The organism is Brevibacterium gallinarum, assembly GCF_014836885.1.
Lineage (GTDB): Bacteria > Actinomycetota > Actinomycetes > Actinomycetales > Brevibacteriaceae > Brevibacterium > Brevibacterium gallinarum.
Window position 1 is genome coordinate 342,506 of the sequence record NZ_JACSPY010000002.1, and the last position, 57,671, is coordinate 400,176.

48 protein-coding genes (2 of these 48 running past the window's edge) are annotated in these 57,671 nt (G+C 67.1%); 23 read left to right on the plus strand and 25 right to left on the minus strand.

The window, feature by feature from the left end; translation table 11 throughout:
• From H9634_RS03750 to H9634_RS14425, 11 genes are all read right to left on the minus strand, one after another.
• On the minus strand, positions 1-3,758 hold the 5' end (the start) of the coding sequence (locus H9634_RS03750; RefSeq protein ID WP_191725432.1) for a condensation domain-containing protein. The gene continues 4,576 nt to the left of window position 1, outside the view; only the first 3,758 of its 8,334 coding nucleotides appear in the window; its start codon is at positions 3,756-3,758; its stop codon lies beyond the left edge, outside the window.
• A complete protein-coding gene (locus H9634_RS03755) occupies positions 3,755-7,309 on the minus strand; it encodes an AMP-binding protein (RefSeq protein WP_191725433.1) in 3,555 nt (1,184 codons plus the stop codon). Before H9634_RS03755 ends, H9634_RS03750 begins: the two co-directional genes overlap by 4 nt.
• A 5-nt stretch (positions 7,310-7,314) precedes the next feature.
• Complete coding sequence (locus H9634_RS03760) at positions 7,315-8,307, minus strand: ABC transporter substrate-binding protein (RefSeq protein ID WP_191725434.1); 993 nt, start codon at positions 8,305-8,307, stop codon at positions 7,315-7,317.
• 63 nt (positions 8,308-8,370) lie between these two features.
• Positions 8,371-8,613, minus strand: a complete 243-nt coding sequence (locus H9634_RS03765; RefSeq protein ID WP_191725435.1) for a phosphopantetheine-binding protein — start codon at positions 8,611-8,613, stop codon at positions 8,371-8,373.
• Positions 8,610-9,554, minus strand: coding sequence for an ABC transporter ATP-binding protein (locus H9634_RS03770; RefSeq protein ID WP_191725436.1), 945 nt, complete (start codon positions 9,552-9,554; stop codon positions 8,610-8,612). The genes H9634_RS03765 and H9634_RS03770 overlap by 4 nt, the downstream gene beginning before the upstream one ends.
• On the minus strand, positions 9,551-12,826 hold the full coding sequence (locus H9634_RS03775; RefSeq protein WP_191725437.1) for a SidA/IucD/PvdA family monooxygenase: 3,276 nt from the start codon (positions 12,824-12,826) through the stop codon (positions 9,551-9,553). The genes H9634_RS03770 and H9634_RS03775 overlap by 4 nt, the downstream gene beginning before the upstream one ends.
• Positions 12,823-14,025, minus strand: a complete 1,203-nt coding sequence (locus H9634_RS03780) for an isochorismate synthase (protein ID WP_191725438.1) — start codon at positions 14,023-14,025, stop codon at positions 12,823-12,825. Before H9634_RS03780 ends, H9634_RS03775 begins: the two co-directional genes overlap by 4 nt.
• Positions 14,022-14,840: an SDR family oxidoreductase gene (locus H9634_RS03785; RefSeq protein WP_191725439.1), complete on the minus strand. Its 819-nt coding sequence runs from the start codon at positions 14,838-14,840 to the stop codon at positions 14,022-14,024. The genes H9634_RS03780 and H9634_RS03785 overlap by 4 nt, the downstream gene beginning before the upstream one ends.
• Positions 14,837-15,412: an isochorismatase family protein gene (locus H9634_RS03790; protein ID WP_225210537.1), complete on the minus strand. Its 576-nt coding sequence runs from the start codon at positions 15,410-15,412 to the stop codon at positions 14,837-14,839. Before H9634_RS03790 ends, H9634_RS03785 begins: the two co-directional genes overlap by 4 nt.
• 432 nt (positions 15,413-15,844) lie before the next feature.
• Entirely contained in the window at positions 15,845-16,105 is a 261-nt protein-coding gene (locus tag H9634_RS03795) for a hypothetical protein (protein ID WP_191725441.1), read from the minus strand.
• Between the two features lie 14 nt (positions 16,106-16,119).
• The gene (locus tag H9634_RS14425; RefSeq protein ID WP_225210588.1) at positions 16,120-16,368 is read right to left on the minus strand and encodes a hypothetical protein; all 249 of its coding nucleotides are present in this window, start codon (positions 16,366-16,368) and stop codon (positions 16,120-16,122) included.
• On the opposite strand from H9634_RS14425, the gene H9634_RS14985 reads away from it, so the two are divergent.
• Positions 16,261-16,557, plus strand: a complete 297-nt coding sequence (locus H9634_RS14985; RefSeq protein ID WP_225210538.1) for a transposase — start codon at positions 16,261-16,263, stop codon at positions 16,555-16,557. The two genes, H9634_RS14425 and H9634_RS14985, sit on opposite strands and share 108 nt — an antisense overlap.
• A gap of 135 nt (positions 16,558-16,692) precedes the next feature.
• Here H9634_RS14985 and H9634_RS03805 read toward each other — a convergent pair whose 3' ends face one another.
• Entirely contained in the window at positions 16,693-18,255 is a 1,563-nt protein-coding gene (locus H9634_RS03805; protein ID WP_191725442.1) for an alanine/glycine:cation symporter family protein, read from the minus strand.
• Positions 18,256-18,627: 372 nt separating this feature from the next.
• Between H9634_RS03805 and H9634_RS03810 the strand changes: the two genes are divergently transcribed.
• The 12 genes from H9634_RS03810 to H9634_RS03865 all read left to right on the plus strand — a co-directional run bounded on the left by H9634_RS03810 (position 18,628) and on the right by H9634_RS03865 (position 33,334).
• The gene (locus H9634_RS03810; RefSeq protein WP_191725443.1) at positions 18,628-20,265 is read left to right on the plus strand and encodes an ABC transporter substrate-binding protein; all 1,638 of its coding nucleotides are present in this window, start codon (positions 18,628-18,630) and stop codon (positions 20,263-20,265) included.
• 140 nt (positions 20,266-20,405) lie between these two features.
• A complete protein-coding gene (locus tag H9634_RS03815) occupies positions 20,406-21,497 on the plus strand; it encodes an ABC transporter permease (RefSeq protein ID WP_191725444.1) in 1,092 nt (363 codons plus the stop codon).
• On the plus strand, positions 21,497-22,633 hold the full coding sequence (locus tag H9634_RS03820) for an ABC transporter permease (RefSeq protein ID WP_191725445.1): 1,137 nt from the start codon (positions 21,497-21,499) through the stop codon (positions 22,631-22,633). The genes H9634_RS03815 and H9634_RS03820 overlap by 1 nt, the downstream gene beginning before the upstream one ends.
• Complete coding sequence (locus tag H9634_RS03825; protein ID WP_191725446.1) at positions 22,630-24,480, plus strand: dipeptide ABC transporter ATP-binding protein; 1,851 nt, start codon at positions 22,630-22,632, stop codon at positions 24,478-24,480. The genes H9634_RS03820 and H9634_RS03825 overlap by 4 nt, the downstream gene beginning before the upstream one ends.
• A 428-nt stretch (positions 24,481-24,908) precedes the next feature.
• Entirely contained in the window at positions 24,909-26,528 is a 1,620-nt protein-coding gene (locus H9634_RS03830; RefSeq protein WP_191725447.1) for an HNH endonuclease signature motif containing protein, read from the plus strand.
• 162 nt (positions 26,529-26,690) lie between these two features.
• Positions 26,691-27,869 carry an FAD-dependent oxidoreductase gene (locus H9634_RS03835; RefSeq protein WP_191725448.1) on the plus strand — a complete coding sequence of 393 codons (1,179 nt, stop codon included), beginning with the start codon at positions 26,691-26,693 and terminating at the stop codon, positions 27,867-27,869.
• A gap of 93 nt (positions 27,870-27,962) precedes the next feature.
• Positions 27,963-28,811, plus strand: coding sequence for an ABC transporter permease (locus H9634_RS03840; RefSeq protein WP_191725449.1), 849 nt, complete (start codon positions 27,963-27,965; stop codon positions 28,809-28,811).
• Complete coding sequence (locus tag H9634_RS03845; protein ID WP_191725450.1) at positions 28,795-29,574, plus strand: ABC transporter ATP-binding protein; 780 nt, start codon at positions 28,795-28,797, stop codon at positions 29,572-29,574. The genes H9634_RS03840 and H9634_RS03845 overlap by 17 nt, the downstream gene beginning before the upstream one ends.
• Positions 29,575-29,636: 62 nt before the next feature.
• The gene (locus tag H9634_RS03850) at positions 29,637-30,644 is read left to right on the plus strand and encodes a glycosyltransferase family 2 protein (protein WP_191725524.1); all 1,008 of its coding nucleotides are present in this window, start codon (positions 29,637-29,639) and stop codon (positions 30,642-30,644) included.
• Positions 30,641-31,474, plus strand: a complete 834-nt coding sequence (locus H9634_RS03855) for a hypothetical protein (RefSeq protein ID WP_191725451.1) — start codon at positions 30,641-30,643, stop codon at positions 31,472-31,474. The genes H9634_RS03850 and H9634_RS03855 overlap by 4 nt, the downstream gene beginning before the upstream one ends.
• A 22-nt stretch (positions 31,475-31,496) precedes the next feature.
• Entirely contained in the window at positions 31,497-31,964 is a 468-nt protein-coding gene (locus H9634_RS03860) for a DUF3151 domain-containing protein (protein WP_191725452.1), read from the plus strand.
• A gap of 83 nt (positions 31,965-32,047) precedes the next feature.
• The gene (locus H9634_RS03865; RefSeq protein ID WP_191725453.1) at positions 32,048-33,334 is read left to right on the plus strand and encodes an adenylosuccinate synthase; all 1,287 of its coding nucleotides are present in this window, start codon (positions 32,048-32,050) and stop codon (positions 33,332-33,334) included.
• Here H9634_RS03865 and H9634_RS03870 read toward each other — a convergent pair whose 3' ends face one another.
• Positions 33,335-34,531 (minus strand): cobalamin-independent methionine synthase II family protein, encoded by a 1,197-nt coding sequence (locus tag H9634_RS03870; protein WP_191725454.1) that lies wholly within the window; start codon positions 34,529-34,531, stop codon positions 33,335-33,337.
• Between the two features lie 280 nt (positions 34,532-34,811).
• Between H9634_RS03870 and H9634_RS03875 the strand changes: the two genes are divergently transcribed.
• The 3 genes from H9634_RS03875 to H9634_RS03885 all read left to right on the plus strand — a co-directional run bounded on the left by H9634_RS03875 (position 34,812) and on the right by H9634_RS03885 (position 37,682).
• Entirely contained in the window at positions 34,812-35,813 is a 1,002-nt protein-coding gene (locus tag H9634_RS03875) for an ABC transporter substrate-binding protein (protein ID WP_191725455.1), read from the plus strand.
• Positions 35,814-35,934: 121 nt separating this feature from the next.
• Positions 35,935-36,888: an ABC transporter permease gene (locus tag H9634_RS03880; protein ID WP_175293757.1), complete on the plus strand. Its 954-nt coding sequence runs from the start codon at positions 35,935-35,937 to the stop codon at positions 36,886-36,888.
• A gap of 2 nt (positions 36,889-36,890) precedes the next feature.
• Positions 36,891-37,682, plus strand: coding sequence for an ABC transporter ATP-binding protein (locus tag H9634_RS03885; RefSeq protein ID WP_191725456.1), 792 nt, complete (start codon positions 36,891-36,893; stop codon positions 37,680-37,682).
• Position 37,683: 1 nt separating this feature from the next.
• Here the strand turns inward: H9634_RS03885 and H9634_RS03890 are convergent, their stop codons facing one another.
• Complete coding sequence (locus tag H9634_RS03890) at positions 37,684-38,109, minus strand: pyrimidine dimer DNA glycosylase/endonuclease V (protein WP_191725457.1); 426 nt, start codon at positions 38,107-38,109, stop codon at positions 37,684-37,686.
• Positions 38,106-40,295 carry an MMPL family transporter gene (locus H9634_RS03895; RefSeq protein WP_191725458.1) on the minus strand — a complete coding sequence of 730 codons (2,190 nt, stop codon included), beginning with the start codon at positions 40,293-40,295 and terminating at the stop codon, positions 38,106-38,108. The genes H9634_RS03890 and H9634_RS03895 overlap by 4 nt, the downstream gene beginning before the upstream one ends.
• 152 nt (positions 40,296-40,447) lie before the next feature.
• On the opposite strand from H9634_RS03895, the gene H9634_RS03900 reads away from it, so the two are divergent.
• The 3 genes from H9634_RS03900 to H9634_RS03910 all read left to right on the plus strand — a co-directional run bounded on the left by H9634_RS03900 (position 40,448) and on the right by H9634_RS03910 (position 45,797).
• Entirely contained in the window at positions 40,448-42,583 is a 2,136-nt protein-coding gene (locus H9634_RS03900; RefSeq protein ID WP_191725459.1) for a S9 family peptidase, read from the plus strand.
• Positions 42,584-42,667: 84 nt separating this feature from the next.
• Positions 42,668-44,482 (plus strand): BCCT family transporter, encoded by a 1,815-nt coding sequence (locus H9634_RS03905; RefSeq protein WP_191725460.1) that lies wholly within the window; start codon positions 42,668-42,670, stop codon positions 44,480-44,482.
• 106 nt (positions 44,483-44,588) lie between these two features.
• The gene (locus H9634_RS03910) at positions 44,589-45,797 is read left to right on the plus strand and encodes an NAD(P)/FAD-dependent oxidoreductase (protein ID WP_191725461.1); all 1,209 of its coding nucleotides are present in this window, start codon (positions 44,589-44,591) and stop codon (positions 45,795-45,797) included.
• Between the two features lie 37 nt (positions 45,798-45,834).
• Here the strand turns inward: H9634_RS03910 and H9634_RS03915 are convergent, their stop codons facing one another.
• Positions 45,835-46,104: a hypothetical protein gene (locus H9634_RS03915; protein ID WP_191725462.1), complete on the minus strand. Its 270-nt coding sequence runs from the start codon at positions 46,102-46,104 to the stop codon at positions 45,835-45,837.
• Positions 46,105-46,189: 85 nt separating this feature from the next.
• Positions 46,190-48,493, minus strand: coding sequence for a phosphoribosylformylglycinamidine synthase subunit PurL (gene purL, locus H9634_RS03920; RefSeq protein ID WP_191725463.1), 2,304 nt, complete (start codon positions 48,491-48,493; stop codon positions 46,190-46,192).
• A 286-nt stretch (positions 48,494-48,779) separates the two neighbouring features.
• Between purL and H9634_RS03925 the strand changes: the two genes are divergently transcribed.
• Complete coding sequence (locus H9634_RS03925; RefSeq protein ID WP_191725464.1) at positions 48,780-50,000, plus strand: Fic family protein; 1,221 nt, start codon at positions 48,780-48,782, stop codon at positions 49,998-50,000.
• 21 nt (positions 50,001-50,021) lie between these two features.
• Positions 50,022-50,957, plus strand: coding sequence for an oxygen-dependent tRNA uridine(34) hydroxylase TrhO (trhO, locus tag H9634_RS03930; RefSeq protein WP_191725465.1), 936 nt, complete (start codon positions 50,022-50,024; stop codon positions 50,955-50,957).
• Between the two features lie 38 nt (positions 50,958-50,995).
• Here the strand turns inward: trhO and H9634_RS03935 are convergent, their stop codons facing one another.
• The 4 genes from H9634_RS03935 to H9634_RS03950 all read right to left on the minus strand — a co-directional run bounded on the left by H9634_RS03935 (position 50,996) and on the right by H9634_RS03950 (position 52,450).
• On the minus strand, positions 50,996-51,193 hold the full coding sequence (locus tag H9634_RS03935) for a hypothetical protein (RefSeq protein ID WP_102162108.1): 198 nt from the start codon (positions 51,191-51,193) through the stop codon (positions 50,996-50,998).
• On the minus strand, positions 51,190-51,375 hold the full coding sequence (locus H9634_RS03940; RefSeq protein ID WP_102162107.1) for a hypothetical protein: 186 nt from the start codon (positions 51,373-51,375) through the stop codon (positions 51,190-51,192). Before H9634_RS03940 ends, H9634_RS03935 begins: the two co-directional genes overlap by 4 nt.
• Positions 51,376-51,522: 147 nt before the next feature.
• Complete coding sequence (locus H9634_RS03945) at positions 51,523-51,726, minus strand: hypothetical protein (RefSeq protein WP_102162106.1); 204 nt, start codon at positions 51,724-51,726, stop codon at positions 51,523-51,525.
• Positions 51,727-51,781: 55 nt separating this feature from the next.
• Positions 51,782-52,450, minus strand: coding sequence for a hypothetical protein (locus tag H9634_RS03950; protein ID WP_191725466.1), 669 nt, complete (start codon positions 52,448-52,450; stop codon positions 51,782-51,784).
• Between the two features lie 313 nt (positions 52,451-52,763).
• Between H9634_RS03950 and H9634_RS03955 the strand changes: the two genes are divergently transcribed.
• On the plus strand, positions 52,764-54,074 hold the full coding sequence (locus tag H9634_RS03955) for an ISL3 family transposase (RefSeq protein WP_191725467.1): 1,311 nt from the start codon (positions 52,764-52,766) through the stop codon (positions 54,072-54,074).
• A gap of 5 nt (positions 54,075-54,079) precedes the next feature.
• Here H9634_RS03955 and H9634_RS03960 read toward each other — a convergent pair whose 3' ends face one another.
• Genes H9634_RS03960 through purS form a run of 3 tightly spaced genes read right to left on the minus strand, consistent with a single transcriptional unit; the run spans position 54,080 to position 56,163 of the window.
• Positions 54,080-55,072 carry a DUF6882 domain-containing protein gene (locus H9634_RS03960; protein WP_191725468.1) on the minus strand — a complete coding sequence of 331 codons (993 nt, stop codon included), beginning with the start codon at positions 55,070-55,072 and terminating at the stop codon, positions 54,080-54,082.
• Between the two features lie 42 nt (positions 55,073-55,114).
• Positions 55,115-55,855 carry a phosphoribosylformylglycinamidine synthase subunit PurQ gene (gene purQ, locus H9634_RS03965; RefSeq protein WP_191725525.1) on the minus strand — a complete coding sequence of 247 codons (741 nt, stop codon included), beginning with the start codon at positions 55,853-55,855 and terminating at the stop codon, positions 55,115-55,117.
• Positions 55,856-55,890: 35 nt separating this feature from the next.
• Positions 55,891-56,163, minus strand: a complete 273-nt coding sequence (gene purS / locus H9634_RS03970; protein WP_175294236.1) for a phosphoribosylformylglycinamidine synthase subunit PurS — start codon at positions 56,161-56,163, stop codon at positions 55,891-55,893.
• A 158-nt stretch (positions 56,164-56,321) separates the two neighbouring features.
• Between purS and H9634_RS03975 the strand changes: the two genes are divergently transcribed.
• A complete protein-coding gene (locus H9634_RS03975) occupies positions 56,322-57,392 on the plus strand; it encodes a hypothetical protein (RefSeq protein ID WP_225210539.1) in 1,071 nt (356 codons plus the stop codon).
• A 7-nt stretch (positions 57,393-57,399) separates the two neighbouring features.
• Here the strand turns inward: H9634_RS03975 and H9634_RS14435 are convergent, their stop codons facing one another.
• Positions 57,400-57,671, minus strand: the end of a protein-coding gene (locus H9634_RS14435) for a phosphoribosylaminoimidazolesuccinocarboxamide synthase (RefSeq protein WP_225210540.1). The gene runs 634 nt beyond the window's last position; the window shows 272 of its 906 coding nt (coding positions 635-906); its start codon lies beyond the right edge, outside the window; it ends in the stop codon at positions 57,400-57,402.

The window sequence follows — 57,671 nt, forward strand, 5'->3', positions numbered from 1 at the left end:
GTCGTCCAGCCGTCAGCGAGCAGATGATGCACACCGAGGGCGAGCTCGACGGCCACCGGATCAGCGGCGCTTCGCCGCGGCAGACGCAGCCACACCGCACAGATGAGGCGGCCGCCGGCCAGCGACTGCTCGCTGATCGCCCGCTCGACAGCTGTGGTGCGCAGCGTGTCGAGATCCGCAGGCTCAGTCGCAGCATCTGCCGCATTGATGACGTGATGGACCATGCGTCCGGGATCAGTCGTGAAGGCCGCCGGCACCGCATCACTGCCCTGCGCGATGACGCTGCGCAGCGCAGGATGGGCGGCGAGCACCGCATCCCAGGCCGCCTCCACCCGCGGCTGTGCAAGCTGGTCAGCAGTGTCGGCTACCACCCGCAGCAGCGTGGCGGTGCGGTACGGGTCCGCATCGCCGGCCCGCATGCTCATCGCATACATTCCCGTCAGGGTTCCGCTCAGCGGCAGCTTCTCGCGCACCTGCACCCCGGCAGGCAGCACGGCCCGCAGTTCGGCAGGAATCTCGATGGCAGCAGGAACCTCGACGCCGACAGGGGCGGTGTCAGCTGCCGGGCCGGGCGCATCGCTGACGGCTGGGACGGCTGCGGCAGCGGCCTCGGCGAGTGTGTCGGCGCTGAGCAGGGCCCCGGCTTCGAGCGCCCAGCCGCTGCGCCGCAGCCAGGCGCTGACCCGGATGGCGGAGATCGAATCCCCGCCCAGGCTGCGCAGGGACAGCCGCGCATCGGCCCGCCCGATCACGTGCGCGGTCGCCTCGCACACGGCGGCCGCCGCCGAGGCGGCAGCTGGGGCGGCATCGTCGGCGTTCGTGCTGCCGGGTCGCGCCCAGACGGGCAGGGGCAGCGCCCGGGCATCGATCTTGGCGCTGCTGGTGAGGGGGAACGCATCGACAGACAGCACTGCCGAGGGGATGAGCGGGGGCGGCAGCATCTCGCGCAGTCCCCGGCGCACCGCCTCGGGATCAGAGAACGGCTCCTGGGGTTCCGGCTGCACCCAGGCGACCAGTCGCCTCCCGCCGCTCGGATGGTCAACCGCAGCCGCATGCGCGTGGCGGATGCCCGGCAGGCGGGTGAGCGCGGCGGTGATCTCCCCGGGCTCGATCCGGAAGCCGTTGATCGACAGCTGGTCGTCAGCCCGGCCCAGCAGTGCGAGGCTGCCGGCCGGGTCGATCCACGCACGATCCCCGGTGCGGTAGAGCCGCGCCCCGCCGGGGGCTGCTGTGAACCGTTCAGCCGTGAGCGCCGGTCTGCCGAGATAACCGTGGGCCAGCTGAGTGCCGCCTAGATACAGTTCGCCTTCGCAGCCGACAGCCACCGGGCGCAGCCAGGCGTCGAGCACGGCTGCAGTGGTCCCGCCGACAGCCCTGCCGACCCGCGGCTGCGCGCTGTCGCGCACGTCGGCGATGAACGCATCGACGGTGTTCTCCGTGGGACCGTAGGCGTTGAGCACGCGCGGTGTCGCGCGGTCACCGGTCAGCTGCCGCAGCTGCGTCCACAGCTGCGGTGGGAAGGCCTCACCGCCGGCAACGCAGACGGTCGGGAGAGTGGTGAGCAGACCGGCCGCCAGGTGGGAGGCCCACACTGCCGGGCCGAGGTCGAGGTAGTCGATGCGCTCACGTTCGAGCAGGGCGGCCAGGGCGTGAGGATCGAGCAGGGTCTGCGTGTCGACCAGGCGCACAGTGCGCGCGTCGAAGAGGCCGAGCAGAGCATCCCAATGAGCGTCGAAGTGCAGCGCATTGGTGTGGGCAATGACCTCGACGTCCTCAGTCCACAGCTGCCGGTGGTGGTGGGCGAGCAGCACGGCCATCGCCTCATGTGGCACCGCAACCGGTTTGGGCCGACCGGTCGACCCGGAGGTCAGCACCACAAACGCTGTGTCCGTCCCGGTCACCGGCCAGCCGGCAGGTGTGCAGCGGGCTGATGCTGCTGTGCCGTTCGACTCCGCAGGCGTGCGCAGCCGCAGACCGCTGGAATCGAGGAGGATATCGGCTGCAAGCTCGTCGAGCACCTCGGCGCGGCGCTGCGCTGGTGTCTGCGGGTCGAGGACCAGCGTGATGAAACCGGCGGTGAGAGAGGCCAGCAGCGCGGTGATCGCATCGACGCTACGGGACAGCTGCAGCGCGCAGATGGGGCGGTGTGTGCTGGTGCGTGCAGACATCGCGGTCAGCAACTGTGCGCGGCGGGCTGCGACCCGGGCTGTCAGCTGGGAGAACGTCAGGGTCTGGTCATCGGAGATGAGCGCCGGCTTGTGAGGATGAGCCGCACACGCAGCGGCGAAGGCCTCTGGCAGCAGGGGCAGCGCGTCCGGAGCGTGCTCGGCCGTGCTGCCGCCGAGCACGCGGGCCTGGACGCGCCGATCGTCGTCAGTGCGCAGGTCGATCGAGCTGACCTGTCGGTGCGGGTCCTCCCGCAGCGTGTGCAGCAGCCTCACGACTGCGGTGAGGAGGCGATTCTCAGTCCCAGCCGCAAGGCGGGAATCGACCTCGACGCGAATGCTGAGGGCGGAGGCGGGATCGCTGCAGCCCATCCAGCGGCGCTCCTCACTGCTGTCCCCAGCAGCGCGCTCTGCGGCGCCGGCGCGGCCGGGTGATGAGAGCACACTGGTGATCTCCACCGGGTAGTGGGTGCCGTCCTCGACATGCTCAAGCGTGAGCGTGATGTCGCCGCTGTCGGCATCGCGCAGCTGTGCTCGGGCAGGTTCACCGGCTGTCTCATGGGTGTAGAGGACCCCGGCGGGATCGGCGATGCCCAGCGCGCGCAGAATCCCGGACAGCCCGATGTGGTGGTACGGCAGACCGGCATTCCAGGCGGCTTCGAGGGAGCTGAGCACATCGGCCAGCGGTCCGGGTGCTGCACGGTGCGCCGCCAGCACCGAATCGGTGAACAGGCCCGGGGTGTTCTCCACCCCAGCCAGCCCTGAACCGCGGCCGTGAACAGGTATGACGATCGGTGTGCCGGTGGCGCCCGACAGCCAGTCGACTGCCAGGCTCACACAGCCGCGGAGCAGTGCTGCAGGAGTGGTGCCTCTGTCGCGGGCACACGCAGCGAGTGCAGCGGTGTGCTCGGGTGAGAAGGTGCGCTCACAGTTGCGGCGGGTGACATCTGCACTCTCAGCTGCCGAACCCTCAGCAGCACCCTCGCGGTCAAGCCACCGGGGGCGCGGCATGTCCGTCAGGTGGGCGAGCTCGCCTGCCCAGAATTCGGCTGCCGCGCTGTGGTCGGCGCGGTGCAGCTGCGCTAAGTGTTCGCTGTAGTCGCAGGTCTGAGGCGCCGGGCCTGGCTCGCTGGATCCCAGGCGGGCGAACTCGCTGAGCAGCAACGCCATCGACCAGGCATCGAGCACCGCATGATGCGCGGTCAGAAGCAGCACCGAACGGCACCCGGCATCGATGAGATGCCAGCGCAGCAGCGGTGGATCGGACAGATCGAAACCCTCACCGGCCTCAGCTGCGGCGATCTCAGCGACCCGAGCCTCCGCCTCGGCGGCGGTCACCGCACCCAGCGAGGTCACCCGGATCCGCGGGTCGACAGCGGTGACGAACTGGGTCGGTTCGACCTCGGCGTCGACGAGGAACCCGGCAGCCAGCTGCGGGTAGCGCGTCTGCACTGCGGCAGCGGCGCGTGCGAGTGTGGCCGGAGCGAGCGGGGCGGACAGCGCGATGCGCGCCTGACCGACATACGGGGCCGGGGTGCTCAGCAGGCCGCGCTGCAGCGGGGTCGTCGGCCAGATGATCGGAGCGGTCGTCAACGGTGGGGTCCTTTCGGGGAGTGAAGTCGGGACTGCAGCAGCGCTGTGACCGCTTCAGCGGCCGCCGGGTCAGCGGCCGGGAGACTGCCAGGGGAGTCGGCTGGGCGCCCCGCGCCGGAACCAGCGGGGAGGTCGTCAGGGGAGCCGTCCGGGAGACTGCCGGGGGAGCCAGCCGGGAGGCCACCAGGCGAGGCGGTCGGTGCGCAGGTCGCGGCGATGCGGGCGAGGGTGTGGTGCGTGAAGACCTCCGAGACCGAGGTGGTGAACCCTGCGTCTCGGAGCGCGGCGACAAGCCGGATCGCGGTGATCGAATCCCCGCCGAGGCGGAAGAAATCGGCATCGGCACGCGGGTCGCGGGTGTGCAGCACTGCGGCGAATGCGTCTGCGACTGCCGTTTCGGCAGGCCCATCCGGTCGGCGTCCGGAGGTGGCGGCCTGTGGTGCCGGCAGCCGGGCTGGGTCGATCTTCCCGGTCGCGGTGCGCGGGAAAGCGGGCACCGGCACCACCGCGGCGGGCAGCAGATGCTCCGGCAGGATGGCTGCGGCCGCCTCCCGCAGCTGCGTGGGTTCGGACTCCGTGGGTTCGGGCCCGGGAGCGTCGGACTCCGTGGCGCCTGGCTTCGTGGCGTCCGTGATCACCCAGGCGATGAGCTGGGTGCCGACCAACCGGGCCAGCGCCTGACGGACCGCCGGCAGACGTTCGAGACCGGCCTCCACTTCGCGGGGTTCGATGCGGTAACCGCGCACCTTGATCTGGTTATCGGCCCGACCGTCGTAGAGAAGATGCCCACCCGGCAGCATCCGCACACGGTCACCGGTGCGGTACATGCGCGAGCCGGCTGGCCCGAAGGGGTCGGCGACGAACCGTTCGGCGCTGCGCCCGGGCAGTCCCAGATAACCGTGCGCCAGCTGCTCACCGGCCAGCCACAGCTCGCCCTGCACGCCAGGCGGCACGGGGCGCAGCCAGTCGTCGAGAACATAGGTGCTCGTGCCCTCGACCCCGCGCCCGATGAGCGAACCGGCCTCTAACCGCACTGCGGCAGCAGCCGCGCAGTCCTGCGGGTCTGTTGAGCACAGGCGGGTGGCGTCGACGGTCGATTCGGTCGGGCCATAGTAGTTCGTGGCCTGGACCGGTCGGCCGTCGGCGGTGCGTGCGGCTGCGATCCGGTCCCACACATGGGCCGGGCAGGCTTCACCGCCGACGTTGATGTGCGTCAGGCTGTGGCCGCCGGCCAGCAGGCCCTCGTCGAGCATCGCGGCGAGCATCGTCGGGGTCGTGTCGACGGCAGTCGCGCGGTGAGCGCGCACAGCGGCAGTGCAGGCGCGCGGGTCGAGGGCGGTGTCGTGGTCGATGAGCACCACAGTGTGGCCCCACACGACGGCGGAGAGCAGATCCCACGAACCGTCGAACATGAGCGGCAGCGTCAGGGCCGCCGTGTGCTGCTGCCCCGGCGCCCACATCGCGATTCCGATGGCGTGCAGGTGCCGTCCCAGCGCAGCCTGGCCGATGAGCACCGGTTTCGGCCGACCGGTCGAACCGGAGGTGTGGATGATGTAGGCCGGGGAAGCGGCGTCGACGCAGTCCCATTCGGCGGTGGCGCTCGCCTCCCAGCCGGTGGTGCCGGCACACCCCGCGCCCGAGGCGGTGGTCGCCTCACGCCAGCTCTGCGACAGCTGGGGTGTCAGCCGCACCGCTGGTGGGGTGCCGGCGGTCTGCGCAGCTGTGGTGAGGTGGGCGACGAGGTCGCGGCGGCGGGCCTCCGGCCAACCGTGGTCGATGGGTGCGGCCGGGCGGCCGGCAGCTGCTGCGGCGAGATACCAGGCGATCGCATCACAGCCGCGCGGCAGATCGAGGATGATCGGCTGTGCCAGAGCGGTGTGCGCCGCCAGGGCAGCGGTCCGCTGGAGCACTTCGGCGTGCAACTGCGCATGCGTCCACGTGGTGTGTGCATGGATGAGGGCCGGGCGCTGCGGATGCCGGCGGGCTGCCGCGCGCAGCCGGGTGTGCAGCAGCGACACCGGTTCGACCCGGTCGGCTCGCGCAATGGACTGTGCTGCCACAGTGCCCGGTCCCACGGCAGCGGGCCCGGATGCTTCCGCAGTGGCAGTCTCCACTGCTCCCAGCAGTCGGTCGCCGGGGGCTGCGAAGGAGGCGAGCACTCGGGTGAATTCCGATGCCAGGGCGGCAACCGCCTCGGGTGCGGTGCCCGCTGGTGCGGTGAACGACAGAACCGGGCCGGTATCGTCGAACAGCACCGCGATCGACACGTCATCGAGCGGGCCTTCGGCCAGCGGCACGATGGAGGTGTGCAGGCCCGGGCTGTGCGGCAGCGGCCCGAAGAGCTTGACGTTGAGTTCGGTGCCGGTCGGCTGGGTGCCGGCGGCCAGGTGGCCGTGGAGGCTGAGCAGCGCTTCGGAGCGGAACCGACCGTGTGCCCGCAGCTGCCTGAGCTGGGCGGACACCTCGTGCAGCAGTGACGAGAGGGTGGCGGTCGGGTTGACGTGCACGGCGGCCGGGAGCACATTGACGGTGCACGTCGGGGCTTGGGCGGCAGCGCTGCCGAGGCGGTTCATGAGCGGAACGCCGATGACGACGTCGCGGCTGCCCGACCAGCGGGCGAGCACAACGGCCTGTGCGGCCAGCAGCAGATCGAGAGCCGAGCAGCCGTGGGAGTCAGCGAGCGCGTCGAGATCGACCTCGGGCCGGCAGCGGACCGGCTCAGGGATGGGGGCATCGGCGCGGGTGGGCAGCTGAGCTGCCGCGGACTGGGGTGCCGGATCGGACGGCTGACCTGCGGTGGAACGCGGCAGACGGAAGGAATGGACGGCACCGAGACGCGGCGGGCAGGCAGCCCAGTACGCGCGGTCGGCCTCGGCGGCGGCGGAGCGCTCATAGGCCTGCTCCTCAGCGGTCACCGCAACAGGATCAGTCCACGGGCGGGGAGCAGAGGCCACCCCGGTCAGGTGCAGATAGGTGCGCAAGATGCGCCGGAGGACCAGATGGACGCCATAGCCGTCGAGGAGCAGATGATGCACCGCCAGCGAGACCGCCGCCTCTGTCGCGGATAGCGCGAACACGCGAGCGGTGGTGAGCCTGTCGCGGCTGAGATCCAGCGGTGCTGTGACGTCTGCGCGGGCGAGCCTGACTGCGTCATCCCACCGCTGTGGCGCGTCGGAGCCGGGCAGGGTGTGCAGCGGATGTGTGATCACCGCGGCCGGGCGGCCCGGGCGCAGCGTGCCGGTGTCGGCGTCTCCGTGCAGGCGCAGGCTCAGCGACGGTGTTTCGTGCAGCACCCGTTCGACGGCTGTGCACAGCTGACTGTGGTCGATCCCCGGCGCTGGTGCACCGGAGGCACCGGACGCCCGGGGCGCGGAGGCGTCCGGCGCAGCGGCTGTCGCTGCGCTCACACGCAGCATGTCGCCGACGACGTAGTCGCTGGAGGACGGGTCGACAAGGCACGCCGCAGCGATGCCGCGCTGGGCACCGGTCAGCGGCAGACCGGCTGTCGGCAGACTCGCTGCCGGCAGCCCGGGACCGCGGTGATCAGGCATCAGCCTCAGACCTTCTTGAGGATGTCCTCGAGCTGGTCGAGAACGATGTTGGCGGTTTCATAGCGGTCCGGGAAGAAGTACTTCACACCGAACGCATGGCCGGCTTTGACCGAAGGCAGCTGCTGATAGGTGGGCACGCCTGCGAGTTCGGCAGCACCGGCACCGGGTTTGCCGTCAAGGCCCATCTCGGTAAGGATGATGGACTTGTCGCTGAGCTTCGTCAGCTGCTCGGTCGACAGATCCGTGCCGTTGCGGTCCGTGATCCCGGCAGACACCGGATCGAGCTTTCCGCCCATATCGGTGATGATGCCGCCGAGCCACGAAATCCTCGTGTAGACCGAGACGTTCCCCTCGAAATGATCGATCGGCGCGAAGGTGTATTCCTTGAGCTTGTCGTCGTAGGTCCCCTTGATGTGGTCGATCTTCTTCACGTACTCTTCCTTGGCCTGCTTGGCCTTGTCGCCGGACCCGACGATCTCGGAGATCTGTAGGCTGGCATCCTTGGCGTGGGTGGCGCCTTCAGCAAGGATCATGACCGTCGGCGCAATGCCCTTGAGGCGCTTGTACTCCTCCTGGGCCTGCGGAGAGATCTTCTCGTCCTTGCCGGCACGCACCGTGCCGATGAGCAGATCCGGTTTCTGCGCGGCGATCTTCTCGTACTCCCAGCCATCGGAGCCGAGCACTGCCGGCAGGTCCTTGACCTTCTCGAACTCCTCGGGCAGCAGCCCGTCCGGATTGTCACCGCTGGCTGTGGCCTTCGGTGTGATCCCCGCAGACAGCAGCGGGCCGATAGCACCCTCCAAGGCGACAACCGACTTAGGCTTTGTGGGCATCTCGACCTTGCCGAAAGCGGTTTCGACGGTCTTCGTGGCACCGTCCCCCTGGCCGTCGGCATCCTGTTTCCCGGCTGCGTCTCCGGCTCCGGAGGAGCAGGCTGACAGGACGAGCGCAGCTGCTGCTGCCAGCAGTGCGACGCCCGTGCGTGTTGCGACTCTCATTGCATTCTCCCTTTGTGTTGGGTTTCGTGTAGTGCGGTGTGGTGGATGGGTCTGTGGGGCCGCTCAGGAGGCGGCCGGCTCGTTGACGTCAAGAACGTCCAACAGATCGTCGACGGTGCGGGCTGTGGCGATGTCGGCGAAGTCGAGGTCCGGGCGGACAGTGCGCCAGCGATCGGTCAGACGCATGAGCCGGATCGAGTCGATGCCGAGGTCGAAGATCTCATCGGCCCCGGTGACAGGTTCGCCGTCGGCGGCTTCGCTCAGCTGCGCGAGGACCTCGGCGCGGTTGAGGGGTATGGCGGTCACGGTTGCTCCTCTGCGGTTGTTACGGGCTGAATGGTCTGGATGGGCTGAGCGGACGCGCTGCCGCGACCGGCAGTCCCGCCAGCCCCGCCAACGGCAACCGCAGCGCCACCGGCGATCGCACCGGTGACTCTGCCCTCACCGGCAGCGCCCGTACGCGGCAGCACAACAGGGGCACCGGTGTGCGGGTCGGCGATGACCTCGGCGCTGAGCCCGTAGGTTTCGGCGAGCAGGTCCGCGGTGAGCACCTCGGTCGGTGAACCGAAGGCCGAAGTGCGGCCGTGCTCGATCACGAGAAGATCATCGGCGAAGGCAGCCGCGAGGTTGAGATCATGCAGCACCGCAATGACGGTCCGTCCCTCCGCTGCCAGCGAGCGGCCCAGACACAGCAGATCGGCTTGATGGGCCAGATCGAGGAAGGCGGTCGGTTCGTCGAGCAGCAGCACGGGGGCATCCTGAGCGAGCACGAGGGCAAGCCAGGCACGCTGCCGCTGCCCACCGGACAGATCCGTCAGCGAGCGCTCCGCGAGGTTGGTAAGCGACAGCCTCTCGATCGCAGCGTCGGCGGCTGCATGATCACTCCGGCTCAGCGGCGCGAACGGCCGGCGGTGCGGTGTCCGACCGCGTTCGACGAGCCCGCGCACACTCACCCCTTCGGGTGCGAACGGTGACTGGGGCAGAAACGCCACCTGCTGGGCGTAGGACCGCCGCGACATGCGCCGCACATCGGCTTCGTCGAGCGCGATCCGGCCCTGGCAGGACAGCTGGCGGGCCAGGCAGGACAGCAGCGTCGACTTCCCGCTGCCGTTGGGGCCGATGACAGCGGTGAACCTGCCGGGCTCAAAGCATGCGTCGATGTCGTGCAGCACCGGCACTTTCGGGTCGTATGCGGCAGAGATCCCAGCGCAGCTGAGCGTCGGTGCGGTGGCCTGCAGAACGGTCATGAGGTGAGATGGGCAGCAGCCACCGGGGCGGCATCCGGCAGTGCGGTGTGGTGGGCTGGCAGGTGCGCGCTCACAGTCCGCTCGGCAGCTGATTCAGCCGGTGTATCCAGCAGCGCTGCGGTGATCTCACCGGCGCGCAGCGCCACGTCCGACAGCAGCGTCGCAGCGATCCCATGCTGGTGGCCGGTGACGCCGAGGGCGAAGAGCCGACCGGTGTCCGGCCGATCCCACTGCAGCCGGTAGTCCCGGGTGGCCAGCACCCGCCCGGCATCATCGCGCAGCAATTCATCGCCTGCCGGTCCGAGGAGCTCGGCAGGGTCCAGCGGCCGGTAGCCGGTGGCCGACACTACCGCATCAGCGGTGATGACGGTGCGGCTGCCGTCGAGTTCGTGGCCGATGGCGACCGTGAGCCGGGGCGGCTGCCCATCTCGCTGTGAGACCGATTCTGCGTCCAAGGCGCCGGTCACCGTTCCCGAGGCAACGGTCGCCTCGGTGATCGATTCGATCCGGGAGGCATCGTGGATGACGATCCGCTCATCACCGGCCCACCGGTCGGCGTACTGCGCGTCGTAGAGAGCCTGAATGGTGTTCTCATGCACGACGGAGTAGTTGGTGTTCCGGTGGACGGCGCTGAGCCTGTCGCGCACCTCGGTCGGGGCGTAGTAGAGCCGGTCGACGGAAGCATGGTCGAAGATGCGGTTGGCGTAGGGCGTGGCGTCCGACGGGATGAGACCGAAACGCGAATGCACCAGGTGCACCCGCGCGGCGGGGAAGCGCTCCCGCAGATCAAGGCACACCTCAGCCCCCGACTGCCCACCGCCAATGACGACGAGCTCAGTCCTGGCAGCTCGCCCTGCCTCAGACACATCGCCTGGCTGCCGATCACCTGGCTGTGCATCACTGCCCTGCTCATCGATCGGCAGCGTGCCGATCCGGTGCAGATAGTCAGCGGAGTGGATGAGCCGCTCATGGATGCCGAACTCGGCGGGAGTGTAGGGCTGCAGCCCGCAGGCGAGCACCACATCGCGGGCCACATAGGTGCGCGGTCCGTCCGGGGTCTCGGCACGGACGATATAGCCGATGATGCTTTCACTGCCAGCGCTGGCACCGCCCGCGCCGGCACTGTCCCCGGCCACCGCCTCGGCGGCGGTGTCACCGGCAGCGGCGATCGGCTCGATGGAGGTGACCCGGTGGGAGTAGCGCACCCATTCTCCCAGCTGCTCGGCAGCCCACTGCAGGTAGGCGGCGAACTCGACGCGCAGCGGTTCGGAGGAGCCGCGGTTGAAGAAGTCCTGGATCCGGTCGTGTGCGACGAGGAAGTTGAGGAACGACAGCTGCGAGCAGGGATTGCGCAGGGTCACGAGGTCCTTGATGTAGCTGACCTGCAGGCTGGCATCGGGCAGCAGCATGCCGGCATGCCACTGCGGGCCGGCGGCAGCGTCGAGGAACACCGCGGTGGGTGCTTCACTGGCAGGCAGCTCGGACAGTGCGGCGGCAAGCGCCATATTCGCCGGCCCGAAGCCCACGCCCACGACATCGACGACGGTGGCATCGTCGGGTGCGCAGGCGGCTGCAGCGGTGCGGCTGATCTTTCCAACGGGGGTTTGGGGCAGTTCGGTCACGAGGGTGAAGGTCTCCGGAATTTTGTAGTCGGCCAATGAGATGTCGCGCAGATGTCTGCGCAGCACGCGGGAGCTGAGCGCATCCTCCCAGCCGGGCCGCGGCACGATGTGGGCTTCGACGCGTTCGCCGAGCACCGGGTCTGCAGCTCCGCGCACCCGTGCATCGGACACTCCGGGGTGGCGCATGAGCAGGGATTCGACCTCGGCGGGGGCGATCTTCTCGCCCCCGCGATTGATCTGCTCCTTGACTCGGCCGACGACGCTGATATCGCCGTCGGGTGAACAGCGCACGAGGTCACTGGTGCGGAAGAACCCGTCGGCGGTGAACGATGCGGCATTGACCTGCGGGGCCGCATAGTAGCCGGGGATCGTGTAGGGCCCGCGCACGAGCAGCTCCCCGGTCTCACCGGTCGGCACTACGCAGCCGTCGGCATCGACGACGCGTACCTCATCGGCCGGCGACATCGGCCGGCCCTGGGTGGTGGCGATCAGATCGGCAGATCCGTCCAGCGGTGTGTAGCACACGAGGCCCTCGGCCATCCCGTAGACCTGCTGCAGGGGTGCGAGTTCGGCGCTGACCCGCCGGGCGGTCGATTCGGCCAGCCGCGCCCCGCCGATGAGGATCCGCTGCAGACCGGCCGGTGGACGCAGCCCGGAGTCGAGCCAGCTGTGCACCAGCGGTGGGACGGCCTGGATGTGGGTGACACGATGTGCGCCGACGGCGGCGAACACGCTGTGCGCATCGACAGCCGGAGGGATGACGACGTGCCCACCGGCGGCGAGTGCGCCCATCCAGCCGGGTGAGGACATGGGGAAGTTGTGGGCCAGCGGCACCGCGGGCAGCAGCGCGGTCGCGGCGTCGAATCCGCACACGGTGTTGGAGCGCAGGAACGAGTAGATGTACTCCCGGTGGGCGCGCGGAATGAGCTTCGAGGCCCCGGTCGTGCCCCCGGAGAGCTGGAAGAACGCGAGATCGGCAGCACTGGTGGCCGGTCGCGTGTTCGCCGTGCCCGAGGCGGTGGTTGGCAGACCTGCCGCAACCGCAACTGCGGCCGCCCCCGCGGCGGTGGCTGGGTGCAGGTGATCGTCTCCCCAGGCCACGGTCCGCAGTCCCGGCACTACGGATTCGACGGCAGCGGTGAGATCCGCAGCAGCGGCAGACGACAGGCCCGGCAGCGGTCCGAGCAGATGGACGGTGGCGCGTGCGACGGTGGCGAAGTGGGTGATCTCCTGCACCCGGTGGGCCGGCAGCGCGAAGACCGGGATGGCGCCGATCTGCAGCAGCGCGATGGCGGTGACGATGAGGTTGGGACTGTCGGGCAGGTGCAGCACGACGCGGGTGCCGGATTCGATGCCGTGCGCGCGCAGCTGGGCGGCGGTGGCTGAAACGAGACCGGGCAGCTGAGCGTGCGTGATGCTCATCGATGCGTCGGTGATCGCCGGGCGGTCGGCCGCATCCGCCTCTGCTGCCGCGGCGAGCAGCACCTCATCCAGCCGCTGGTCTCCCCACAGCCCAGCGGCGATGTACACCTCGGCCTGGGCAGCGGGGTGGCGCAGGAAATCCGGGTCCAGCGGGTCCGGTGTCGGTGGGCCGAGGTGTGCCGGCAGGGTGGGCCGCCTACCGCTGTCCTGCTGTGCGTGCTGGGTCATCGCAGTCCTTCCGCCGCGGCGAGCATGGTGCCGAACTTCGCTGCCGTCTCGGCATGCTCGGCAGCCGGATCCGAGCCGGCGACGATCCCGGCGCCGGCGTGAAGTGTCAGCCGTGTCGGGCTCAGCTGAGCCGAGCGCAGCACCAGTGACCACCGGCCGTTGCCGTGGGCGTCCGTCCAGCCGACCAGCCCGGAGTAGAACCCGCGCCGGTGCTGTTCGAGCTCGGTAATGAGATCAGCCGCAGCCGCTGCAGGGGACCCGCAGACAGCCGGAGTCGGGTGCAGGGCCAGCGCTGCGGCCAGGGCGGACACACCGGGGGTGAGCCTGCCGGTGATGCGCGTGCCCAGATGCCACATGCAGTCGGTGGCGAACAGCTCTGGTGCGGCTGGGCTGGAGAGATGCTCGGTCAGGTCGGCCAGCGCCGCACGGATGTGATCGACGACGTAGGCGTGTTCGCGCAGATCCTTCCCAGCGGTGCAGAACTCCGGTCCCGGCGCCCGCTGACCGGCCAGCCGGGGCCGCGATCCAGCCAGCGGATGGGTCATGAGGGTCCCGTTGTGGACATCGGCGACGACCTCCGGGCTCGCACCAATCCAGTACTGCTCATGCGGCAGACGGGCGTGGAAGACGTCAGCGGTGGGATTGGCGGCATTGAGGCGGTGCAGCAGTGCGGTGAGGGCCTGCACCGGGGTCAGCTGCTCAGCCAGAGGTAGGCGCATTCTGCGGGCGAGGACGACCTTCTCAACCCGTCCGGCCGCGATGTGCTCCAATGCCTGGCTGACTGCCGTCCGGTAGTGCGGTGAGTCCGGCACTGCTGCCTGGTCGTGCGGGGTGCCGGCACTGTCAGCTGGTCGGCGGGTCTGCGCGGGTAGCGGGATTCGGCGCGGGGTGAGGGTAACATCGTCTGTAAGCCGCAGACAGGCCGGTTCAGAGGTGTCGAAAGGAATGAGCCCGCAGACGATATGCGCTCGACCGGATCGTTTCGTGGCCGCCGTCAGCATTTCCGTCACGGCATCGGCAACCTGCGTATCGCCGTCGGCGAACACCGGGGTGAGAAGCTGCCCGCCGTGTGCCCGCAGGGTCCAGCCCTGTGCCGCGAAGGAGAAGTCCGGGATGGAGGTGTCCGAGGCTTGGTTGTCTGCCCGGATCGGCAGCGTGCCGCCAGCGGCGGAGGCCGGAGTGATGGTGGTCGTTGTCATGGGGTTGTCGCACCTCCGTCGACGGTGAGCTCTGCGGCAGTGACGTGGCAGGCGGCATCGCTGAGCAAGAAGGCTGCGACCCGGGCGATGTCGGCGGGTTCGGCGATGCGTCCGAGAGGAATTCCGGTCCGGAACCGGCTGGGGTCGCCGGCGATCGCCTCGGCGGTGCGGTCGTGACCGTCCCATAGCCCTGCAACCATGTCTGTCCTGGTGGTGCCCGGGTTGACGACATTGCATCGAATACCGGCGTTACCGAGTTCCAATCCGAGGCTGCGCGTGAAGTGCGCGGCAGCGGCTTTTGACGCACCGTAGGCGGCGAAGCCGGCGCGCGGCACGCTTCCGGCATTCGACGCAATGGTGAGGATCGATCGGTCGGTGCCAATGCTGGTGCCGTCCCCATCCGGCGTGGGCTGCTGGGCAAGCATCGTGCGAGCAGCTGCCGTGGACATCTGGATGACACCAGTGAGGTTGACGCTGACGAGCCGGTCGATGTCTGCGCGGCTCAGATCCACCGCCTCACCGGTGACGAGCACTCCGGCCACATTGGCAAGCGCTCTCAGCCGGTACGCTGCGGCTAGCTGAGTGAAGAACTCAGCGACTGCCTCGGCATCAGCGACGTCGAGGCAGTGACGCTTCGCCCGGCTCGGGGCATTGAGGTCTGCTGCGGTCCAGGCGGAATCGACGGCGAGAACAGTGGTGCCCTGTTGGAGTTCGGCTGCGGAGGTGAGCAACTCGGTCAGTGCTCGCCCGATCCCTCGTGCCGCTCCGGAGACGACGATGGCGGAGGTGGGCGAAGTGGCAGGGCGGACGGTCATACCTTCACAGCGCCTGACATCGGTCGGACGCGGGCGAGAGCGTCAAGCACCTCTGCGCTCACTGTCACCTGCCCGCAGCGGGTCCCCACGTAGTCGAGGGCCATCTGGTGGTCAGCGGCGCTGAAGTCTGCCTGGGCGTCGGCGACGAAGAACACCTTGATGTCGTGCATGAAGGCGTTGAGCGCTGTGGTAAGACAGCCGATGTGTGAATAGACGCCGGTGATGATGAGCTGATCGCGGTCGTGGTTGCGCAGACGATCGAGCAGATCCGTGCGGTGGAAGGCCGAGTACCGCCACTTCGTCAGCACGATGTCATCAGGTTTGGGTGCGAGTTCGTCGATGATCGCAGCAGCAGCCGGAGTCGCGAGCCCGGTGCCCCAGAAATCGGTCAGCAGTCTCCTGTCAGCTGCATGCTGTGCAGGCGGCTGAGCGGTGTAGACGATCGGCACGTTGGCTGCGCGGCACGCGCTCGCCAGATTCGCGGTCGCTGCAATAGCAAGTGTGATCTGGGAGGACGGGGTTCGGTCGAAGGCGTCGACGAAGTGGTTCTGCAAGTCGTGTATAAGCAGCATGGCGCGAGCTGGTTCGAGAGTCCACGCGGTCCGATTGACGGCTGCAGGGTGTGCATCGAGTGCATAGGCCGGGATGGAAGGAAGCGGCATAGTAGAAACCTCGGAAGCGTGGCGGTCAGTGAGTCTCAGGCTAGGTTTACCTTACCATGGTAAGGCGATACTAACAAGCTTTCGACGAGACTCATAGAAAGTCCCCGCGAAACACTTCCACCGGGCAGCAGGGCGCGCCGACGATGGGGTCATGGCCGACAAGGACGTTTCGATGACCACGAGAATCGAGATCACCAAGAAATACGCCACCGCCTACACGAGTGCTGGCATGTGAACCGTCTGTAAGTGTTGGTGGTGGCTGGCCTGGGGCTGGCTGGCAGGGTTGGTGCTAGTCACGCGGCGCTCGTTGTGACTCCTGAATCGTCTGACCCCATGTGGGTGTCATACCCGGGATCTGTCCAGCGGGCGCTGGGTGCCGGCGTCGCCCGTGGCCCACAACGATGGCTTGATCAGAAGCATGTCCACCACAGCGATTGCCTTGTGTGTGGTGTGGCTCATTACAGGCTCGCCTCGTCGTGACTTCTCACCCGGGCTGACGCCGGCAACGACGTCCAACCCGATCAGTGAGGAGAACATCGCATGTCCAGTCTGCCCGCCGTCGTGGCCGATCTCTACCGGTTCGTCGTCGGGGTCGACACTCACGCCGCTACTCATAGCTACGCCATCGTCGGCGCGCCGAACGGTACGTTGAGCGACCAGACAACCTTCCCAACGACCCCGGCGGGCCTTGGGGCTGGTGCAGGGATAGGTGACAAATGATCTGGCTCGGTGACCCCGAGCCTGGAAGGATTGTCATCATGCCCAAGCCTTACCCGAAGGAGTTCAAAGACGATGTGGTGCGTGTTGCTCAGCAACGCGATCATGACGTCACGATCGCTGAGGTCGCTAAGGACTTCGGCATCCATGAGGGCACGTTGACCAAGTGGATGCGCCAAGCCGATCTGGACTCCGGTAACACTGGCCCTCCTGCAGTGCCTTTTGTATGCATACAGGTGTGCAAACGTTTGCATAATCGTCGCGAGGGCCTCTGCGTGTGTCAAGGGTCCGATTCAGATTGTGAGAACGCATGGTCAGGCAATCGGTGCCGGGGGTGAGCCGACAGCAGAGGGACTGCATGCAGCGGCCCCGGCGGATGGGAGAACCATTTGCCGGGGCCGCGTACAGGGGTGGGGCGCCGGTCAGGTGAGCTTCGGCTGCTCAGACGCCCTGCTGGTCAGGTCATCTGGCGGTCAGGGCCGCGGGAGGTCGAGGAAGTTGCCGGTGCGCCGGTCGATCTTCTGGCCGGTGGCCTCCTCATGAGCCTCGATGTGCAGACCCGACTCCCAGTGCTCGGCGCCCGGGATCGGGCACTTCTCCGGGATGTAGACCGGATCCTTGCCGGCCTTGCGCTGGGCCTCGAAGTCCTTGAGGATCTTGAACGCCGGACCCTGGATGAGCAGGATGCCGATGATGTTGAGCCACGCCATGAGACCGACGCCGATGTCGCCGAGCGTCCAGGCATCGCCGGCACCACCGACCGCACCGATGACGACGGCCACGAGGATCGCCAGCTGCAGCAGGCGCATGAGGACGCTGCGCAGCAGCGTGTTGCGCGAGTTGCGCAGCAGGTAGGACAGGTTCGTCTCGGCCATGTAGTAGTAGGCCACGATCGTCGTGAAGGCGAAGAACGCCAGCGAGACCGCGATGAAGCTCGCACCCAGGCCCGGCACAATCGTGTCGAAGCTGTGCTGCACATAGCCCGGACCGGCCTCAACACCCTCGGGCAGACGACCGCCCTCACCGACGAGCGGGCCGCCGTCCTCACCCTCGTAGACGCGGTACATGCCGGTCGACAGGATCATGAACGCCGTTGCCGTGCACACCAGCAGCGTGTCGATGTAGACCGCACCGGCCTGCACCAGGCCCTGCTTGGCCGGGTGGGAGACCTCTGAGGCGGCAGCGGCGTGTGGGCCGGTGCCCTGGCCGGCCTCATTGGAGTAGATGCCGCGCTTGACGCCCCAGGCCACAGCCTCGCCGATGACGGCACCGAAGGCGGCGTTGACGCCGAAGGCTGAGGAGAAGATGAGCGAGATGACCTCGGGGATGGCGCCGGCGTTGATGATGACGACGATGATCGCGCCGATGATGTAGATGACAGCCATGAACGGCACGACGATCGAGGCGAAGTTCGCGATGCGCTTGATGCCGCCGATGATGATGAACCCGAGCACGATGACGATGCCCACAGCCGGGATCCACGGCTCCAGGCCCCACGCGTTGGCCATCGCCGAGGAGATGCCGTTGGCCTGCACGCCGGGCAGCAGCGAGCTCATCGCGAAGATCGTGACACAGGCGAAGATCGCGCCGTAGAGCTGGAACAGGCCCTTGGCCTTCGTGTGCGCGTACGCCTTCGCCAGGTAGTAGGCCGGGCCGCCGCGGTACTCGCCGGTGTCGCGGTCGCGCTCCTTGTAGATCTGGCCGAGCGTCGACTCGACGAACGACGTCGAGGCGCCGAGCAGGGCGACCATCCACATCCAGAACACCGCGCCCGGCCCGCCGAGCGCGATCGCGGTGGCGACACCGGCGATGTTGCCGGTGCCCACGCGGCCGGACAGCGACACGGCCAGCGCCTGGAAGGACGAGACTCCCGAGGAGGAGCCCTTGCCGGTGAACATGTAGACGAAGATGTCGCCGATCCGGCGGATCTGGATCGCCTTCGTGCGGATCGTGAAGAACACGCCCACGCCCAGGCACAGGTACACGAGCACCGGCGACCAGACGAGGTCGTTGAGCAGACTGATGATGTCTGACATGAAAAGACTCCTTAGGAAATCAGCCCAGCCACCGTCTCGGGAAAGGCGGCGGGATCCTCCGGTCCCGGGTGCGGGAGGGGAGAGGGGGCAGCGGCGCGCACGATCGCTGTGCGCGGCATCACACAGAGAGATTCAGCCACACTCCGCGGTGTGTGTCAATTCACTGAGAATCGCACTGACCCCCTGGCGTCATGACGCTCGTCCTGGTACTCACCTGATCCGCTGTCGAGTGTCCGCAGGTGCGGGGAAGTCCCGTGCCCACGGTCACACTTCGATTGCGATCTGGGATATACATGGTTCAAGCCGTCGCCTCGTGACACCGCAGCACTAGGATGACGTCTGCTCCACTCCTGAATGACGAAAGGCGCGTTCATGTTCCGATCACGCAAGCTGCTGGCCACCGGCGCAGCGCTCGGCGCGGCAGCGATGGTGCTGTCGGCCTGCTCCACCTCGACCACCGGCGGCGGTGGCGAAGGCGAGTCCGGTGATGCGCTCACCATCGGCACCACCGACAAGGTCACCGTCCTCGACCCGGCCGGCTCCTACGACAACGGCTCCTTCTTCGTCATGAAGCAGGTGTTCCCCTTCCTGCTGAGCTACAAGCCCGGCACCGCCGACATCGAGAACGACATCGCCGAATCGGCTGACTTCACTGATCCGAAGACCTTCGAAGTCAAGCTCAAGGAGGGCCTGACGTTCTCCAACGGCAACGAGCTGACGTCCTCGGATGTGAAGTTCTCCTTCGACCGCCAGCTGGGCATCGCCGATCCCAACGGCCCGTCTTCGCTGCTCGGCAGCCTCGAATCGGTTGAGACCCCGGATGACCTGACGGTCCAGTTCAAGCTGAACAAGGAGAACGACCAGATCTTCCCGCAGGTGCTCGCCGGGCCGGCCGGCCCGATCGTCGATGAGGACACCTTCTCCGCCGACGAGATCACCTCCGATGACGAGATCGTCGACGGCGACGCCTTCGGCGGCCCGTACAAGATCGGCTCCTACCAGTTCAACGAGCTCGTCGCCTATGAAGCCAACCCCGAATACCAGGGCGCGCTCGGCGAGGCCAAGACGTCCAACGTGCAGATGCGCTACTACTCCGACGCCAACAACATGAAGCTCGACGTCGAGAAGGGTCAGATCGATGTGGCCTGGCGCTCGCTGTCGGCCACGGACATCGAAGACCTCGAAGGCAGCGACAGCGTCGACGTCCACCAGGGCCCCGGCGGCGAGATCCGCTACATCGTCTTCAACTTCGACACCATGCCCTTCGGTGCCAAGACCGACGAAGCCGATGAGGACAAGGCGCTCGCCGTCCGGCAGGCGATGGCCGATTCGATCGACCGTGAGGCCGTTTCCGAACAGGTCTACAAGGGCACCTACACCCCGCTGTACTCGCACATGCCCACCGAGCTGCCGGCGGCGAAGGAATCGCTCAAGGAGATGTACGGCGACGGCAACGGCGGCGCTGATGTTGAGAAGGCCAAGAAGCGCCTCGAGGACGCCGGTGTTGAGACCCCGGTGGAGCTGAAGCTGCAGTACAACCCCGATCACTACGGCCCGTCGTCCGGTGATGAGTACGCGCTCATCAAGGACCAGCTGGAGTCCACCGACCTGTTCACCGTCGACCTGCAGTCCACCGAATGGGTCAAGTACGCCGAGGACCGCAGCGCCGACGTCTACCCGATGTACCAGCTCGGCTGGTTCCCGGACTACGCCGACGGTGACAACTACCTCGTGCCGTTCTTCTACAACACCGAGGAGAACCCGTCGTTCCTCGCCAACCACTACACCAACGACGAGCTCAACGAGCTGCTCAAGGAGCAGGGCTCCGAGGCCGACGAGGGCAAGCGCGCTGAGGAGCTCGGCAAGGCGCAGGACATCATCGGCGAAGATCTGCCGACCCTGCCGCTGCTGCAGGGCAACCAGATCGCCGTCGCCGGCAAGGACGTCAAGGGCGTCGACGAGACCCTCGACCCGTCCTTCCAGTTCCGCCTGGCGCTGTTGGAGAAGTGACGCCCGACTGAACCGCGCACCGCAGCCGAGGCGGGGATCCCACCAGACCCCCGCCTCGGCTCCGGTCTGCCGGGAGGCGAGAGACGCCTCGGCGGCGGAGACCAGAACCACCCAGTTCCCAACCCACGAAATGTGAGTCCATGACCGCAAGCGTCCAGGTGCCCGATCTCGCTGAGGATCCAGCGGCGAAGACGGCCAAACGCAGCTCCGGATCCGGCCTGGGGAGGTACATCCTCATCCGGTTCCTGCTCATCATCCCGACCGTGTGGATCCTCACCACACTGGTGTTCTTCCTCATGCGCATCACCGGTGACCCGATCACCGCCGCCCTCGGCGGGCGCCTGACCCAGGCGCAGCTGGCCGAGCGCGTCGCCGCCGCCGGTTACGACCGGCCGCTGCTCGTGCAGTACTTCGAATACCTCGGAAACATGCTGCGCGGCGACTTCGGCACCACCCTGTCGGACAACCGCCCGGTCACCTCGATCCTCATGACCTACGGGGCCGCGACGCTGGAGCTCGTGTTCTTCGCGCTCATCGTCGCGCTGCTGCTCGGCATCCCGCTCGGCATGATCGCCGCCCGCTTCCGCGACACCTGGCCCGACGCCACCCTGCGCGTGCTCGCCATCCTCGGCTACGCCACCCCGGTGTTCTTCGCCGGCCTCATCCTCAAGCTCATCTTCGGGGTGATCTTCCCGATCCTGCCGATCGCCGGCCGTGCAAGCTCCTCGACTGAACTCGTTATGGGCGGCGTGGTCGCACCCACCCGCATCTACTTCATCGACGCGCTGCGGATCGGCGACATGGCCGCCTTCACCGACGTCATGAGCCACGCCGTGCTGCCGGCGATCGCACTCGGCCTGCTCACCGGCGGCACCTTCCTCCGCCTCGTGCGCACCAACCTCATCGGCACACTCGGCCAGCAGTACATCGAATCCGGCCGCTCCCGAGGCGTCTCCGAGTTCCGGCTCGTGACTCGCCACGCCTACCGGCCGGCCCTCATCCCGATCATCACCGTCATGGGCATGCAGATCGCGCTCATGCTCGCCGGTGCGGTGCTGACGGAGACGACGTTCGAATGGAAGGGACTGGGCTTCCAGCTCGCCCACTATCTCACCGCCCGCGACTTCGTCGCCGTACAGGGCATCGTCGTGATGCTCGCCGTCATCGTCGCGGTGACGAACTTCATCGTCGACATCATCGCCGCCCTCATCGACCCGCGAGTGAGGTACTGATGACCCACCCAACCGATCGCACGAACGACAGCACCGGCAGCGCACACGCCGCCACCGGTGCCCGCGCAGCCGGCGCCTCGGGCGCAGGGACCGGCCAGACCGGCGCCTCGGGCGCGGGGACCGGCCAGACCGGCGGCGCCTCGGGCGCGGGGACCGGCCAGACCGGCGCCTCGGGCGCGGGGACCGGCGGCTCGCAGCGGCATTGGACTTCGCGGGTGCCGGTCATCAGCCACCTTAAGCAGTCCGTCGGGCTGCAGCGCGGCATGCTCATCGCAGGCCTCGTCATGTGCGCGATCGTGCTGCTGACCGCCCTGCTCGCCCCGCTGCTGGCCCCCTACGGGTTCAATCAGCTTGCCGACGAGGCCGGGCGCTTCGGCGCCCAGCAGCCGCCGAGCTCCAAGCACTCATGGGGCACCACCGTCGGTGGATTCGACGTGCTCTCCCGCGTCATCTGGGGCGCGCGTACGGCCGTGTTCGTCATCGTCGTCGCCGTGCTCATGTCGATCTTCCTCGGCGTCATCCTCGGGCTCGTCTCCGGCTACATCGGCGGCTGGCTCGATAGGATCCTCGTCGTCGTCGCCGATGCCATCTACGCTTTCCCGACTCTGCTGCTGGCGATTGTCATGACGATTGTCATCTCCGGCGGGCAGTCCAACGTCATCGGCGGCGTGTTCGCCGCAGCGATCTCGATCACCGTCGTGTTCATCCCACAGTACTTCCGGGTGGTACGCGCCGAGACCGTGCGGCTGAAGGCCGAGCCCTTCGTCGAGGCTGCCCAGGTCATCGGCGTGTCGAAGACGCGGATCGTGGCCCGCCACATCTACCGCAACGCCACCCGCAATCTGCCGCTCATCTTCACGCTCAACGCCTCCGAGGCGATCCTCACCCTGGCAGCCCTCGGCTTCCTCGGCTTCGGCATCGAGCCGACCTCGGCCTCCGAGTGGGGATATGACCTGAACAAAGCACTGGCCGACGTCACCTCCGGCATCTGGTGGACCTCCGTGTTCCCCGGCACCGCCATCGTCATGACGGTGCTGGGCATCACGCTCGTCGGCGAGTCCATCAACGACCTCAACGACCCCCGGCTGCGCGTGCGCAGGAAGAAGGCCCGCGCAAAGAAGGTGGAGAACGCATGACAGACGACAGCCACACCCCAGCCACTGGTGCCGGCGGCGGCCACGGGGCCACCGCCTCGGGCACGGGACGCGAGCCGCTGCTTAGCATCGAGGACCTCGACATCACCTTCGCCACCGACGGCGGTGACGTGCACGCCGTCAACGACCTCTCGCTCGCCGTCGCACCCGGCGAAGTGCTTGCGATCGTCGGCGAATCCGGCTCCGGCAAGACCGTGACCGCCAAGTCGATCCTGCGCCTGCTGCCGGAGACCGCGACCGTCGGCGGGGCGATCGTCGTCTCCGGCGCCGACGTCGTGACCGCCAGTCGCGAGCAGCTGCGCGAACTGCGCGGCAGGTCCGCCTCGATGGTGTTCCAGGAGCCTTCGACCGCCCTCAACCCCGTGTTCACCGTCGGCTGGCAGATCGCCGAGGGCCTGCGCGTGCACAATCCCAAGATGAACCGGAAGGAGCTGCGCGCCCGCGTCGTCGAGGCGATGGAGAAGGTCGGCATCCCCAACGCGTCTGAGCGCTACGACTACTACCCGCACCAGTTCTCCGGCGGCCAGAAGCAGCGCATCGTCATCGCGATGGCGCTCGCGCTCGGGGCGAAGCTCATCATCGCCGACGAGCCGACCACCGCCCTCGACGTCACCGTGCAGGCCGAGATCCTCGACCTGCTGCGCGATCTGCGCGATGAGATGGACACCGCGATCGTGCTCATCACCCACAACATGGGCGTCGTCGCCGACCTCGCCGACCGCGTGGCCGTCATGTACCGCGGCGACCTCGTCGAGACCGCCGATGTGCAGACACTCTTCGCCGAGCCTCGCGAGGACTACACGCGCAGTCTGCTCGCCGCCGTGCCCCGTCTGACCTCGGTGTCCGAGCGCAAAGCCGGCGGGCTGGATGCCGAGGCGGCCCGCGGTACGGGAGCCGGTGCTGATACGGTTGCCCGCGCGTCGGGGGCCGGGGCTGCTGGGTCGGCCACCGCCTCGGGGGTGGCCACCGGAGCCGAGGCGGGGCGCACCCGCCCGGACGCCGCACCGATCGTCGTGGCCCGAAACCTGGAGATCGTCTACCCCGGCGGCATCGGCAAGCCCGACTTCACCGCCGTTGACGGGGTCAGCTTCGAGATCCGCCCTGGTGAGGTGTTCGGTATGGTCGGCGAGTCCGGCTCCGGCAAGACGACCATCGGGCGTGCGATCGCCGGACTGACGAAGGCCACCGGCGGCTCGCTCACCGTGTTCGGCCACGAGATGGTCGGGTTCAAGGAGCGGAAGTTCAAGCCGCTGCGCAAGCGCATCGGATTCGTCTTCCAGGACCCGGCGGCGTCCTTCAACCCGCACCTGAGCATCGGCGAGTGCGTCGCTGAGCCGATCGCCGTGCACCAGCCGGACATGTCCGCTCACGACCGCCGCCAGCGCACCCGCGAGCTGCTCGAAGCCGTCCAGCTGCCCGAGGCCTACGCCGAACGGTACCCGCACGAGCTCTCCGGCGGTCAGCGCCAGCGCGCCTCGCTCGCCCGCGGCATCGCGCTCAACCCCGAGCTGCTCATCGCCGACGAGCCCACCAGCGCCCTCGACGTGTCCGTCCAGGCGCGCGTGCTCGAGCTCTTCGCCGAGCTGCAGGAGCGGTTCCACTACGCCGCACTGTTCATCAGCCACGACCTCGCCGTCGTCGACATGCTCTCCGACCGCATCGGCGTGCTCTTCCACGGCCGCCTGCTCGAAGAGGGCACCGGCGCGCAGGTGCTCGGCAGCCCGCAGCACGACTACACCCGCAAGCTCATCGCCTCGCTGCCCGTGCCCGACCCCGTCGAGCAGGCCAAGCGCCGCGAACTCGCCCGCGAGATCCGCGCCCGCGTGTAGGAGAAGGGTGGGCCTGTGGGGCCTGTGGGGCCTGTGGGGCTCGGATCCTCGGCGGGTTCTGCTTGGTTCGAGCGACACGTCGGGCCCGCCTGCTCAACGTGACCGGCTCCGTCGTTTTCGACGGGGCCGGTTTCGTGTTGTGGGGGCGCGGGGCGGGGTGCCCGGACGACGGGGGGCCGAGGCAGTGGTTGGCGTTCCCGAGGTGGGGTTGCGTTTGCAGGGCGGGTTGCCGCCGTTCCCGAGGTGGGGGTGTTTGCGGGGTGGGGTGGGTTGTCCGTGGCTGGTGGCAGACTGGAACCAGGACCCGCAGCAGGCACATGTTTATGTGAGTTGCATGTGAACACAGTCGAAACTATTGTCACAGCATATCGAACACGCCTAGACTTGAAACCAGAACGATCGCGGTAGATCACAAGGAGGTGACCGCGATGCTCGTCGAAGAACAGGTCATCACACCCCGCCGCAACGACACGGTGGCCGATACCTCTGACTTCGCTGACTGCCTCTACCGGCTCCGATCCACCTACCAGGGCATCGACCAGCAGCGGATGACAGGGCTGGGGTTCCTCTTCGATGCCTTCCTCGCCCGCACCGCCTCCGATTCACCCGAGGACGTGACAGTCCAGGTCGATGCGGTTCGTGAACTGGCAGCCGATCCCCGTGCGCTGGGACGGGCGGATCGTGACGGTACGGATTACCGGAACGAAGCCCAGCAGCGCCGGGATGCGTATGCCTGGCTGGTCGAACGGACTTCGTCGACGTCACTGATGCACATGGCAGATGCCCTCGACACCACCGTCAAACAGGTCCGGTCACGTGTGCAGGCTGCTGCGGCAGGGCTTGTCGGGCTGCCGGCCTTCACGGCCCAAGCCCGTGCCGGGGTGATCGGCTATGACAGGTATCTTCACGGGGCGACACGAGCTGCGAGCCTGGAGCCTGAGTATCTGGCGGACTTCGATGCCGGGCTGGCGCGGATCCGGGTATCGGATATGACGGCGTTCAAGTGCGCTGTCAGCCAGCTGATTTCTACTCTTGTCACGCGTGAACAACGAACCAGGCAGGTTCGGGATCGTCGCGCCGTGGAGACCTATTACGAACCCCACGGACTCGAGATCCTCATCGCCCGCGGACCATCTCATCAGATCGCTCTCTTAGAAGCACGGCTGGCTGGCATGGCACGCTCGGTGATCAAAGGACTCGGGCAGCCGCTCGGAGTACCTGAGAATCATGAGATCGTCGACCAGCGGGGCATGGGTGAGCTGATGTTCGACTTCCTCACCGGCAGCCAGCCTGCAGGGACACTGACCACCCAGCCTGTCGACGGTGACTCCACCCCAGGCCGGGTCGGTGACTCCACCCCAGGCGGGCTCGATAGATGCATTGTAGAAGCGGCGAACTCCGCAGGCATCGATATCGATGCCACCGCTGAGAAGATCGCCGACACGCTAGCCGAAACAGGTGTCCAGTGCCCTGTCGATGGCCAGTGGCTCAAACGCCAAGCCCGCATCACCATCACCGTCCCAGCACTGACTCTCCTCGATGAGAACACCGGCGAAGACGATGATGCTCGTGTGCCGGGGATGGTCAACGGTCACCCCATCGCACCTGAAACCGCCCGCCAGCTGACCGGTACTGGGCATCCGACGGTCTACCGGATCCTGACCGACCCGACCGATGGCACCGCACTCGATCATGCCGCCGAAACCTACACGATCCCCGAGAAGATGAGGATCGCGCTCGTGGAGAAATGGCAGTTCTGCACACTGCCCGGATGCCACAGATCAGCAGTCAAAGCAGAACTCGACCACATCGAACCGTTCAACCACGAAGACCCCGGACGAGGCGGACCCACCAGTATGGGGAATCTTCACCCGCTGTGCCGGGAACACCATCAGATGAAAACCGACGACAGACTCCGCGTCACCCGCCAGTCAGAGACCGGGATGCTGACCTGGATGCTGCCCGGCGGCCACCAACTGAAAGCCAGACCACCGACGAATCCCATCGGACAGACGCACGCCCAACAACTCCTCAATCTCACGACCTAGACCGCACCGCCACCGACGACCTAACCGAAACGGACGACCTACCCGAAACGACAGCCAGTCGTTTCACTCCCAGCGCTGCCTGCAACACCACCGCAGTGACAGAACGATGTTTGATAACCACATAGTGTCGGGCCCTGCTGCCCACATGAGACGATGAGCCGCATGGAAACTCTTGCCATCATCGGCGCCGGCCTGGCCGGAACCGAATGTGCCCGCGCCTACGGGGGTGCCGGTGGAGCCGCAGACGTCATCCTCATTGATCCGCGCTCAGTTCCCAGCGAACTCCCGCCCTTGTCGAAGACCCTCTTCGCCGACGAGCTCAACCATGTGCCTCTCCAACGACCAGACGGCATCCGCCTGATCGAAGGAGAAGTGACCAAGGTGGAGGCTCACGGCCGGGGACTGCATCTGGCCGACGGTCAGCGCATCGACTGCAGCGCTCTCGTCGTGGCCGCAGGCCTGCGGGCGCGACGCCCGCAGACCGAGCTGCCAGGCGGACCGGTCCACACCATCCGCAGCGCGGCCGACGCTGAAGCCATCCGCGCGGCAACAGGCGACAACGCAGACATCGGCGTCCTCGGATCCGGTTACCTTGCTCTCGAAGCAGCCCGCAGCGCAGCCGACGCCGGCCACCGCGTCACGGTGTACCTGCGCGGAGACCGCCCGCTCATCGGACGGCACCACAAGACAATCGGCCGCGCACTCATGGACCGGCATGCCGAAGCCGGTGTCAACTTCCTCCTCGACGCCGACCCAAGCGACTACACCGCGCACGACGTCTGGATCGCCGCAATCGGCGGTGCGGCACTCACGGCCACCCTGCCTGAAGAGTGGGACCGCGACGGCAGCGGTCACCTCCTCGTCGACGGCAGCCTCCGGCTCACCATCGACGGGAAACCCGCCGAGAACGTATGGGCCATCGGTGATATTGCCCACCTTGCCGGCGGCCCACTGGCCGATGCCGGCCCGATGGAATCCGAAGCAGCCGCAGCCTCGCAGGGGACATGGCTGGGGGAACAGCTCGCAGCCGGCAGCCCCGACGCAGAATGGAACGACGTGCCATGGCACTGGAGCTTCCAAGGCCCCGAACGTGTCTTCGCCGCAGGCCGGGTCACCGGCACGGGCACCGCGATCGTCAGCGGAGACGAACAGTCCGGACGCTTCCAGGTGCTGCACTTCAGCGACGGGATGCTGTGCGGGGCCGAGACACTCAACCAACCGCCCGCTCACAACGCGGCCCGGAAGATTCTGGCCCTGCCGGCAGCCGACCGGCCCACCACCTCGGACGCGGCTGGCGGAGACCTCGATCTGCGCGCCTGGGTGCGCCGACTGCGCAGCTAGGCGCCCGGCCTCGTACACTGCTAAGAGCGGGGCTGATTACAATGTGTCTGTTCCGCACTGATCCTGTAACCGACGAAGGGCGTTCTGCGCACCATGAGCATGCCTGAGATGGCGGCGAAGTACTCACTCGACAGAGTTGGTGCCCGCCCGCCGCTGAGCCACTACCTGAAAGAGGTATGGCGGCGGCGCGACTTCATCTTCAGCCTCGCGAAGTTCCGCATCCAAAGCGAGAACGAGCGCAACCGCCTCGGAATGCTGTGGGTGCTGCTGCGGCCGATCTTCTCCGCGCTCATCTACGGCCTCGTCTTCGGCCTCGTGCTCGGGTCCATGCGGCCGGAGGGATTCGTCCCCTACGTCATCATCGGCGTCTTCCTGCTGGAGTTCTTCAACTCCTCGATGAACGGCGGCGCCAAGTCGATCATCTCCAACTCCGCGCTCGTGCAGTCCCTGCCGTTCCCGCGCCTCGTCCTGCCGGTCTCAACGGTGCTGCAGAACCTGCTCAACTTCGTGCCGACCCTGGCGCTCATGATCATCCTGACGATGCTGTGGGGTGCCAGGCCGGAGTTCAGCTGGTTCCTGCTCATTCCCCTCGTGCTCATCTTCTGGGTCTTCAACCAGGGCGTGGCCCTCATCTTCGCCCGCCTGACCGTCCACCTGCGCGACCTCAGCCAGCTCGTGCCCTACATCTCCCGCATGATCTTCTACACCTCCGGCGTCTTCTTCGACCCGGCGACGGTCCTCGACAAGTACCCGGCCATTGCGGCCGTCTACGACTGGCATCCGCTCTACGAGGTGCTCGCCATCGCCCGCGGCATCCTGCTGCCGGAGTACGAGATCCCCGTCGACTTTTGGTGGAAGCACGCCATCTGGGCCGTTGTCATCCTGTGCATCGGCATCGTCTTCTTCTGGAAAGCTGAGGAGCGATATGGCCGAGACGATTGAGCACCGCACCTACGACGGCAACCGTCCCGAAGACGGCCAGCCCGTCGTCATCGTCGACGACCTCTACGTCGACTTCAAGACCCTGGCCACCGGCAAGCGCCTGACTCCCGGCTCAGCCAAGGGCCTGCTGCAGCGCGGCCGTGAGCTGCGCACCGTCCACGCCCTCAAGGGCGTGTCCTTCACCGCCTACGCCAACGAGTCGATCGGCATCATCGGCACCAACGGTTCGGGCAAGTCGACACTCATGCGCACCATCACCGGACTCACCCCGCCCACCAAGGGAGCCGTCTACGCGAAATCACGGCCGAACCTCCTCGGCGTCGGTGCCGCACTCATGAGCGACCTGTCCGGTTCGCGCAACATCATCCTCGGCGGGCTCGCGATGGGCATGACGCGTGAGGAGATCGAGTCGAAGTACGACGAGATCGTCGAATTCACCGGCCTCGGCGACTTCATCGACATGCCGATGCGCACCTACTCATCCGGTATGTCCGCGCGCCTGAAGTTCGGCATCGCCACCGCCAAAGAGCACGAGATCCTCATCGTCGACGAAGCCCTGTCCGTCGGCGACCGCGACTTCCAGAAGCGCTCAGAAGCCCGGATCCGCGGCATCCGCGAGAAGGCCGGCACAGTCTTCCTCGTCTCCCACTCGATGCGCTCGATCCGCGACACCTGCAACCGCACCATCTGGATCGAGAAGGGCGAGCTGCTCGCCGATGGGGACACCGACGCCGTCGTGAAGGAGTACGAGCAGCACAAGTGAGAGCAGACCTCGCCCCCGCGACACTGCCAGCCCTGCCGGCCGAGCCGGGCGTGTCGTTCATCATGCCGGTGCTCAACGAAGCCGAGCACCTGGCCGCAGCCGTCGACACGATCCTCGCCCAGGGCTACCCCGGCCCCAAGGAGGTCGTGCTCGCCCTCGGCCCCTCAGCCGATGACACGACCGCCATCGCCGAACGCCTCGCCGCCGCCGATCAGCGGATCCGCCTCGTGCACAACCCCGCCGGCGACACCCCGACGAGCCTCAACCTCGCCGTCGCCGCCACCCGCCACCCGGTCATCATCCGCGTCGACGCCCACTCCGAGCTCAGCGCCGACTACACCGCCACCGGCATCGCCGTGCTGCGCGAAACCGGTGCCGCCAACTGCGGCGGGCTCATGGTCGCCCGCGGCCGCACCGCCCTGCAGAAGGCCGTCGCCCGCGCCTACATGTCCCGCATCGGCCTCGGCGGGCCGGCCTACCACGCCGGCGACGAAGCCCAGGACGCCGAATCCGCCTACCTCGGCATCTACCGCCGCGAAGTCTTCGACCGCCTCGGCGGCTTCGACACCACCCTGCGCCGCGGCCAGGACTGGGAGCTCAACCTGCGCATCCGCGAAGCCGGCGGCCGGGTCCGCTTCGACCCGCGCCTGCAGGTGACCTACTGGCCGCGCGCCGCATACCGCAAAGTCGTCCAGCAGTTCTACGCCACCGGCACGTGGCGCGCCGAGATCGTCCGCCGCTACGGCGCGAAGAACTCCCCGCGCTACTTCGCGCCCCCGCTGCTCGTCCTCGGCACCGCAGCAGCCGCCGCCGGCGCCGTCGCCGAGGCCTCAGGCACCCTGCGACTGGCTCCCGTACCTGTCCGCGTGCTCGGGCGGGCGAGCTTCGCACCCGTGGCCGCATACGCGGCAGGGATCCTCGGCGTGGCGGCCACTGCCCGTGACTGTGCGCCCGGTGAGCGGGCGTGGTTCGCCGCGATCGTGCCGACGATGCACCTGAGCTGGGGTGCCGGATTCCTGCGCGGCACCGTCACCGGAGCCGAGCAGACCGTCGATCGGAGTCGCACATGACGAAGACCCCCGAAGGCTGGACACCGGTCCCCGAACAGCCTGAGCGCAAGAACTCGCCGATGGTGTTCATCGCCCTCGGCATCGCCGCCATCGCCGTGCTCGGCCTCGTAACCTTCAACATGCTCAGCCCCGCGAAGTCCCTGACCGTCGCAAGCCTCAACAGCCCCGTCGTCGCCGCCCTGCAGGGCGGTTCAACGCTCTACCCGGCCAACTCGAAGGAGGCGCTGGCCGAGGACGTGAAGTTCGGCTACCTGCCGGCCGTCGACCTCGCCCGCACCGCCGACGGCACCCTCGTACTCGCCGACCCCGACGCTGAACCTCAGGCCCTCGGACTTGAGAAGCCGGTCGATGAGACCGACGACGCGACCTTCGCCGAGGCGGCGATCGCCCCCGCACCGGACTCCGAGCGCACCGGCACGACGCTGACGTGGGCGAAGGCGCTGGAGGACTTCGGCAGCGCAACCGTCCTCATGCCCGCCGTCGACGCCGACACCATCGGCGAAGTCATCACCACCGCCGAGGAGACTGGCCGCACCGACGGGATCATCGTCCGCAGCGACGACCCCGCTGTTCTCACGCAGGCCGGTGAAGCCGGCCTCACTGCGCTATTCGACGGTGAGGCTCAGGGCCCCGATGCCGTCGACGCGCCGATGGCCGCCGTCCCGGCCGACGCTGAGAACCTCGACGAGTGGTTCGCCAGCGACGTGAAGACGTGGGTGACCGGTGTCGCCACCGAGAAGCAGCTCGGCGAGCTCGCCTCTGCCGGAGCCTACGGCGCGCTTGCCGACAACCCGTTCACCATCCAGCCCTCAGCCGTCAAGACCGACTGAAGCGACCACACCAGGAGACGTGATGAACCAGCCGCTCGGAAACCCCTCGCACATCGGCAATCTGTCCGCTGACCAGATCGGCCCGCAGCCGACCTTCCTGCCCGCCGACCACCCCGACGCCGAGGCGCGGGAGCGGATGACCGCCGGTGAGGAGGCCGCCGACGTCGTCAGCGACCTGCCCGCCAGCTGCCTCGCCTGGGCGGTCCTCGCCGATGAAGCCTACGACGAGGGCCGGACCGTCGACTCCTACGCCTACGCCCGCGTCGGCTACCACCGCGGCCTCGACGCCCTGCGCCAGGCCGGCTGGCGAGGCGCCGGGCCGATCCCGTACTCCCACGAGATGAACCGCGGCTTCCTCCGCTCCCTCTACGCACTCGGCCGGGCGGCAGCGACCATCGGCGAAGGCGAGGAAGCGCAGCGCATCGAGCGGTTCCTGCGCGAATCCGACCCCGCAGCAGCCGACCTCATCGCCTCCTCCGACAGCCTGTGACGAGAGGGTCCTGCCCGCCCGGTGTGACCAGGGGCTCGCGTAGACTGGCTGAGTAACGGCAGTCAAGCAAGGAGAACTCCTCGATGCCAGCACTCGTTGTCGTCGGCGCCCAGTGGGGCGACGAAGGTAAAGGCAAGACCACCGACATCCTCGGCACCCGCGTCGACTATGTCGTCAAGCCCAACGGCGGCAACAACGCCGGCCACACCGTCGTCGTCGGCGGGGAGAAGTACGAACTCAAGCTGCTGCCGGCCGGCATCCTCTCACCCAACGTCACACCGGTGATCGGCAACGGCGTCGTCGTCAACCTCGAAGCCCTCTTCGAGGAGATCGAGATGCTCGAATCCCGCGGAGCCGACACCTCGGCGCTGCGGATCTCCGCCAACGCCCACGTCGTCGCCCCCTACCACCAGACGATGGACAAGGTCACCGAGCGGTTCCTCGGCAAGCGCGCGATCGGCACCACCGGCCGCGGCATCGGCCCGGCCTATGCCGACAAGGTCTCGCGCATCGGCATCCGCATCCAGGATCTGTTCGACGAATCGATCCTCAGGCAGAAGGTCGAGGGCGCGCTGCGGCAGAAGAACGAACTGCTGCTCAAGGTCTACAACCGCCGCGCCGTCGAGGTCGAGGAGACCGTCGAGTACTTCCTGCAGTACGCCGAACGGCTGCGCCCCATGGTGTGCGACACCTCGCTGCTGCTGGGCGAGGCGCTCGACGCCGGTGAGGTCGTCGTGATGGAAGGCGGCCAGGCGACGATGCTCGACGTCGACCACGGCACCTACCCGTTCGTCACCTCATCGAACCCGAGTGCTGGCGGCGCAGTGATCGGCGCCGGCATCGGCCCGACCCGCATCACCCGCGTCATCGGCATCGTCAAGGCCTACACCACCCGTGTGGGCGCCGGGCCGTTCCCGACTGAGCTGTTCGACGAGATGGGCGTGCGGCTGCAGAAGACCGGCGGCGAATACGGCGTCAACACCGGCCGGCCGCGCCGCTGCGGCTGGTACGACGCGGTCATCGCCCGCTACGCCGCCCGCGTCAACGGCTTCACCGACTACGTGCTCACCAAACTCGACGTGCTCACCGGCATCGAGGAGATCCCGGTATGCGTGGCCTACGAGATCGACGGAGTGCGCCACGACGAGATGCCGGCAAGCCAGTCCGACTTCCACCACGCCAAGCCGATCTTCGAGACCTTCCCCGGCTGGGACGAGGACATCTCGGTGGCCCGCAGCTTCGAAGAGCTGCCCGAGAACGCGCAGAACTACGTGCTCGCCCTCGAGCGGCTCTCCGGCTGTCGGATCTCCGTCATCGGCGTCGGACCCGACCGTGAGCAGTCGATCGTCCGACACGAACTGCTCGACTGATCACAGGCGCGAGCCGGCGATCTCGGCTCCCCGTGCGAGTGCCTCGAGCTTGGCGACTGCGATCTCCGGATGCACCCGCCCGCCGAGCCCGCAGTCGGTTGAGGCGACGACGTTGTCCGGGCCGACGAGCCGGGCGAAGCGCTCGATCCGGTCGGCGACCAGCTCGGGGTGCTCGACGACGTTCGTGGCATGGGAGACGATGCCGGGGATGATGTACTTGCCGTCCGGCAGCGTCGTGTCCTCCCAGATCCGCCACTCATGCTCATGGCGGACATTGGCGGCCTCGAAGGTGATCCCAGCAGCATTGATCGAGAGCACCAGGTCGACGATCTCTGCGAACGGCAGATCGGTGACATGCGGGCCATGCCATGAACCCCAGCACGTGTGGAAGCGGACCTGCTGCGGGTCGATGCCGCGCAGCGCATAGTTGAGCGCCTCGACACGGATCTGCGTGAACGCCCGGTAGTCCTCATAGCTGGGCTCCGGGTTGATCTGGTCGAAGTTCTCCGCGATCGACGGGTCATCGATCTGCACGATGAGGCCGGCCTCGGTGATCGCGAGGTACTCCTCGCGCAGCACATCGGCGAACGCCCAGATGAGCTCCTCCTCCGTCTCATAGTGCTCATTGGCGATCCGGGAGGCCGAACCCGGTGAGAGCGAGTTGAGGAACCCGCGCGAGACCTCGTAGCCGGCCTGTTCGAGGCCGGCGGTGACATTGCGGATATCGCGGGCGACCTGCTCGTGGCCGGTGTAGCTGATCGGGCCGGTGACCTTCGGGAAGTCCGGCTGTTCACCGGTATCGGCGCCACCGGCGGGATCCGAGTAGACACCGGGGAACAGCTGCCGGTCACGCCGGTCCCCGAAGCTCGTCAGCCGCACCTGACCCGGCTGGGAGCGCACCGCCGGCTGCTCCCACAGCCCCTGCTCCGACAGTGACAGACCACCGGTGCGGGCGAACGAATAATGCCACCACGCCCCGTAGTCGAAGTCGGCGGCCATCGCATGGCCGTACTCGCCGTCGTTGGGTTCGGTGATGCCCAGGGCGCGCTGCCGGGCCACGATGTCGACGACACTCTCCGTCAGCAGCTCGTCGAACGCCTCGGCGCCGGTGTCCTCATCACGGCGGGCTCGATTGGCGGCGATGAGCGCCTCGGTGCGAGGCAGAGAGCCGGCGTGGCTCGTGCGGATCGTAGTCATTGAAGCTCCTTTCAGACAGTGTGGTCTCTCAGAGTCGAACACACGCGCAGCGTGTCGTATGCGCCGAACGTCATATGGCGACGCATGTGCCGCGCTGTCCGGCCCGAACGGGCGTTCTGAGTCAAATGTCCGTAACGAATCAGCCTTCAAGGCCGTCTGTCTGCAAAGGCGTCGGACCCCTGTGAGATAGTTAACAGGTCATGCTCAGCTTGGGATAGGTTGAGCTCGTTGAGCGGCCGCGCACAGAGGGGTGTGCGGCCCTCTCGCAGAGGAGGAGAACATGCGGATCAAGCGCATGGCCGTGGGCTTCACGGCAGCATCGGCGGCACTGGCACTGGCAGCCTGCGGAGGCGGCAACAGCGGCGGCGAAGGAGGAGAGGGCGGTGACGGCGGCGGCCAGGAGTCCTACACAGTCGGCATCACCCAGATCGTCCAGCACCCAGCGCTTGACGCTGCAGCAGAGGGCTTCAAGAAGGGCATGGAGGACGCCGGCGTCGACGTCGAGTACGACGAGCAGAACGCCCAGGGCGACCAGTCCAACGCGACCTCGATCGCCCAGAACTTCGCCTCCCAGGACCTCGACCTCGTGCTGGCGATCGCCACCCCGACCGCACAGGCCGCAGCCCAGGCGATCTCCGATAAGCCCATCGTCTTCACCGCGGTCACCGACCCGGTCGAAGCGCAGCTCGTCGACAGCCTGGAGAAGCCCGGCGGCAACGTCACCGGCACCACCGACCTCAACCCGGTCGCCGAACAGCTCGAGCTGGTCAAGAAGATCAACCCCGACGCCACGTCCGTCGGCATCGTGTACAGCTCCGGTGAGGTCAACTCCGAAGTCCAGGTCCAGATGGCCAAGGAAGCCGCCGAGGAGCAGGGCATCGAGATCAAGGAAGCCACCGTCTCGAACTCCGGTGAGGTCTCGCAGGCCGCCGACTCCCTCGGCGACGTCGACGCCTACTACGTCCCGACCGACAACACCGTCGTCTCAGCGATCTCGACGATGGTCCAGGCCGCAGAGAAGAACGAGGCACTGCTCATCGGCTCCGAGGCCGGCCAGGTCGAAGAGGGCGCGGCAGCGACCTACGGCATCGACTACGAGGCCCTCGGCAAGCAGACCGCTGACATGGCGCTCAAAATCCTCAAGGACGGCGAGGATCCCGCCGAGATGGCTGTCGAGCAGCAGTCGGAATACCAGCTGGTCATCAACCCCGAAGCCGCCAAGCGGATGGGCGTTGAGATGGACCAGGAATTCATCGACTCGGCTGACACCGTCGTCGAATGACCGTGCCCATGCGCTGACAGGCGCGTAGGCTGACAGTGCGGGCTGCAGCGAACGGTGCTTCCCCTTCGGACACTCCCGTTCGCTGCAGTCCGCCTCACGACTCGGAGAATCTCACCACACTATGATCGGCGCACTCGAACTCGGCATCATCTACGGCGTCATGGCGCTCGGGGTGTACCTGACGTTCAAAGTCCTCAACTTCCCTGACCTCACCGTCGACGGCAGCTTCACCACCGGAGCGGCCACCGCAGCGGCCCTCATCATCGCCGGGGTCAACCCGATCGTCGCCACCCTCGCCGCCGGCGGGGCCGGCGTGCTCGCCGGCATCATCACCGGGCTGCTGCACACCAAGGGCGGAATCGACGGGCTGCTCGCCGGCATCCTCACGATGATCGCCCTGTGGTCGGTCAACCTGAGGATCATGGGCAAGGCGAACCTGCCGCTGCTGAGAGAGACGACGATCATGACGCCGCTCAAAGAAGAGCGGATCATGGGCACCTGGATGTCGGTGGCGGCCTTCCTGCTCGCCGTGCTGGTGCTCAAGTTCGTCGTCGACTGGTTCCTCACCACGAACCTCGGCCTGGCGATCCAGGCGACCGGCAACAACAAGGAGATGATCCGCTCCCTCGGCGTCAACACCGACAACACGACGATCCTCACCCTTGCCCTGTCCAACGGGCTCGTCGCCGCCTGCGGTGCGATCATCGCCCAGTACCAGGGCTTCGCCGACATCGCGATGGGTGTGGGCCTCATCCTCGTCGGACTCGCCTCGGTCATCGTCGGCCAGGCGCTGCTGGGCTCACGCACGATCGTCATCGCCAGCTTCGCGGCGATCCTCGGCTCGGTCATCTACCGGCTCATCATCTTCTACGCGATGCGCTACGGCCTCAACCCCAACGACATGAAGGCCGTCACCGCGATCCTCGTCGTCGCAGCCCTGCTGCTGCCGCGCTGGGGGCTGCTCAAGAAGATCCCCTCCCTGCGCGGGCGCGGCAACCGCGCACCCGGCCAACTGGCGCCCGAGACACAGCCGGCACCGGTCAAGACACCCGCCACCGCAGCAGAGGGGAGCTGAGCATGCTGAGCATCGAGAACATCTCCAAGACCTTCTTCCCCGGCACCGTCAACGAGCGCCGGGCCCTGCAGAACCTCTCCCTGCACCTGGATGAAGGCGACTTCGTCACCGTCATCGGCTCCAACGGCGCCGGCAAATCGACGCTGCTCAACACGATCTCCGGCCGGCTGCCGGTCGATGCCGGGACCATCACCATCGACAACGTCAAGGTCAACCGGATGAAGGAGTACTCCCGCGCCCGCTATGTCGGCCGGGTGTTCCAGGACCCAATGGCCGGCACCGCACCCGACCTCACCATCGAGCAGAACCTCTCCCTGGCCCTCAACCGGGGACGCCGCCGCGGGCTGGGGCGGGGCCTGACGAAAGCACGCCGGGAGGCGTTCGCCGACGAGCTCACCAGCCTCGACCTCGGGCTCGAACGCCGGCTCAAGGCGAAGGTCGGGCTGCTGTCGGGTGGTCAGCGGCAGGCGCTGTCGCTGCTCATGGCCGGCTTCACCGAACCGCGCATCCTGCTGCTCGACGAGCACACCGCCGCCCTCGACCCCTCGCGGGCGGAGCTGGTGACGAAGCTGACCGAGCGGATCGTCGCCCAGGGCAACCTCACCACCCTCATGGTCACCCACAACATGGAGCAGGCGCTCGCCCTGGGCAATCGGATCATCATGATGCACGAAGGCGACATCATCTACGAAGCCGACGCCGCCACCAAGGAGAAGCTGACGGTCAAGGACCTGCTCGGCGAATTCGCCAAGGTCAAGGGCGCCCAGCTCGACGACCGCGCGCTGCTGACCTGAGTCAAGGCCGCTCCCAGCCTTCGATCGGGCCGGGCCCGAGGCGGAACAGCGGATGGGTGCGCGGGCGCGCGTCGGCAAGCCGGTCGGCGTCGGCAGGGGAGCGGAGCGCGAGTTTGGCAGCGAGATGCTTCGCCTCGAAGTCGAGCTGTCCGGTCGTGACCGGCAGCTGGGCGTGACCGGAGCCATCGTGGATCTTCGTGCGGTCGAACCGGTAGCCGCGGGCATCGGCTTCCTCGGCTAAGCCGGACAGGTACGCACCGATCGCAGCCAGCGGGCCGTCGGCTGCGCGGAAGCGGATCAGCTGCGGGTGGCTGCGGTAGCCGGTGGTCAGCCCTGCGAGCACCTTCTGCGCCAGCAACGCCTCACGCCAGCAGGCGATGAGGCCCTGCCGGTCGAGGTGCGCCGGATGCAGCGACCACAGTCTCATCGTGAACCCGGGGTGAATCTGCGCATCCACGGCCACCACGTCGCCCGGCCCAGATCGTAGAACAGGCCGGGGACGAGCAGTGAGCGCACGACGATCGCATCGAGCAGCACACCGAAGGCGACGATGAACGCCAGCTGGACAAGGAACATGATCGGCAGCACCGCAAGGGCTGCGAACGTCGCCGCGAGCACGATGCCCGCTGAGGTGATGACCCCGCCGGTGGTGACGAGTCCGCGCACCACCCCGGTGCGGGTGTCACGGGCAGCCATCGACTCCTCGCGGACCCGGGACATGAGGAAGATGTTGTAGTCGATGCCGAGCGCGACGAGGAACACGAACGCGAACAGCGGCACCGTCGGATCCGCACCCGGGAACTCGAAGATGTGGTTGAACACGAGCGCGGAGACGCCCATCGCGGTGCCGAAGCTCAGCACCGTGGTGAACATCAGCAGCAGCGGGGCCAGCAGCGAACGCAGCAGCAGCACGAGCACGATGGTGACGACGATGAGGATGAGCGGCATCGCCAGCGCCCGGTCGTGCTTGGCCGCCTCATTCGAGTCGAGGGCGACCGCCGGCTCACCGCCGACAGCCGTGTCGAGACCGGCATCGGCCAGCGCCTGGCGCATCTCGACGACGGTGTCCTCAGCCTCCTGGGAGTCCGGCGGATCGGCCAGCGTCGCATTGATGAGCACATCGCCGTCGGAGACGATCGGCTCACCAGGCGGACCACCCTGCGGACCGGCATCGGCAGCGGCGTCGCCGAGCGGAATGAACCCGGTGGGCGAGTCAGCGGACAGGTCGAGGGCGTCGATCCCGGAGATCGGGTCGAGGGCGTCGACGGCATCATCGACAGCGTCTTCGTCCAGCAGCACATAGGCAGGGCTGCCGGAACCGGACGGGAAGTGCTGCCCGAGGGCATCCTGGCCGTCGCGGGCCTCCGAGGCGCCGAGCACGAACTCGCTCTGCGGCACGCCATCGGCCTTGAGCTGGGTGATGCCGAGCAGCGGCACAGCCAGCAGCAGCGTGACGGTGATCCACGTGATGCGCGGACGTGCAGTGACAGCAGCGGCGATGCGCGACCACAGACCGTGGTTCTCCTTGGTGCGGCGGCGCTTCCCGCGGCCGGGGATGAACGGCCAGAACACCACCGGGCCGACGGCGAACAGCAGCGCCGGCAGGAACGACAGCGCAGCAGCCAGGCCCATCGCGATGCCGATCGCCGCAACCGGGCCGAGCGCCTGCGTGGAGGCGAGGTCGGAGACGAGCAGGCACAGCAGACCGGCGATGACCGTTCCGCCGGAGGCGAGGATCGGCTCGATCGTGCCCTTCCACGCACGCCACACCGTGCGCCTGCGCTCCGGGCCCGGCGCCTCGGCGGCGGCCGTGAGCTCATCACGGAACCGGGCGACGAAGAGCAGACAGTAGTCCGTCGTCGCACCGACGACGAGGATGAAGAGAATGCCCTGCACCTGCCCGTTGACGGTGATGAACCCGGCGTCGGCGAGCAGATAGACGACGACGATTGACGAGGCCAGCGCCGCCAGCGCCGTCAGCAGCACGAAGACGGGGATGATGGGGGAGCGGTAGACGATGATGAGGATGACGAACACCGCGGCGAACGTGACGATCAGCAGCATCCCGTCGATGCCGGAGAACGCCTCGGTCAGATCTGCGGAGAACCCGGCCGGGCCGGTGACGAAGACCTCGAGGCCATCGGGAGCGGTGTCGGAGGCGAGCTGACGCAGCTCCTCGACTCCCGCCTCGGTGTCGTCCTCGGAGACCGGGACGATGAGCTGGAGGGCCTCGCCGTCATCGGAGGGGATCGGCGGGGAGACGTCATCGACGGCAGCCGATTCCGCATCGGCGGCGAAGTCCTCAGCCCAGGACTGGTCATCGGCTTCGAGCCCGCCGTCGCGGGTGGCGATGATGATCGCCGGAGCGCCCTCCCCGGTCTGGAACTCGCCGAGCCGGTCGGTCACCTTCGTCGACTCCGCCGAGGCGGGCAGGAACGTCGACTGGTCGTTGGTGGCGACCTCGGAGATCTTGCCGAAGTACGGGCCGCCGAGACCCGAGAGCGCCAGCCAGCCGCCGATGAGGGCGAGCACGAGCAGCCAGACCCAGCCGCGGCCGCGCACCTTCGGCTCCTGGGGGCGGGAGGCTGTCAGCAGGCGCGGCTGGCTATTCATATGTTCAGAGTAACAGGCGGAGGGGCACGGCGAGCCCGGTGCATGGCGACAAGGGCACCTGTGATTCCGAAGTGGGCCGGAGTCGCCCTCTGGAGCGTCTCGATGCTGAAGGTGAGGGCGCTGATGGCGCGGCAGGCCGTAGGCTTGAAGGTATGACGACTGCACCACGTGACGCACAGGCGCCGATCGCCCAGCGCATCCCCACCGAACGCACCCACCACGGCCACACCTTCACCGACGACTACGAATGGATGCGGGACAAGGACTCCCCGCAGGTGACCGCCCACCTGGAGGCGGAGAACGCCTACACCGCCGCCCGCACAGCACACCTGGAGGGCCTGCGCGAGACGATCTTCACCGAGATCCGCACCCGCACGAAGGAAACCGACATGTCCGTGCCGGTCCGGCGCGGTGACTGGTGGTACTTCACCCGCACCCAAGAGGGCAAGGACTACGGGATCTCCTGCCGCGCCCCGATCAGCGGCCCGGACGACTGGACCCCGCCCGAGGTCGAAGACGGCCAGCAGCTGGCAGGCGAGCAGGTCATCTTCGACTCCAACACAGAGGCTGCCGGCAGCGAGTTCTTCTCACTCGGCTCCTTCAGCATCTCACCCGACGGCACGAAGCTCGCATGGGCGGCCGACCTGACCGGCGATGAGCGCTACACGCTGCGCATCCGCGACCTGGAGGCAGGCGAGGATCTGCCGGAGGTCATCGAGAACACCTTCGCCGGGGCGACCTTCGACGGCACCGGCGAATACGTCTTCTACACCACCTGCGACGAGGCGTGGCGACCCGACACGGTCTGGCGCCACCGCCTCGGGACCGGGGCAGAAGCCGACGTGCAGGTGTTCCACGAACCTGATGAGCGGTTCTTCGTCGGCGTCGGGCTCACCCGCTCGCAGAAGTACGTGTGCATCGTCACCGGATCGAAGACGACCGAGGGCTGGTGGGTGCTGCCCGCCGATGAGCCGACCGGTGAACCGACGGCGGTGTGGGAGCGTCAGCAGGGCGTCGAGTACAGCGTCGAGCACGCGATCGTCGCCGGTGAGGACCGGTTCATCATCACCCACAACCGCGACCGCGCCGACTTCGACATCGTCGACGTGCCCGCCGCAGACCCGGCAGGTGCCGGCCGGCCAGTGCTCGACGGGGACATGACCGGCTACCGGATCGAAGACGTCGACGCCTTCGCAGGCCACCTCGTCATCTCCTACCGGCACGGCGGATTCGCCCGCGTGGGCACCGTGGCGATCACCGCCTCGGGAACGGAGCCCTACGGGGAACTTGCGGAGATCGCCGTCGACGAACCCGTCGGCACACTCGGCACCGGCGCGAACCCGGAGTTCGAGCAGCCGCGGCTGCGGCTGACCTACACCTCGATGGTGACGCCGGGGACCGTGTTCGCCTACGACATGGACACCGGGCAGCGCACCGTGCTCAAGCGCCAGCCGGTGCTCGGCGGGGTCGACCTGGACGCCTATGAGCAGGAGCTCATGTGGGCGCGGGCTGAGGACGGGACCGAGGTGCCGATTTCGCTCGTGTGGAAGAAGGGCGCGAGGGACGCGGGCCCCGCGCCGATGGTGCTCTACGGCTACGGATCCTATGAGCTGAGCATGGACCCCGGATTCAGCGTCAAGCGGCTCTCGCTGCTCGACCGCGGCGTCGTCTTCGCGATCGCGCATGTGCGCGGCGGCGGAGAGATGGGCCGGCACTGGTACGACGAGGGCAAGACGACCGCCAAGCGCAATACCTTCACCGACTTCATCGCCGCAGCCGACCACCTCATCGACACCGGGGTGACCAAACCAGACCGGCTGGTGGCCACCGGCGGGTCGGCCGGCGGGCTGCTCATGGGCGCGATCGCGAACATGGCCCCGGACCGGTTCGCCGGGATCAGCGCGCATGTGCCGTTCGTCGACGCGCTCACCTCGATCCTCATGCCCGAGCTGCCGCTGACCGTCATCGAATGGGAGGAATGGGGCGACCCGCTGCACGACCCGCAGGTGTATGAGTACATGCGCTCCTACACCCCGTACGAGAACGTCACCGAGCAGGAGTATCCGAAGATCCTCGCGATCACCTCGCTCAACGACACCCGGGTGCTCTACGTCGAACCAGCCAAATGGGTTGCCCGGCTGCGTGAGGTCGGCGCGGATGCGCTGCTGAAGACGGAGATGTCGGCCGGTCACGGGGGCGCCTCGGGCCGGTACGACGCGTGGAAGGAGAACGCATTCGACTACGCATGGATGCTCGATGTGCTGGGCAGGAGCGATGTGAGCCGCTAGGGTCGAAGAAACTGATCCCGCTGCGGATCACGTGGAACCAGAAGTCAGCGCTGCGTGGTTCGTGCCGAAAGGAGACTGCGAACGATGCTGCGAAAACTCCACGACATGCTGCACCTGCGCACCTCACCGGTGATCTTCTTCGCCTCGGCCGGCGTCATCCTGCTGTTCGTGCTCGGCACCATCGTCTTCACCGATCAGCTCGATGCCGCTGTGTCCGCAGCCTCGACGTGGCTGCTCGACACGCTCGGCTGGTTCTACATCCTCGGCGTGACGCTGTTCCTCATCTTCCTCATCTACATCGCCTTCTCGCGCTACGGGCGGGTCAAACTCGGCCGGGACGACGAGGAGCCGGAGCATTCGGGCCGGGCATGGTTCGCGATGCTGTTCGCCGCCGGCATCGGCACGATCCTCATGTTCTGGGGCGTCGCCGAGCCGATCAGCCACCTCGGCAGCCCGCCGCGCGCCGGCCTCGGCATCGAGGCGGGCACCGCGGAGGCGGCCCGGGATGCGATGAACTTCACGCTGTATCACTTCACGTTCCACACGTGGACGATCTTCGCGCTGCCGAGCCTGTGCTTCGCCTACTTCATCCACAAGCGCAACCTGCCCGCTCGGGTGTCCTCGATGTTCCAGCCGATGCTCGGCGAGAAGATCCACGGCCCGATCGGCAAGATCATCGACACCGTCGCGATCGTCGGCACCGTCTTCGGTGTGGCCGTCTCGATCGGTCTGGGCACCCTGCAGATCAACGGCGGGCTCTCCCAGCTCTTCGGAGTGCCGGAGAACGCCGGCTGGCAGCTCATCATCATCGGCGTCGTCACCCTCATCGCCCTGACCTCGGTGTCGCTGGGACTGGAGAAGGGCATCAAGGTGCTGTCGAACGCCAACATCGTCATCGCCGTCGGACTGCTGCTCTTCGTCCTCGTCACCGGCCCGACGCTGTACATGATCAAGGGCACCATCGAGTCCTTCGGCTCCTACATCGTCACCCTGCCCGAACTCGCCTTCTGGAACGACACCATCGCCGAATCCGGCTGGCAGTCGACGTGGACGGTGTTCTACTGGGCCTGGACGATCACCTGGTCGCCGTTCGTCGGCATCTTCATCGCCCGCATCTCCCGCGGCCGCACCATCCGCCAGTTCGTCACCGGCGTGCTCGCGGTGCCGGCGACCTTCTCGGTCATCTGGTTCGGGATCTTCGGCTGGGGCTCGTTTGCCATCGAAGGCATCGGCCAGCAGTCCGGGGGCGGCGGACTCGTCAAACGGGTCGTCGACGACGGCGACATCCCAGGTGCGCTGTTCGCCTTCCTCGAGCACTACCCCCTGGCCTTCGCCGTCTCCGTCGTCGCGATCCTCGTGGTCGTCGTCTTCTTCGTCACCTCGATGGACTCCGCCGCACTCGTGACCGACACGATGACGAACGGACATGAGGACTACAACCCGCTCGGCCAGCGGATCTTCTGGGCCCTGGCGATCGGGCTGGTGACCGCGACCCTCCTCGTGTTCTCCGGTTCCGGAGGGCTCGAGGCGCTGCAGTCGACGATCATCCTCGTCGGTCTGCCGTTCTTCATCTTCGGCTACTTCGAGATGTATCTGCTGCTGCGGGCCCTGCGTGAGGATGCCGGTGTGCTGCCGCCGATGCGCACGAAGCAGTGGAAGAAGGTCCTGCCGCCGGAGGAGTACATCCGCCGGCTGCGCGATGATGAGTACGACTCGAAAGACGCTGTCGTGCTGCCCGAGGCGGAGGGTGACGCACCCGACGTCATCGACCCGTACGAACCGCAGCGCCGGTGGTTCCGCCGCTCCGACGGCACCCTGTCCTCGCGGACGGGCTCGAAGCGCCTGCCGCCGCGCGAGAGCGGACGGTATCCCGACAGGTCCGGCTCGCACCAGGAATGACGCTTCGGCCTCGGCGACGCCGCGGGCACTCAGATCTGGACCTCAGCCCGATTTTGTCTGTACATTTGCAGTAGATCAATGCCGATCACCTGAGGAGACTGTCGCTATGACCACGAGCTCGCATCCGCTGCACCACGCCATCGTCATCATCGGAGGGGGCAACGCCGGGCTCAGCGTCGCCGCCCGGCTGCGCAAAGCCGGCAAGACCGACATCGCGGTCATCGAACCCCGCGAACAGCACATCTACCAGCCCCTGCTGACCCTCGTGGGAGGCGGATGCGCTCCCGCTCGCGAGCTGCGCCGTGCCCAGGCCGACGTCATGCCGGCAGGTGTGTCGTGGATCAAGGACTCCGCCACCGAGGTCGATCCGGAAGCCCACCGGGTGAGCCTGTCCTCGGGACTGCAGATCGCCTATGACCAGCTCGTCGTCTGCCCGGGCATCCAACTCGACTTCGACGAGGTGCCGGGCATGCGCGAGGCACTGCAGAGCCCGAACGTCTCGACGAACTACCTGCCCGAGCTCGCACCCAAGACCTGGCAGCTCATCCAGGCCACCACCTCGGGAACGGCGCTGTTCACCATGCCGTCTGGCCCGATCAAATGCGCAGGTGCCCCGCAGAAGATCGCCTACCTGGCGTGTGACCACTGGCAGCGCCGCGGCGTGCTGGACAGCATCCGGCCGGTGCTCGTGCTGCCGACGCCTGCGATGTTCGGGGTCAAGGAGTTCTCTGACGAGCTGGAGAAGGTCGTCGAACGCTACGGCATCGAAGTGCACTACAACTCGGAGATGACGAGCCTCGATGGCGAGGCAGGCACTGCGACGATCCGCGACACCGCCGCCGGCACGAGCCAGGAGATCAGCTTCGACATGGCTCATGTGGTGCCGCCGCAGTCAGCGCCGGACTGGATCAAGGAATCCCCGCTGGCCGGCGAGGATCCCAAGGGCTGGATCGACGTCGACAAGCACACGCTGCAGCATGTGCGCTACCCGGACATCTTCGCCCTCGGCGATGCCGGATCGACGCCGAACTCGAAGACCGGCGCCGCAATCCGCAAGCAGGCCCCGGTGCTTGTGGCGAACCTGCTGGCAACGCTGAAGGACGAACCGCTGGCGGAGTCCTACGGCGGCTACGCCTCGTGCCCGCTGACGACCGCGCGCGGCAAGACGATCCTCGCCGAGTTCGACTACACGATGCGCCCGAGGCCGTCGTTCCCGTTCATCGACACGGCGAAGGAGCGCACCGACATGTGGGTGCTCAAGCGTCACGGACTGCCGGCGCTGTACTGGAACGCGATCCTCAAGGGCATGGCCTGAGGACCTCGCTCAACGCAGCACAGGAACTGTGGATGCGTCAGTCGACCGTGACGGTGCCGTCGGCGGCCACGGTGACAGAGGTGTGATTGACGTAGTCCGAGATGTCGGCACTCACGTCTCCGGTGGTCCCGTCGGTGACGACTGCTGTGAACCCGTCGGCGCCTGCGGAGAGATCCCAGTCGACAGCGAGTCCGATCTCCTCTGCCAGCGGCGCACGGCCCTGCATATTCGCAGGCTCCGTCGCCAGTGCGGGGCCTGCAGAGAGGATAGCAGCGGCAGCACCGGCGGTGATGAGCATGGATGACATGGGGTCTCCGATCAGAGCGTGGCTCGCGGGCGAGCCTGGGGATGGGAGAGCGGTCTGCTCTCCAGGCAACAGTCTGGCGTCACGCTCACCCGAAGTGCTTCGGCAGCGTCGCCTCGTGGGTCTCGCGCAGCTCGGTCACGGGGATCGTGAAGTGGTCGACGAGTTCGAGGGTGGCGTTGCCGTCCTCGCCGGTGTCGGTCACGCCGATGCGGGCGAACGGGAACTTCCGGGCGGTGCACATATCGGTGAACCGCACCTCTTCGGACCGCGGCACAGCGACGATCGCACGCGCCGTCGATTCGGAGAACAGCGCGGTGAACAGGTCGATGCCATCGCGGTCGCACACCTCATCCAGCCACACCCGCGCGCCGGTGCCGAACCGCAGGACCGCCTCGGCCAGCGCCTGAGCCAGCCCGCCTTCGGACAGGTCGTGGGCGGCATCGATCATGCCGTCACGGGAGGCGTTGATGAGGATATCGGCCAGCTCGCGTTCGGCTTCCGGCCGGTATTTCGGCGGCACACCGCCGAGGTGGCCGTGCACGACATCGGCCCACACTGAGCCGTCGAGCTCGGCAGCGGTCTCACCGAGCAGGTAGATCGTCTGGCCGGCATCCCGCCAGCCGGAGGGGCTGCGGCGGGCGACGTCGTCGAAAACGCCGAGCACACCGACGACCGGGGTCGGGTAGATCGCTGTCTGCCCGGTCTGGTTGTACAGGGAGACGTTGCCGCCGGTGACCGGCACCGCAAGGTCCTCGCAGGCGTGGGCGAGGCCGTCGATGGCCTCGGCGAACTGCCACATGATCTCCGGGTCTTCCGGGGAGCCGAAGTTGAGGCAGTCGCTGACCGCCATCGGGCGGGCGCCGGAGGTCGCGACGTTGCGGTACGCCTCGGCCAGGGCGAGCTTCGCGCCCTCGGACGGCTCAAGGTAGCAGTAGCGGCCGTTGGCGTCGGTGGCGATCGCCACACCCAGGCCGGACTCCTCGTCGATGCGGATGACACCGGCGTCATCGGGGTAGGCAAGCGCCGTGTTGCCCTGCACGTAGCGGTCGAACTGCCCGGTGATCCAGTCCTTCGAGCACAGGTTCGGCGAGCCGAGCAGCTCAAGCAGCGTCGCACGCAGCTCCTCATCGGACTCGGGCTTCGCCAGCCCGGCGGCCTCGACGGTGTTGGCACGGGTCTCGGCCTGCCAGGACGGCTCGTTGTAGGGGCGTTCGTAGACCGGCCCGTCGTGGGCGACCGAGCGCGGGGGCACGTCGACGATGACGTCGCCGTGCCATTCGATGACGAGCCGGCCGGTGTCGGTGACCTCGCCGAGCACAGACGACTCGACCTCCCACTTGCCGGTGATCGCGAGGAACTCGTCGAGCTTCTCCGGCGTCACGACGGCCATCATCCGCTCCTGCGACTCCGACATGAGGATCTCCTCAGGAGTCAGGGACGGGTCGCGCAGCAGCACATCGTCGAGCTTGACGTGCATGCCGCCCTCACCGTTGGAGGCCAGCTCCGAGGTCGCACATGAGATGCCGGCGGCACCCAGGTCCTGGATGCCCTCGACGACACCGGCGGCGAACAGCTCCAGGCAGCATTCGATGAGGACCTTCTCGGCGAACGGGTCGCCGACCTGCACAGCCGGGCGCTTCGAGGGCTTCGTGTCGTCGAACGACTCCGAGGCGAGGATCGAGGCACCGCCGATGCCGTCGCCTCCGGTGCGGGCGCCGAAGAGCACGACCTTGTTGCCCACGCCCGAGGCGTTGGCCAGGCGGATGTCCTCATGCTTCATGACGCCGACGGCCAGCGCGTTGACGAGCGGGTTGCCCTGATAGGAGGGGTCGAACCAGGTCTCGCCGCCGATGTTGGGCAGGCCGAGGCAGTTGCCGTAGCCGCCGATGCCGGCGACGACGCCGTGGACGACACGGGCGGTGTCAGGGTGGGAGATCTCACCGAAGCGCAGCTGGTCGAGCACGGCGACCGGGCGGGCGCCCATCGAGATGATGTCGCGGACGATGCCTCCGACTCCGGTGGCCGCCCCCTGGTAGGGCTCGACGTAGGAGGGCGAGTTGTGGGACTCGACCTTGAAGGTCACCGCCCAGCCCTCGCCGATGTCGACGACACCGGCGTTCTCACCCATGCCGACGAGCAGATGCTCGCGCATCTCATCGGTGACGTGCTCGCCGAACTTGCGCAGGTGGACCTTCGAGGACTTGTACGAGCAGTGCTCGGACCACATGACCGAGTACATCGCCAGCTCCGCCGAGGTCGGCCGGCGCCCGAGGATCTCGCGGATCTGCTCATACTCGTTCGCCTTGAGTCCCAGCTCCGCATACGGCTGCTCGACATCCGGGTTCGCTGCTGCGAACTCGACGGTCTCCTTGACGTGCTTGTCAGTCATACGCCTCGTGTGGTCCTTTCGTGAAATCCCACTCGACATCCTATCGGCAATCCGCGCCCGAGGCAGTGGCCGGGCTGGCAGGGGAGGGGTCCGACGGGTGGGTGAAAGGATAGGCAGAAAGCTTTCAGTAGACCTATGATGAGTGAAAGGATAGAGTCTAAGGTTTCTATCCGGGGGCGAAGAATGAAAGGTTAACGCGATGATGCGCTGGGACAGAGACACATGGACTCCGCCAGAAACGGCGCGATCTCGCCGGGAGAGATGGTCGGGCACGTACTGGACGTTTGTGCCGATTTCCCTCTCATCCGGTGAAGCCTGGCGGATCGACGCGGAACTCGCAGTCCGTGCAGCGCACGTCGAACGCCGGATTCGTGCCATCGGCGACTCGGAGGCAGCAGGGGCGTTCGAGGGAATCGCCCGAATCCTCATCCGCAGCGAAGCCGTCGCCAGCTCACGCATCGAGGGAGTCAGTCCCTCGGTCAACAACGTGGTGCTCGCCGAACTCAGCTTGGAGGACGACCTCAGCGGCTTCGGTGACCAGGCGGCCGAAGTGGCAGGCAATATCGCTGCAGTCGTTGCGGCCGTTGACACTCTCGGCAGTGCCGAAACAGTGACCTGGAACGATCTGGAAGAGCTGCAGCGACAGCTGCTGCCCGGCTTCAGTCAGCTGGGACTGCGTCAGCGCCAGAACTGGCTGGGTGGATCAGCCATCCACCCGGGTGAAGCCGAATTCATCCCGCCGAAACCGGACGTCCTGCCGCAAGCGCTTGAGGATCTCATGACGTTCATCAACGGAGCAGCCACAGGCGGTCTCATCCAAGCGGGCCTAGCCCACGCGCAGTTCGAAACGCTTCACCCCTTCGGGGACGGCAATGGAAGGATCGGGCGTGCACTCATCCACACGGTGCTCACGCGGCGGGGACTGACATCTGGAGCTGTGCTGCCGATCAGCCAGGTGCTCATGACGTGGCAGCAGCGATATATCGATGGCCTGACGGCTTACCGGGCCACTCCGCCGGCCGCCTCGATGACAGGTGACGGGCCGCCCGCCGAACTCGACATCAGCGCAGGAGTGAACGAGTGGCTGGACTTCTTCGTCACCGCGGCAGATGCCGCAGTCGGCCAAGCTGAGCGGTTCATGCAGGAGGTGCAGAGCGTGCTCGACGAATACCGTGAGGCCATCGCTTCACAGCCTGCCGGTGCCCCACGTTCCCACGCTGTCGTGTGGAAGCTCATCGATCTGCTGCCCCGCACTCCGATGCTCACCCAGCGCATCGCCGAGCAACTGACCGGAGCGTCAACGCCATCGGTGCGCAAAGCTCTGCAGCAGCTCAACGACGCTGGGATCACGCACCGCCTGTCGGTCGGCAGAGGCATCCGGGGGCATATCGCCCGGGATCTGCTCGATATCGTCGCGCACGCTGAGCGCAGAATGGCGAGCACTCGTTTCGACACGAAGGTCTCGGCGCCGGTGCGCCCGGCTCCGGCCTCGCCACCGACGCGCTGAGCTGCGAATTAGAATGTGGCTATGTCCGTATCCAAGATCGTCCTGTTCTACGTCTTCACCCCGCTGGCCGACCCCGAGGCGGTGCGCCTGTGGCAGCATGCGCTGTGCGAGCGCCACAACCTCAAGGGCCGCATTATCATCTCCGCTGACGGCATCAACGCCACCGTCGGCGGTGAGATCCACGACGTCAAGCAGTACGTGCGCACGACGAAGAGCTACGCGCCCTTCCGCACGGCCGACATCAAGTGGTCGAACGGCACCGGCGATGACTTCCCGCGCCTGAGCGTCAAGGTCCGCCCAGAGCTGGTGACCTTCGGCAACCCCGATGAGGTCACGGTCACCGAGGACGGCGTGCAGGGCGGGGGAGTGCGCCTGGGGCCCGGCCAGCTGCACAAGCTCATGGATGAACGCGGAGACGATGTCGTCTTCTTCGACGGCCGCAATGCGATGGAGGCGGAGATCGGCCGGTTCAAGAACGCCGTCATCCCGAACACGGACACCACCCGTGACTTCATCGCCGAGATCGAATCCGGCGCTTACGACGAGTTCAAAGACAAGCCGATCGTCACCTACTGCACCGGCGGGATCCGCTGTGAGATCCTCTCGGTGCTCATGAAGAACCGCGGCTTCGAAGAGGTCTACCAGCTCGACGGCGGGATCGTCCGCTACGGCGAGACCTTCGGCAACTCCGGGCTGTGGGACGGCTCGCTGTACGTCTTCGACAAGCGCATGCACATGGAGTTCGGCTCCAGCGCCGAATCGCTGGGCCGCTGCCGGGAGTGCGATGAGCCGACCCCGCTGTTCGTCAACTGCGCTGATGAGTCCTGCCGGAAGCAGTTCCTGCGCTGCCAGGACTGCACCGATGCCGGCCGGCACCCGTACTGCGGTGCGTGCGCCGCTGCCGAGGCGGTGGCGCCGGTCCCAGCGCCATCAGTTCCGGCAAAGGGGCGGGCTTGAGTCAACCGCGCTGACCCCGGGATCAGCAGCCGGTCTCGTCAGCGCTCGCGTCGTTTGCTCAGCAGTGCCCGCAGGTAGGCAGGGATGATGATGAGGAGGGCGACGAGCCCGATGACGAGCGCGGCGATGGCGATCGGGCCCTCGGGAACGAATTCGCGCACCAGCAGCAGGCCGACCATGACGAGCAGGCCGGCTGTCATGAGTGTGCCGGGACTGGCCTTGCGTCGGGAGCTCATGGTCGTCGTCCTGCTGTCCGCTGATCGCGTGAGCGCTGCCAGAGAGTGATCGCCAGGGAGAGCACGATGAGTCCCACAGCGGCTTCAACGGAGTGCTCTGTGAGTCCGAAGCCGCCGGTGAACAGCACGACAAGGCCGAGGACTGCCGCGGCGACGGCGGCCAGGTATCCCAGATGTCTCATCAGCATCTCCTCTCAGCTGCAGGGGTCAGGCATTCACCATGTCATCGTCGGCTCGCCGAGCACAACAGGAATCGGGTTGCGGCAGCGCCGCCATCGCGGTCAGCCCGGCGGACGCGAGGCTAGTCGCGATGGCGGCGCGTACTGGCCTCAGGCCGCCTGATCTCCGGGGCGGGGATGCCGCTGGGGATCACGCCGATCGCGTGAACGCTGCCAGAAGGTGAGCATCAGGGAGACCACTATCAGCCCCAGGGCGGCCTCAAAGGAGTGCTCGGTGAGTCCGAAGCCGTCACCGAACAGCACCGCGAGACCGAGGACTGACAGGACAATGGACAGTGCGTATCCGATTTTCATGTGTGTCGTCCTTCAGTGCTTGGGCCCACGTCAGTGGGCGCAGACGGATCGTCGTTCACCGCGGCCAGCAGACGACCGGACCGACGTTCGGCCGCTTGATGGAGATTCCCTTGTCGGACCAGTTGCACAGCTCGGCGATTCCACCGGCTGCGGCGAATGCTCCGGCGATCACTCCGGCAACGCCGCCGCCGACGCCGGTCCACGACATGATCGCTGCGGCCAGACCACTGACCCCAGCGCCTGCGGCGAGCATCTTCTGGGCCTTTCCCACTGCGTAGTTGTCGAGCCACACCTCGAATCCCCACCAATGGGATTTGAATCCTCCATGGGATTTCTGAACGACGAGATTGCCATCGTCGGCCTGTGTGGCTTCAGCCGAAGACGAGATCTTTTCGACCTCGGAATTTGTCTTCTCAATCGCCTTCTCTACAAGTTCCACCTCTGATTCGGGAAATGTCTTTCCTGTGGGAAGGGAGAGTGAGTAGGTGCCTTTGTCGTTCTGGCTGACATACGGGTCGTATTTGTCGATGAGCTCGTCGCTCAAACCCTCGGCAGACGTGACTTTCGAATCGTTGCCCGGCCCATCTGCCGATGGAGTCTGGCTGACCGTGCTCACATCAGCGTTCTGCTTCACCTGGGTATCTGCGTATGCCGGCAGGGTGCTCGTCAGCGATGCCACCAGAGCAGCGGCCGTGAAGAGTGCACCGGCCGGCTTTTTTATCATATGCATGTCATTGTCCTCTCGCATGTGGGCTACTCGGTTGGTGTGGCCATGCTTACGCCAATGCAAATTCGACGCAACAGGCGATGAGGTGTCATGCATCATTTTCAAGAGTTCTGAGACCGTTCACTCAGGTGAAACTCATGAATATTGGACTATTGCATTACGACGTTCGTTCAATAGTCGTCGTTAACCGGCTCTTCGTAATTGAGGGTGTGGATCAGTGATTCCAGGACACGGCGTGGCGCTGCCCGGATAGACGCCGAGGTCTTCCGATGATGGAAGTTCGCACACAGTCCATCCGAAAGACCTCGACGTGTCCGAGCCTACTTTCTCATCTCCTGACCTCACGACATTCTGCCGACTCGACTCCCTTGACCTCACTTGCATTGGCCAGCACATCACCGGGCACAAAGCCATTCTGGAATGCCAGCCCAACACTGCCGATGACTGGTGCCGACGGTGTGGCGGACACGGGATCGTCCGCGACACCGTCGTCCGCCGCCTCGCCCACGAACCCTTCGGCCACCGGCCCACCACGCTTCACATTCGCCTCCGCCGGTACAAATGCGTCGAATGCGGCCGCGTATGGCGTCAGAACACCACTGCTGCGGCGCCACCACGAGCGAAGATCTCGCGAACCGGCCTCGACTGGGCGCTGCGTGCCCTCGTCATCGACCACGACACCGTGTCCGTGATCGCAGGCAAACTCGCCGTGTCCTGGCACACCGCGAACTCCGCGATCCTCGCGCAGGGACATCGACTGCTGATCGACGACCCGGCCCGGTTCGACGGGGTCAGCGTCATTGGTGTCGACGAACACGTCTGGCGGCACACCAGGCGCGGTGACACGTACGTCACCGTCATCATCGACCTCACTCCCATCAGCCAGGAAGCAGGCCCGGCACGCCTGCTCGACATGGTGCCCGGACGGTCGAAACAGGTGTTCAAGCAATGGTTGAAAGCCCGACCGAAAGACTGGCGTGATGGCATCGACGTCGTCGCGATGGACGGATTCTCCGGCTTCAAAACAGCCTCCGTTGAGGAACTGCCCGAGGCTGTCGAAGTCATGGACCCGTTCCACGTCGTCAAACTCGCCGGTGATGCCCTCGACGAGGTACGCCGCCGCATTCAGCAGGAAACCACCGGGCATCGCGGACGAGCAACAGACCCGTTGTATCGAGCGCGCAGGACTCTGCACACCGGTGCTGATCTGCTCACGGCCAAACAGCAGGAGCGGATCGTAGACCTCTTCGCCGACGCCAACTTCACCGCCGTCGAAGTCACCTGGGCCGTCTATCAAGACATTGTGAGCGCCTACCGAACCAACGACGGCAACGAGGGCAAGAAGCTCTTACAATCAGTCATCGACGATCTGACGACGAATCTGCCGACAGGACTGGTCGAGCTCAAGCGGTTAGGACGGACTCTGAAGCGTCGAGCTGCTGATGTCCTGGCGTTCTTCACCCGACCGGGAACGTCGAACGGGCCAACTGAAGCGATCAACGGCAGGCTCGAACACCTACGGGGCTCAGCACTGGGATTCCGCAACCTCACGCACTACATCGCGAGATGTCTGCTCGAGTCCGGCGGCTTCAGACCAGTTCTACACTCTCAATTACGATGAGCCCGTTAACCGCCGAAGAGTTTCTTGAAGAAGCTCTTCTTCTTCGGCTTCTCCTTCTTCTCTGGCTCGGGAGCGGGAGCAGGCTCTTCGGCTGCCGGAGTCGGGGCGACAGGCTCCGGTGCCGGTTCAGGCGCCGTTGCAGGTTCCGGTGCCGGTTCGGGTTCGGCGACCGGTTCGGCAGGTGCCGGGGCAGGTTCGGGCTCGACCGCCTCGGGCGCGGGCTCCGGTGCCGGGGCGGGAACCGGTTCCTCGACCGCAGGGGCGGGCGTGGTGGCGGGTGTCGAACTTCGGCCGGCGAACTGCTCGGCGGCCTCGCCCTCGAGTGGCTGATGCAGAGCGCAGTTGGTGATGCGGTTCTGCTCGTCGAAGGTGACATCGGCGCTGCCGTCGGCTGCCAGCAGGCGCAGGCCGTCTGCGGGCAGCTCGACCAGCGGGAAGCCGCGCTGCTCGGCGTAGGCGATGAGCGCCGCCCGGTGATCGGTCACCTCGGTCTCGGTCAGGCCCTGGGCCAGTGAGCGGACGAGATCGCGGATCGCAGGCTGACCGAGCGTGAGCTCCGGATGCTCGACGAGCAGCCACACGACCGAACCGCCGCCGGCATCGACCGGGTAGTGCGCCCACAGGCCGGTGATCGTCTTCGCCGCCAGCGTCAGCCGCAGCGCCAGCTCCTCACTCAGATCGATCTCTTCGGTGGTGAGTTCGCTGAGCTCATGCGCGGCACCGTGTCGGCGCACCGCATGCGAGAGGTCGACGACAGGAGCGGGGAAGTCGTTGATGTTGTCCCAGCCCCAATGCCAGGTCGAGGTCTGCTGCGATTCGCTGCCGAGCATGTGGGCGCGCACCTCCAGCGGCTGCTCGCCGGTGAAGCGCAGCGTCGGCGGGTCGGCGGCGAAGTCGACTTCCCACTCGGCATCGGCGATCCGGCGGCCGAAGACGGCCTGCATCTCAGCCGAGAGGACGACGGCCCGATTGACGAGATCCTGCAGCGTGTCAGTCATAGTCCCAACTCTAGCGCGCAGCAGCACCCGCGGCAGGCAGGCTCAGGCGCGCACGAGTGCGGAGATGACCGAGGTGAAGAAGCCCTGCCCGTCAAGGCCGGTGCGCATCCCCTCAGCCGTGTCCGGGCCATAGCCGGCCTCAACGGCGTGCTCGGGGTGCGGCATCAGCCCGACGATCCGGCCGGTTGCATCGGTGATGCCGGCGATGTCGTTGCGTGAGCCGTTCGGGTTGACCTCCAGGTAGCGGGCCACAACCCGGCCCTCACCTTCGAGCATGTCGAGGGCGGCGTCATCAGCCATATAGCCGCCTTCACCGTTCTTGAGCGGGATGACGATCTCCTGCCCGGCGGTGAAATCCGAGGTCCAGGCAGTCTCAGCGTTCTCGATGCGCAGCTTCTGATCCCGGCACACGAACTGCTGGGAGTCGTTGCGCACGAGCGCGCCGGGCAGCAGATGAGCCTCGCACAGCACCTGGAAGCCGTTGCAGATGCCGAGCACCGGCATCCCGCCCTTGGCTGCTGCGATGACGGCATCCATGATCGGGGCGAACCGGGCGATCGCCCCGCAGCGCAGGTAGTCGCCGTAGGAGAACCCGCCGGGCAGGATCACCGCATCGACGTCGGACAGGGACTCATCGGCATGCCACAGGTGCACCGCCTCGGCGCCGGCCAGGGTGACCGCACGGGCGGCATCCCGGTCGTCGAGGGTGCCGGGGAAGGTGACGACGCCGATCCGGGCGCCGGCAGCGCCGGGGGTCGGGGCCGACGAGGCGGGGGCGCCGATGAGGGGGCCGCCGGAGGTGTAGGCGCTGCGGTCGGTCACCGGGCACCTGCCTCGGTGTCTTCCTCCTCGACGCGCACGGCGACGACGTTTTCGATGACGGGGTTCGACAGCAGCTTCTCGGCGGCATCGCGGACCTCGGCGAGCACCGCATCGGTGACCTCACCGTCGACGGTGAGCTCGAAGCGCTTGCCCTGCCGGACGTCGGTGAACCCGTCGAATCCCAGCCGGCGCAGCCCCGAGCTGATCGCCTTGCCCTGCGGATCGAGGATCTCCGGCTTCGGCATGACCTCGACGACGACACGTGCCATGTCCACGTTCTCCCTTGTGCGATGTGCGCGGCTGACCGGCAGCCGACCGTGAGCAGTCTCAATCCTAACAGCGCCCACAGCCCGGGCAGCCTCTGGTAGCGTGACCGCGAATCGCACAGTCTCTGCCGCCGACGACGCGGCCGGAAGGGCGGGTGGCCATGTCCGTCGCACCACAGCTGCCGACGACATTCGACCGGGTCGTGCTCATCGCCGATCCCGGCACCCCGACCAAGCGGGCCGAAGCCGCCAAGGACGAGCTCGCCGAGCGTTTGGTGCTCGAGCTCGGTCAGGAGGTCAGCGTCGAGGTGCGCAGCGCGACCCTGCGCCTGACCCCGGAGTTCGAACTCGACATGGAGGCCGCCGAGGAGCTCGCTGAGCTGACCGAACCGGCCCATGCCACGGTGTTCCTCACTGAGATCCCACGCCACACGCGCGGTCATCCGCTCATTGCCGAGGTGTTCACCGGCCTGTCGATCGCTGTCATCTCGCTGCCGACCTTCGGTGTGTGGGCCAGGTCCGAACGGCTCGTGACGACGATGACGGCCGCCGTGACGCGCATGATCGACGGGAGCCATGAGCGGCCCTCCTCGGGGTTCCGGTGGTCGTCGTGGACGTATGACCACGAGGATCGTGAGCATCTGCTGCACGCCCACACCTTCACCGGTGGGCCGCGCATGGCGATGGGCATGATCATGGCCAATGAGCCGTGGAAGGCAGTCCCGAAGCTCTCGAGCGCGCTCGCCGCGGCGGCGGCCGCCGGCGCGTTCGGCATCTTCTACAACTCGATCTGGCAGATGGCCGACTACCTGCCGACCGCCCGGCTCATCCTCATCGGGCTGCTGGCCATCACGCTCGTGGCGACGTGGCTCATCTTCGGCCACCGGCTGTGGGACAAGCCGAAGCGCGAATCCCTGGCCGCGGTGACGGTGCTGTACAACTTCTCGACGGTGATGACGCTGCTCGTCGGGGTGACGCTCGTCTACGCCATCCTCTTCGTCGTCATCCTGTTGTCCTCGCTCATCGTCATCGACGCCCAATTCATGGCCGATGTGCTCGGCGATGAGACGGAGTGGAACGACTACGTCGAGCTCGCGTGGCTGTCCGCCGCGCTCGGGCTGTTCGCCGGTGCGATCGGGGCGAGCTTCGACTCGGATACGAACCTGCGGCAGCTCACCCACGGGCAGCGTGAGTGGATGCGCACCCCGGAGGTCGACGCGTCAGCGGACTGAACCGGGCTCAGCCGGGGAAGGTCTCGCCGGTGATCCGTTCGAAGGCGTCGATGTAGCGCTGCCGGGTCTTGGCGACGATCTCCTCAGGCAGGGCCGGCGGCTGCTGGCCGGAGTCCTTGTCCCACCCGGAGTCCGGGCCGGTGAGCCAGTCGCGGACGAACTGCTTGTCGAAACTGGCCTGCACCTGACCCGGCGTGTAGCTTTCGGCGTCCCAGAACCGGGAGGAGTCCGGGGTCAGCACCTCATCGGCGAGCAGCACCCGGCCGTCAGCGTCCCGGC

Bases quoted from the DNA above. Each gene is read 5' to 3' on its own strand.
- H9634_RS03830 (WP_191725447.1), top strand. From the start codon at position 24,909: ATGCTCGTCGAAGAACAGGTCATCACACCCCGCCGCAACGACACGGTG.
- H9634_RS03975 (WP_225210539.1), top strand. From the start codon at position 56,322: ATGTCCGTCGCACCACAGCTGCCGACGACATTCGACCGGGTCGTGCTC.
- H9634_RS03935 (WP_102162108.1), bottom strand. From the start codon at position 51,193: ATGAGCTCCCGACGCAAGGCCAGTCCCGGCACACTCATGACAGCCGGC.
- H9634_RS03785 (WP_191725439.1), bottom strand. From the start codon at position 14,840: ATGACCGTCCGCCCTGCCACTTCGCCCACCTCCGCCATCGTCGTCTCC.
- H9634_RS03880 (WP_175293757.1), top strand. From the start codon at position 35,935: ATGATCGGCGCACTCGAACTCGGCATCATCTACGGCGTCATGGCGCTC.
- H9634_RS03940 (WP_102162107.1), bottom strand. From the start codon at position 51,375: ATGAGACATCTGGGATACCTGGCCGCCGTCGCCGCGGCAGTCCTCGGC.
- H9634_RS03770 (WP_191725436.1), bottom strand. From the start codon at position 9,554: ATGACCGTTCTGCAGGCCACCGCACCGACGCTCAGCTGCGCTGGGATC.
- H9634_RS03885 (WP_191725456.1), top strand. From the start codon at position 36,891: ATGCTGAGCATCGAGAACATCTCCAAGACCTTCTTCCCCGGCACCGTC.
- H9634_RS03960 (WP_191725468.1), bottom strand. From the start codon at position 55,072: ATGACTGACACGCTGCAGGATCTCGTCAATCGGGCCGTCGTCCTCTCG.
- H9634_RS03905 (WP_191725460.1), top strand. From the start codon at position 42,668: ATGCTGCGAAAACTCCACGACATGCTGCACCTGCGCACCTCACCGGTG.
- H9634_RS03780 (WP_191725438.1), bottom strand. From the start codon at position 14,025: ATGACAACGACCACCATCACTCCGGCCTCCGCCGCTGGCGGCACGCTG.
- H9634_RS03805 (WP_191725442.1), bottom strand. From the start codon at position 18,255: ATGTCAGACATCATCAGTCTGCTCAACGACCTCGTCTGGTCGCCGGTG.
- H9634_RS14425 (WP_225210588.1), bottom strand. From the start codon at position 16,368: ATGGATGCCGAAGTCCTTAGCGACCTCAGCGATCGTGACGTCATGATC.
- H9634_RS03825 (WP_191725446.1), top strand. From the start codon at position 22,630: ATGACAGACGACAGCCACACCCCAGCCACTGGTGCCGGCGGCGGCCAC.
- H9634_RS03815 (WP_191725444.1), top strand. From the start codon at position 20,406: ATGACCGCAAGCGTCCAGGTGCCCGATCTCGCTGAGGATCCAGCGGCG.
- H9634_RS03870 (WP_191725454.1), bottom strand. From the start codon at position 34,531: ATGACTACGATCCGCACGAGCCACGCCGGCTCTCTGCCTCGCACCGAG.
- H9634_RS03820 (WP_191725445.1), top strand. From the start codon at position 21,497: ATGACCCACCCAACCGATCGCACGAACGACAGCACCGGCAGCGCACAC.
- H9634_RS03865 (WP_191725453.1), top strand. From the start codon at position 32,048: ATGCCAGCACTCGTTGTCGTCGGCGCCCAGTGGGGCGACGAAGGTAAA.
- H9634_RS03910 (WP_191725461.1), top strand. From the start codon at position 44,589: ATGACCACGAGCTCGCATCCGCTGCACCACGCCATCGTCATCATCGGA.
- H9634_RS03810 (WP_191725443.1), top strand. From the start codon at position 18,628: ATGTTCCGATCACGCAAGCTGCTGGCCACCGGCGCAGCGCTCGGCGCG.
- H9634_RS03840 (WP_191725449.1), top strand. From the start codon at position 27,963: ATGAGCATGCCTGAGATGGCGGCGAAGTACTCACTCGACAGAGTTGGT.
- H9634_RS03895 (WP_191725458.1), bottom strand. From the start codon at position 40,295: ATGAATAGCCAGCCGCGCCTGCTGACAGCCTCCCGCCCCCAGGAGCCG.
- H9634_RS03845 (WP_191725450.1), top strand. From the start codon at position 28,795: ATGGCCGAGACGATTGAGCACCGCACCTACGACGGCAACCGTCCCGAA.
- H9634_RS03835 (WP_191725448.1), top strand. From the start codon at position 26,691: ATGGAAACTCTTGCCATCATCGGCGCCGGCCTGGCCGGAACCGAATGT.
- purS (WP_175294236.1), bottom strand. From the start codon at position 56,163: ATGGCACGTGTCGTCGTCGAGGTCATGCCGAAGCCGGAGATCCTCGAT.
- H9634_RS03790 (WP_225210537.1), bottom strand. From the start codon at position 15,412: ATGCTGCTTATACACGACTTGCAGAACCACTTCGTCGACGCCTTCGAC.
- H9634_RS03775 (WP_191725437.1), bottom strand. From the start codon at position 12,826: ATGACCCAGCACGCACAGCAGGACAGCGGTAGGCGGCCCACCCTGCCG.
- H9634_RS03950 (WP_191725466.1), bottom strand. From the start codon at position 52,450: ATGATAAAAAAGCCGGCCGGTGCACTCTTCACGGCCGCTGCTCTGGTG.
- H9634_RS03760 (WP_191725434.1), bottom strand. From the start codon at position 8,307: ATGAGAGTCGCAACACGCACGGGCGTCGCACTGCTGGCAGCAGCAGCT.
- H9634_RS03755 (WP_191725433.1), bottom strand. From the start codon at position 7,309: ATGCCTGATCACCGCGGTCCCGGGCTGCCGGCAGCGAGTCTGCCGACA.
- H9634_RS03900 (WP_191725459.1), top strand. From the start codon at position 40,448: ATGACGACTGCACCACGTGACGCACAGGCGCCGATCGCCCAGCGCATC.
- H9634_RS03855 (WP_191725451.1), top strand. From the start codon at position 30,641: ATGACGAAGACCCCCGAAGGCTGGACACCGGTCCCCGAACAGCCTGAG.
- H9634_RS03915 (WP_191725462.1), bottom strand. From the start codon at position 46,104: ATGTCATCCATGCTCATCACCGCCGGTGCTGCCGCTGCTATCCTCTCT.
- H9634_RS03890 (WP_191725457.1), bottom strand. From the start codon at position 38,109: ATGAGACTGTGGTCGCTGCATCCGGCGCACCTCGACCGGCAGGGCCTC.
- H9634_RS03850 (WP_191725524.1), top strand. From the start codon at position 29,637: ATGCCGGTGCTCAACGAAGCCGAGCACCTGGCCGCAGCCGTCGACACG.
- H9634_RS03945 (WP_102162106.1), bottom strand. From the start codon at position 51,726: ATGAAAATCGGATACGCACTGTCCATTGTCCTGTCAGTCCTCGGTCTC.
- H9634_RS03875 (WP_191725455.1), top strand. From the start codon at position 34,812: ATGCGGATCAAGCGCATGGCCGTGGGCTTCACGGCAGCATCGGCGGCA.
- trhO (WP_191725465.1), top strand. From the start codon at position 50,022: ATGTCCGTATCCAAGATCGTCCTGTTCTACGTCTTCACCCCGCTGGCC.
- purL (WP_191725463.1), bottom strand. From the start codon at position 48,493: ATGACTGACAAGCACGTCAAGGAGACCGTCGAGTTCGCAGCAGCGAAC.
- H9634_RS03860 (WP_191725452.1), top strand. From the start codon at position 31,497: ATGAACCAGCCGCTCGGAAACCCCTCGCACATCGGCAATCTGTCCGCT.
- H9634_RS14985 (WP_225210538.1), top strand. From the start codon at position 16,261: ATGCCCAAGCCTTACCCGAAGGAGTTCAAAGACGATGTGGTGCGTGTT.